The sequence below is a fragment of the Microbacterium sp. Root166 genome (genome assembly GCF_001427145.1).
GTDB lineage: Bacteria > Actinomycetota > Actinomycetes > Actinomycetales > Microbacteriaceae > Microbacterium.
On sequence record NZ_LMGL01000002.1, the window covers coordinates 1 to 56,618 of the forward strand.

The 56,618-nt window shown below is 69.2% G+C and carries 55 protein-coding genes and 1 tRNA gene; 40 read left to right on the forward strand and 16 right to left on the reverse strand.

The genetic code is table 11. The features are described from left to right. From ASD56_RS16490 to der, 16 genes are all read left to right on the forward strand, one after another. A partial coding sequence (locus ASD56_RS16490; protein WP_327043463.1) for a hypothetical protein occupies positions 1 to 2,280 on the forward strand: 2,280 nt, incomplete at its 5' end. After that, a complete protein-coding gene (locus ASD56_RS07780) occupies positions 2,280 to 3,317 on the forward strand; it encodes an HAD-IIA family hydrolase (RefSeq protein WP_055963853.1) in 1,038 nt (345 codons plus the stop codon). The genes ASD56_RS16490 and ASD56_RS07780, both read left to right, overlap by 1 nt. 40 nt (positions 3,318 to 3,357) lie before the next feature. After that, complete coding sequence (locus ASD56_RS16375; RefSeq protein ID WP_200947479.1) at positions 3,358 to 3,522, forward strand: hypothetical protein; 165 nt, start codon at positions 3,358 to 3,360, stop codon at positions 3,520 to 3,522. Next, positions 3,519 to 4,319 carry a TlyA family RNA methyltransferase gene (locus tag ASD56_RS07785; RefSeq protein WP_055963857.1) on the forward strand — a complete coding sequence of 267 codons (801 nt, stop codon included), beginning with the start codon at positions 3,519 to 3,521 and terminating at the stop codon, positions 4,317 to 4,319. The genes ASD56_RS16375 and ASD56_RS07785 overlap by 4 nt, the downstream gene beginning before the upstream one ends. Continuing rightward, entirely contained in the window at positions 4,316 to 5,263 is a 948-nt protein-coding gene (locus ASD56_RS07790) for an NAD kinase (RefSeq protein WP_055963860.1), read from the forward strand. Before ASD56_RS07785 ends, ASD56_RS07790 begins: the two co-directional genes overlap by 4 nt. Further along, positions 5,260 to 6,951 (forward strand): DNA repair protein RecN, encoded by a 1,692-nt coding sequence (gene recN, locus ASD56_RS07795; protein ID WP_055963863.1) that lies wholly within the window; start codon positions 5,260 to 5,262, stop codon positions 6,949 to 6,951. Before ASD56_RS07790 ends, recN begins: the two co-directional genes overlap by 4 nt. Before the next feature lie 17 nt (positions 6,952 to 6,968). Next, positions 6,969 to 8,666, forward strand: coding sequence for a CTP synthase (locus ASD56_RS07800; protein ID WP_055963867.1), 1,698 nt, complete (start codon positions 6,969 to 6,971; stop codon positions 8,664 to 8,666). Continuing rightward, a complete protein-coding gene (locus ASD56_RS07805; RefSeq protein WP_055963870.1) occupies positions 8,659 to 9,267 on the forward strand; it encodes an NUDIX domain-containing protein in 609 nt (202 codons plus the stop codon). The genes ASD56_RS07800 and ASD56_RS07805 overlap by 8 nt, the downstream gene beginning before the upstream one ends. A gap of 1 nt (position 9,268) precedes the next feature. After that, on the forward strand, positions 9,269 to 10,213 hold the full coding sequence (gene xerD / locus ASD56_RS07810; protein ID WP_055963873.1) for a site-specific tyrosine recombinase XerD: 945 nt from the start codon (positions 9,269 to 9,271) through the stop codon (positions 10,211 to 10,213). A 118-nt stretch (positions 10,214 to 10,331) separates the two neighbouring features. Beyond that, complete coding sequence (locus ASD56_RS07815) at positions 10,332 to 11,165, forward strand: ParA family protein (protein WP_200947507.1); 834 nt, start codon at positions 10,332 to 10,334, stop codon at positions 11,163 to 11,165. Beyond that, complete coding sequence (locus ASD56_RS07820) at positions 11,149 to 12,018, forward strand: segregation and condensation protein A (protein ID WP_055963879.1); 870 nt, start codon at positions 11,149 to 11,151, stop codon at positions 12,016 to 12,018. Before ASD56_RS07815 ends, ASD56_RS07820 begins: the two co-directional genes overlap by 17 nt. Next, positions 12,008 to 12,610: an SMC-Scp complex subunit ScpB gene (scpB, locus tag ASD56_RS07825; protein WP_055963882.1), complete on the forward strand. Its 603-nt coding sequence runs from the start codon at positions 12,008 to 12,010 to the stop codon at positions 12,608 to 12,610. The genes ASD56_RS07820 and scpB overlap by 11 nt, the downstream gene beginning before the upstream one ends. Then, positions 12,607 to 13,434, forward strand: coding sequence for a pseudouridine synthase (locus ASD56_RS07830; protein ID WP_055963885.1), 828 nt, complete (start codon positions 12,607 to 12,609; stop codon positions 13,432 to 13,434). The genes scpB and ASD56_RS07830 overlap by 4 nt, the downstream gene beginning before the upstream one ends. Continuing rightward, positions 13,431 to 14,555 (forward strand): prephenate dehydrogenase, encoded by a 1,125-nt coding sequence (locus ASD56_RS07835; protein WP_055963887.1) that lies wholly within the window; start codon positions 13,431 to 13,433, stop codon positions 14,553 to 14,555. Before ASD56_RS07830 ends, ASD56_RS07835 begins: the two co-directional genes overlap by 4 nt. Beyond that, a complete protein-coding gene (gene cmk, locus ASD56_RS07840) occupies positions 14,548 to 15,255 on the forward strand; it encodes a (d)CMP kinase (RefSeq protein WP_055963889.1) in 708 nt (235 codons plus the stop codon). The genes ASD56_RS07835 and cmk overlap by 8 nt, the downstream gene beginning before the upstream one ends. Continuing rightward, positions 15,252 to 16,787 (forward strand): ribosome biogenesis GTPase Der, encoded by a 1,536-nt coding sequence (gene der, locus ASD56_RS07845; protein WP_055963892.1) that lies wholly within the window; start codon positions 15,252 to 15,254, stop codon positions 16,785 to 16,787. Before cmk ends, der begins: the two co-directional genes overlap by 4 nt. A 63-nt stretch (positions 16,788 to 16,850) precedes the next feature. Here the strand turns inward: der and ASD56_RS07850 are convergent, their stop codons facing one another. After that, complete coding sequence (locus tag ASD56_RS07850) at positions 16,851 to 18,998, reverse strand: putative Ig domain-containing protein (RefSeq protein WP_055963895.1); 2,148 nt, start codon at positions 18,996 to 18,998, stop codon at positions 16,851 to 16,853. Between the two features lie 224 nt (positions 18,999 to 19,222). Between ASD56_RS07850 and ASD56_RS07855 the strand changes: the two genes are divergently transcribed. Next, the gene (locus ASD56_RS07855) at positions 19,223 to 20,134 is read left to right on the forward strand and encodes an NUDIX domain-containing protein (protein ID WP_055963898.1); all 912 of its coding nucleotides are present in this window, start codon (positions 19,223 to 19,225) and stop codon (positions 20,132 to 20,134) included. 7 nt (positions 20,135 to 20,141) lie between these two features. On the opposite strand, the gene ASD56_RS07860 is transcribed toward ASD56_RS07855, so the two are convergent. The 3 genes from ASD56_RS07860 to ASD56_RS07870 form a co-directional block, all read right to left on the reverse strand. Continuing rightward, on the reverse strand, positions 20,142 to 20,519 hold the full coding sequence (locus tag ASD56_RS07860; RefSeq protein ID WP_055963900.1) for an RNA-binding S4 domain-containing protein: 378 nt from the start codon (positions 20,517 to 20,519) through the stop codon (positions 20,142 to 20,144). After that, positions 20,516 to 21,202 carry a lysoplasmalogenase gene (locus ASD56_RS07865; RefSeq protein ID WP_055963904.1) on the reverse strand — a complete coding sequence of 229 codons (687 nt, stop codon included), beginning with the start codon at positions 21,200 to 21,202 and terminating at the stop codon, positions 20,516 to 20,518. The genes ASD56_RS07860 and ASD56_RS07865 overlap by 4 nt, the downstream gene beginning before the upstream one ends. Positions 21,203 to 21,289: 87 nt before the next feature. After that, positions 21,290 to 21,877: a GNAT family N-acetyltransferase gene (locus ASD56_RS07870; RefSeq protein WP_055963907.1), complete on the reverse strand. Its 588-nt coding sequence runs from the start codon at positions 21,875 to 21,877 to the stop codon at positions 21,290 to 21,292. 110 nt (positions 21,878 to 21,987) lie between these two features. On the opposite strand from ASD56_RS07870, the gene ASD56_RS07875 reads away from it, so the two are divergent. The 5 genes from ASD56_RS07875 (at position 21,988) to ASD56_RS07895 (ending at position 24,944) form a co-directional block, all read left to right on the forward strand. Beyond that, positions 21,988 to 22,064: transfer RNA gene (locus tag ASD56_RS07875), tRNA-Pro, on the forward strand. A 60-nt stretch (positions 22,065 to 22,124) separates the two neighbouring features. Further along, the gene (locus ASD56_RS07880) at positions 22,125 to 22,538 is read left to right on the forward strand and encodes a DUF2809 domain-containing protein (protein ID WP_055963910.1); all 414 of its coding nucleotides are present in this window, start codon (positions 22,125 to 22,127) and stop codon (positions 22,536 to 22,538) included. 67 nt (positions 22,539 to 22,605) lie between these two features. Then, positions 22,606 to 23,559 (forward strand): L,D-transpeptidase, encoded by a 954-nt coding sequence (locus tag ASD56_RS07885; protein ID WP_055963913.1) that lies wholly within the window; start codon positions 22,606 to 22,608, stop codon positions 23,557 to 23,559. Positions 23,560 to 23,678: 119 nt separating this feature from the next. Further along, the gene (locus ASD56_RS07890; protein ID WP_055963916.1) at positions 23,679 to 24,671 is read left to right on the forward strand and encodes an aldo/keto reductase; all 993 of its coding nucleotides are present in this window, start codon (positions 23,679 to 23,681) and stop codon (positions 24,669 to 24,671) included. An 87-nt stretch (positions 24,672 to 24,758) separates the two neighbouring features. Next, positions 24,759 to 24,944 (forward strand): hypothetical protein, encoded by a 186-nt coding sequence (locus ASD56_RS07895; protein WP_055963919.1) that lies wholly within the window; start codon positions 24,759 to 24,761, stop codon positions 24,942 to 24,944. A gap of 62 nt (positions 24,945 to 25,006) precedes the next feature. Here the strand turns inward: ASD56_RS07895 and ASD56_RS07900 are convergent, their stop codons facing one another. From ASD56_RS07900 to ASD56_RS07910, 3 genes are all read right to left on the reverse strand, one after another. After that, the gene (locus ASD56_RS07900; RefSeq protein WP_235565604.1) at positions 25,007 to 25,462 is read right to left on the reverse strand and encodes a DUF1294 domain-containing protein; all 456 of its coding nucleotides are present in this window, start codon (positions 25,460 to 25,462) and stop codon (positions 25,007 to 25,009) included. 100 nt (positions 25,463 to 25,562) lie between these two features. Continuing rightward, positions 25,563 to 27,446, reverse strand: a complete 1,884-nt coding sequence (locus ASD56_RS07905) for a hypothetical protein (RefSeq protein ID WP_055963922.1) — start codon at positions 27,444 to 27,446, stop codon at positions 25,563 to 25,565. A gap of 131 nt (positions 27,447 to 27,577) precedes the next feature. Beyond that, the gene (locus ASD56_RS07910; RefSeq protein WP_235565605.1) at positions 27,578 to 28,882 is read right to left on the reverse strand and encodes an HNH endonuclease; all 1,305 of its coding nucleotides are present in this window, start codon (positions 28,880 to 28,882) and stop codon (positions 27,578 to 27,580) included. A 273-nt stretch (positions 28,883 to 29,155) separates the two neighbouring features. Here ASD56_RS07910 and ASD56_RS07915 point away from each other — a divergent pair, with 273 nt between their 5' ends. The 4 genes from ASD56_RS07915 to ASD56_RS07930 all read left to right on the forward strand — a co-directional run bounded on the left by ASD56_RS07915 (position 29,156) and on the right by ASD56_RS07930 (position 31,565). Continuing rightward, positions 29,156 to 29,962 (forward strand): glycosyltransferase, encoded by an 807-nt coding sequence (locus tag ASD56_RS07915; RefSeq protein WP_055963930.1) that lies wholly within the window; start codon positions 29,156 to 29,158, stop codon positions 29,960 to 29,962. A 447-nt stretch (positions 29,963 to 30,409) separates the two neighbouring features. After that, entirely contained in the window at positions 30,410 to 30,877 is a 468-nt protein-coding gene (locus ASD56_RS07920; protein WP_235565606.1) for an SRPBCC family protein, read from the forward strand. A 55-nt stretch (positions 30,878 to 30,932) separates the two neighbouring features. Continuing rightward, positions 30,933 to 31,256, forward strand: a complete 324-nt coding sequence (locus tag ASD56_RS07925) for a hypothetical protein (protein ID WP_157535883.1) — start codon at positions 30,933 to 30,935, stop codon at positions 31,254 to 31,256. A 9-nt stretch (positions 31,257 to 31,265) separates the two neighbouring features. Then, on the forward strand, positions 31,266 to 31,565 hold the full coding sequence (locus ASD56_RS07930; RefSeq protein ID WP_055963935.1) for a DUF1905 domain-containing protein: 300 nt from the start codon (positions 31,266 to 31,268) through the stop codon (positions 31,563 to 31,565). Between the two features lie 69 nt (positions 31,566 to 31,634). Here ASD56_RS07930 and ASD56_RS07935 read toward each other — a convergent pair whose 3' ends face one another. Beyond that, complete coding sequence (locus ASD56_RS07935) at positions 31,635 to 33,569, reverse strand: DUF6541 family protein (RefSeq protein ID WP_055963938.1); 1,935 nt, start codon at positions 33,567 to 33,569, stop codon at positions 31,635 to 31,637. 373 nt (positions 33,570 to 33,942) lie between these two features. Here ASD56_RS07935 and ASD56_RS07940 point away from each other — a divergent pair, with 373 nt between their 5' ends. From ASD56_RS07940 to ASD56_RS07985, 10 genes are all read left to right on the forward strand, one after another. After that, positions 33,943 to 34,317 carry a prepilin-type N-terminal cleavage/methylation domain-containing protein gene (locus ASD56_RS07940; RefSeq protein WP_055963941.1) on the forward strand — a complete coding sequence of 125 codons (375 nt, stop codon included), beginning with the start codon at positions 33,943 to 33,945 and terminating at the stop codon, positions 34,315 to 34,317. Between the two features lie 66 nt (positions 34,318 to 34,383). Continuing rightward, entirely contained in the window at positions 34,384 to 34,797 is a 414-nt protein-coding gene (locus ASD56_RS07945) for a type IV pilus modification PilV family protein (RefSeq protein WP_055963943.1), read from the forward strand. Continuing rightward, positions 34,794 to 35,330: a prepilin-type N-terminal cleavage/methylation domain-containing protein gene (locus ASD56_RS07950; protein ID WP_055963947.1), complete on the forward strand. Its 537-nt coding sequence runs from the start codon at positions 34,794 to 34,796 to the stop codon at positions 35,328 to 35,330. Before ASD56_RS07945 ends, ASD56_RS07950 begins: the two co-directional genes overlap by 4 nt. Further along, entirely contained in the window at positions 35,318 to 36,928 is a 1,611-nt protein-coding gene (locus tag ASD56_RS07955) for a hypothetical protein (protein ID WP_055963950.1), read from the forward strand. The genes ASD56_RS07950 and ASD56_RS07955 overlap by 13 nt, the downstream gene beginning before the upstream one ends. A gap of 3 nt (positions 36,929 to 36,931) precedes the next feature. Continuing rightward, positions 36,932 to 37,771, forward strand: coding sequence for a prepilin peptidase (locus tag ASD56_RS07960; protein ID WP_055963953.1), 840 nt, complete (start codon positions 36,932 to 36,934; stop codon positions 37,769 to 37,771). 53 nt (positions 37,772 to 37,824) lie between these two features. After that, positions 37,825 to 38,859, forward strand: a complete 1,035-nt coding sequence (pilM, locus tag ASD56_RS07965; protein WP_055963956.1) for a pilus assembly protein PilM — start codon at positions 37,825 to 37,827, stop codon at positions 38,857 to 38,859. 50 nt (positions 38,860 to 38,909) lie between these two features. After that, positions 38,910 to 39,503 (forward strand): hypothetical protein, encoded by a 594-nt coding sequence (locus ASD56_RS07970; protein WP_157535886.1) that lies wholly within the window; start codon positions 38,910 to 38,912, stop codon positions 39,501 to 39,503. Further along, positions 39,503 to 40,177, forward strand: a complete 675-nt coding sequence (locus tag ASD56_RS07975) for a hypothetical protein (RefSeq protein WP_055963962.1) — start codon at positions 39,503 to 39,505, stop codon at positions 40,175 to 40,177. The genes ASD56_RS07970 and ASD56_RS07975 overlap by 1 nt, the downstream gene beginning before the upstream one ends. A 3-nt stretch (positions 40,178 to 40,180) precedes the next feature. Further along, positions 40,181 to 41,320 carry a type IV pilus twitching motility protein PilT gene (locus ASD56_RS07980; RefSeq protein ID WP_082541380.1) on the forward strand — a complete coding sequence of 380 codons (1,140 nt, stop codon included), beginning with the start codon at positions 40,181 to 40,183 and terminating at the stop codon, positions 41,318 to 41,320. A 1-nt stretch (position 41,321) separates the two neighbouring features. Next, a complete protein-coding gene (locus ASD56_RS07985; protein WP_082541381.1) occupies positions 41,322 to 42,560 on the forward strand; it encodes a type II secretion system F family protein in 1,239 nt (412 codons plus the stop codon). 94 nt (positions 42,561 to 42,654) lie between these two features. Here ASD56_RS07985 and ASD56_RS07990 read toward each other — a convergent pair whose 3' ends face one another. Further along, entirely contained in the window at positions 42,655 to 44,325 is a 1,671-nt protein-coding gene (locus ASD56_RS07990) for a GspE/PulE family protein (RefSeq protein WP_055963965.1), read from the reverse strand. Between the two features lie 87 nt (positions 44,326 to 44,412). Between ASD56_RS07990 and ASD56_RS07995 the strand changes: the two genes are divergently transcribed. Further along, positions 44,413 to 45,432 (forward strand): YihY/virulence factor BrkB family protein, encoded by a 1,020-nt coding sequence (locus ASD56_RS07995; RefSeq protein ID WP_055963968.1) that lies wholly within the window; start codon positions 44,413 to 44,415, stop codon positions 45,430 to 45,432. A 22-nt stretch (positions 45,433 to 45,454) separates the two neighbouring features. Here ASD56_RS07995 and ASD56_RS08000 read toward each other — a convergent pair whose 3' ends face one another. From ASD56_RS08000 to glgP, 4 genes are all read right to left on the reverse strand, one after another. Then, on the reverse strand, positions 45,455 to 45,958 hold the full coding sequence (locus tag ASD56_RS08000; protein WP_055963972.1) for a hypothetical protein: 504 nt from the start codon (positions 45,956 to 45,958) through the stop codon (positions 45,455 to 45,457). A gap of 99 nt (positions 45,959 to 46,057) precedes the next feature. Further along, positions 46,058 to 46,789, reverse strand: coding sequence for a glutamine amidotransferase (locus ASD56_RS08005; RefSeq protein ID WP_055963975.1), 732 nt, complete (start codon positions 46,787 to 46,789; stop codon positions 46,058 to 46,060). A 163-nt stretch (positions 46,790 to 46,952) separates the two neighbouring features. Further along, positions 46,953 to 49,469, reverse strand: coding sequence for a rhamnogalacturonan lyase (locus tag ASD56_RS08010; protein ID WP_055963978.1), 2,517 nt, complete (start codon positions 49,467 to 49,469; stop codon positions 46,953 to 46,955). A 180-nt stretch (positions 49,470 to 49,649) separates the two neighbouring features. Further along, positions 49,650 to 52,208, reverse strand: coding sequence for an alpha-glucan family phosphorylase (gene glgP, locus ASD56_RS08015; RefSeq protein ID WP_055963981.1), 2,559 nt, complete (start codon positions 52,206 to 52,208; stop codon positions 49,650 to 49,652). Positions 52,209 to 52,332: 124 nt separating this feature from the next. Between glgP and ASD56_RS08020 the strand changes: the two genes are divergently transcribed. Together ASD56_RS08020 and ASD56_RS08025 are read left to right on the forward strand one after the other, a co-directional pair. After that, entirely contained in the window at positions 52,333 to 52,566 is a 234-nt protein-coding gene (locus ASD56_RS08020) for a hypothetical protein (protein ID WP_055963984.1), read from the forward strand. After that, positions 52,553 to 53,194, forward strand: a complete 642-nt coding sequence (locus tag ASD56_RS08025; protein WP_055963987.1) for a CYTH domain-containing protein — start codon at positions 52,553 to 52,555, stop codon at positions 53,192 to 53,194. Before ASD56_RS08020 ends, ASD56_RS08025 begins: the two co-directional genes overlap by 14 nt. 329 nt (positions 53,195 to 53,523) lie before the next feature. On the opposite strand, the gene lpdA is transcribed toward ASD56_RS08025, so the two are convergent. After that, positions 53,524 to 54,921 carry a dihydrolipoyl dehydrogenase gene (gene lpdA, locus ASD56_RS08030; protein ID WP_055963990.1) on the reverse strand — a complete coding sequence of 466 codons (1,398 nt, stop codon included), beginning with the start codon at positions 54,919 to 54,921 and terminating at the stop codon, positions 53,524 to 53,526. Between the two features lie 9 nt (positions 54,922 to 54,930). Beyond that, the gene (locus ASD56_RS08035; RefSeq protein WP_055963992.1) at positions 54,931 to 55,602 is read right to left on the reverse strand and encodes a copper resistance CopC family protein; all 672 of its coding nucleotides are present in this window, start codon (positions 55,600 to 55,602) and stop codon (positions 54,931 to 54,933) included. A 109-nt stretch (positions 55,603 to 55,711) separates the two neighbouring features. Here ASD56_RS08035 and ASD56_RS08040 point away from each other — a divergent pair, with 109 nt between their 5' ends. Beyond that, the gene (locus ASD56_RS08040) at positions 55,712 to 56,113 is read left to right on the forward strand and encodes a hypothetical protein (protein WP_055963995.1); all 402 of its coding nucleotides are present in this window, start codon (positions 55,712 to 55,714) and stop codon (positions 56,111 to 56,113) included. Positions 56,114 to 56,143: 30 nt separating this feature from the next. Here ASD56_RS08040 and ASD56_RS08045 read toward each other — a convergent pair whose 3' ends face one another. Next, on the reverse strand, positions 56,144 to 56,494 hold the full coding sequence (locus ASD56_RS08045; protein WP_055963999.1) for a hypothetical protein: 351 nt from the start codon (positions 56,492 to 56,494) through the stop codon (positions 56,144 to 56,146). Positions 56,495 to 56,618 lie beyond the last annotated feature (124 nt).

The window sequence follows — 56,618 nt, forward strand, 5'->3', positions numbered from 1 at the left end:
GCCGATGGTACTGCAGGGGGGACCCTGTGGGAGAGTAGGACACCGCCGGACTTCCATTACCGAAATGGCCACCCAAAGATGGGTGGCCATTTCGCGTTAACAAGGCATTCGAAAGCCACCCGGAAGGACCGAGAAATGGCCGAACACGAGCCGCGCGATGGCGCAGCAGACCGTGAGGCGCGCGGACGCGACAGCAGCGCGCGTCCCCCTCGATCCGACAGCGGGTCGCGCACGCCTGCCGGCAAGCGCGACGGTGCGAAGAAGCCGTACACTCCGCGTGATGGTGGTGACCGGAAGCCGTACACGCCTCGCGATGGTGGTGACCGGAAGCCGTACACCCCGCGCGATAGTGGTGATCGCAAGCCCTACACTCCGCGCGACGGTGGAGATCGCAAGCCGTACCAGAAGCGTGACGGCGACCGTCCGTACACGCCTCGTGATGGTGGCGACCGTAAGCCGTATACGCCTCGTGATGGCGGAGATCGCAAGCCCTATACGCCGCGTGACGGTGGGGATCGGAAGCCGTACCAGAAGCGTGACGGCGACCGTCCGTACACTCCGCGTGATGGTGGCGACCGTAAGCCGTACACTCCTCGCGATGGTGGAGATCGGAAGCCGTACACGCCCCGTGATGGCGGCGACCGGAAGCCGTACCAGAAGCGTGACGGCGACCGCCCTTACACCCCGCGTGATGGTGGCGACCGCAAGCCCTACACCCCGCGTGATGGCGGCGACCGCAAGCCCTATACGCCGCGTGATGGTGGCGACCGTAAGCCGTACACGCCTCGTGACGGTGGGGATCGGAAGCCCTACACGCCTCGTGACGGTGGGGATCGGAAGCCGTACCAGAAGCGGGACGGCGACCGTCCTTACACCTCGCGTGATGGTGGTGACCGCAAGCCCTACGCCCCGCGTGATGGTGGTGACCGGAAGCCGTACACTCCGCGTGATGGCGGAGATCGGAAGCCGTACACGCCCCGTGATGGCGGCGACCGCAAGCCCTACCAGAAGCGGGACGGCGACCGTCCTTACACCTCGCGTGATGGTGGCGACCGCAAGCCCTACACCCCTCGTGATGGCGGCGACCGTAAGCCCTACCAGAAGCGTGACGGGGACCACTCGTACGGGCGCCGCGACGACAGTCGTCCGACGTACGCCGGCTCGCGCGGCGACCGCCCCGAGCGTGGGGGAGTGGGTCGTGTCGAGAACCCGCTTCGTCCGGAGGAGAACAAGCCGGTTCGCGCGCGGCATGACGACCCGATCATCCCCGATGACGTCACGCCCAATGACCTGAATCAGGGCGCGCGCAACGAGCTGAAGACGCTGAGCAAGGAGAACGCCGACGAGGTCGCGCGTCACCTCGCCATGGCCTCCAGGCTGATCGACGACGACCCCGAGCTCGCGCATCTGCACGCTGTCTCGGCGTCGCGTCGTGCGGGTCGCATCGCGATCGTCCGCGAGACTCTGGCGATCACTGCCTACGCGACGGGCGACTTCGCGCTTGCGCTGCGCGAGCTGCGCACTTACCGCCGCATCTCCGGCAACGACGACCAGATCGCACTCATGGTCGACAGTGAGCGCGGTGTCGGTCGTCCCGACCGAGCGCTCGAAGTCGGGCGCAGCGTCGACCGCGCAAAGCTCCCCACCGACGTACGCGTGGAGCTGGCGATCGCCATGTCCGGTGCGCGTCTGGACCTCGGCGAAGCCGAGCGGGCGCTCCAGGAGCTCGACATCCCCGAGTTGGATCCCGACCGTGCCTTCGAGTGGAGCCCCGGGCTGTTCGCAGCCCGCGCGACCGTGCTCGAAGAGCTGGGCCGCGAGGACGAGGCTGCGCGCTGGCACGAGCGTGCCCGTGTCGCCGCCGACGCGCTGTACGCGGCGTCGGGCGCCGAGGACCTCGAGACCGTCTTCGTCGACGAGGTCCTCGAGGAGATCGAGGTGTACGACGACGACTCTGACGACGACGAGATTGACGACGAGATTGACGACGCGGAGCCCGAGAGCGCCCAGCAGGACGACTCCGTCGTCGCCGAGCACTCTGGCGCCAGCGCCGACGCCGCGATCGACCACTCCGACGACGAGCGCGTCGAGGTGAGCCCGGACGACGTTGTCGAGACCGAAGGCGTCGAGACCGACGCCGTCGAGGCCGACGAGCCGAGTGCGCGGGCCGTCTCGGTCGAGGACGAGGTCGCCGAGATCCTCGCCGACGCCGGCATCGACGACTCCGACGATTCCGACGACTCCGACGACTCCGACGAAGAAGAAGGCTCCGACCGCTGATGCGCCTGTTCGGTCGCCGATCCGACGGCCCCACTCCGCTCGACGGAGTCGATGTCGTGCTCGCGGATCTCGACGGCGTCGTGTACGCGGGTGCGGGTGCGCTGCCGCACGCCGTCGAGAGCCTCAACCGGGCCCGTGACGGGCGCGCGCTGGCGTACATCACGAACAATGCATCGCGAACGGATGCCTCGGTGGCGGGCCACCTCTCGGAACTGGGTCTGCCCACCGCCGCGCAGGAGGTGGTGACGAGCCCGCAGGCCGCCATGCGCCTGCTGGCCAAGCTCATCGCACCCGGATCGACCGTGCTGGTCGTGGGCGGCGACGGACTCGTGGACGAGGTGGCGAAGGCCGGCTTCGTCATGACTCGCAGCGCCGAGGACGCGCCCGCGGCCGTCGTGCAGGGGTTCGCGCCTGAGGTCGGCTGGACCCAGCTCGCAGAGGCCGCGTTCGCGCTCAAGGTTCCCGAGGAAGAGGGCGGGATCCCTTGGATCGCGACCAACACCGACTGGACCATCCCGCAGTCGCGCGGTGTCGCGCCGGGCAACGGGACCCTCGTTTCCGCGGTCCACACCGCGATCGGTCGCCTGGCCACCGTCGCCGGCAAGCCGGAGGTGCCGATCTTCGAGGAGGCCGTCGCGCGGTTCGGGGCGCGGCATCCGCTCTTTCTGGGTGACCGCCTCGACACCGACATCCTCGGCGCGAATCGTGCCGGGATCGCGTCGGCGCTCGTCCTCACCGGGATCGACCGGCCCAAGCACGTGCTCGCCGCGCCCGCCGGATCGCAGCCGACGTTCATCCTCGGCGACCTGCGTGAGCTGCACGAGCCCTACCCGGAGGTGTCCGTCTCGGACGGCGTCGCGACGGTCCGGGGCGCGACGGTCGCCGTCGAGGGCGCCGACGTGCGGATCGTCTCCGAAGGAGATCGCCCGGTGGATCTGCTGCGCGCCGGCGCGGCGGCCATCTGGTCGACCGGCCGGGCGATCTTCGGCTTCCGCGTGCCCGAGCGGCTCTACGCCGACCCGTTCCACCGGCCCTGAGCTCCCGGCCGCGGGAGAGGATCCCCGTATCCTGGGAGACATGGTCCAGGAGCAGCAGCACGATCCCGATCGCAGTGACCTGCTGTCGACCCTCGACGTGATCGAGGCGCAGCCGCTCGCCACCCGCGCCGAGGCGTACGACGCACTCCACGACACGCTCGCGCGCCGACTCGAGTCCGCTCCCGGCGCCGCGACCGCGTCATGACGTCCCGCCTCGACGCAGCTCTGGCGGCCCGCGGTCTCGCGCGCTCCCGGACGCACGCGAGCACGCTGATCGCGGACGGCCTGGTCAGCGTGAACGGGACGACCGTGGTCAAGGCCTCGACAGCGGTCTCCGACGACGCCGTCCTCGAGGTCGCCGGTTCGGACCACTACGTCAGCCGCGCCGCCCACAAGCTGATCGCCGGACTCGACGCCTTCGCCGTCGATGTGCGCGGACGCCTCGCGCTCGACATGGGCGCTTCCACCGGCGGCTTCACGCAGGTCCTGCTCGAGCGCGGCGCCGAGCCTGTGATCGCCGTGGATGTCGGACACGGGCAGCTCGCGGCATCCATCGGCGCAGATCCCCGCGTGATCGCCGTCGAGGGTTACAACGTGCGGCACATGACACCCGCTTCCCTGGCAGAGGTCAGCGGCATCGAGACCGCGCCGTCCGTCATCACGGGCGACCTGTCGTTCATCTCTCTCGGCCACGTGCTCGGTGCGGCGAAGGCGGTGGCCGCGCCCGACGCCGACCTGGTGCTGCTCGTGAAGCCGCAGTTCGAAGTCGGCCGCACAGCAGTCAAGGGCGGCCTCGTGACGAACCCCGACCTGCGGGCAGACGCGGTCGCCGGCGTGCTCTGGGCGGCGTGGGACCAGGGGCTCGGCACGCTCGGCGTCGTCTCCTCCCCGCTCCTCGGCACGCACGGCAACTCGGAGTTCATCGCGCATCTCGCGCCGGGCCGCGGCAGCAATCCGACAGAATGGTTGGGGACTGTGAACCGACTGGCGGGGAGCCGATGACACACACCGACGAGCGCGCGGATCGCAGCATCCTCGTCGTCGCGCACGCCCATCGCGAAGACACCGTGATCGCCGCCGAGCGCGTGGTCGAGGCGCTGCGCGCGGCAGGTGCCCGCCCGGTGCTGGCCGCCGACGACCGCGACGAGCTCGCGGCCGTGCGGCCATCTCTCGCCCACGTCGCGACCATGGGCGACGACGTCCCGGTCGAAGACATCGAGCTGGCGATCGTGCTCGGCGGCGACGGCACCATCCTGCGCGCAGCCGAGCTCGTCCGCGACGGCACCGCGCCGGTCCTCGGCATCAACATGGGCCACGTCGGATTCCTCGCCGAGATCGAGCGAGACGACATGGACGATGCCGTCCACCGCGTGATCGAGCGCGACTACGGGGTCGAAGAGCGCATGGCCCTCAAGGTGCGGGTGAAGGATGCCGGAGGCTCGGTCATCTACGAGACGTGGGCGCTGAACGAGGCCACCGTCGAGAAGGCCAGCCGTGAGCGCATGCTCGAAGTCGTCATCGAGATCGACGGCCGGCCGCTGTCGTCCTTCGGCTGCGACGGCGTCGTGGTCTCCACGCCGACCGGCTCGACGGCCTACAACTTCTCCGCCGGTGGTCCGGTGATCTGGCCGACGGTCCAGGCGATCTCGGTGGTGCCGCTGTCGGCCCACGCCCTGTTCGCCAAGCCGCTCGTCATCGGCCCCGAGCAGGCGGTCGCGATCGAGGTGCTCGAGCGCACCAACGGCGTCGGCATCCTTTGGTGCGACGGCCGCCGCTCGCACGATCTTCCTCCCGGCGCGCGGGTGTCGGTGCGTCGCTCGGAGCGTCCGGTCCGGCTCGCCCGGCTCCACCCTGCGGCGTTCACCGACCGCCTCGTCCGCAAGTTCCAGCTGCCTGTGGTGGGCTGGCGCGGTCCTGACGCGATCACTGCCGGGCCGCTGCCGTGATCGAGGAGATGCGCCTGCGGGATCTCGGTGTCATCGCCGAGGCGACGCTGACCATCGGCCCGGGCTTCACCGCCATCACCGGTGAGACCGGTGCGGGCAAGACCATGGTCGTCACCGGGCTCGGACTTCTGCTCGGCCAGCGCGCCGACTCGGGCGCCGTGCGCTCCGGGGCGACGCAGGCCAGCGTCGACGGCATCTGGAACGTTCCCGAGACCGGCGCCGTGGCCGACCGCGTGCGCGAGGCGGGCGGCGAGCTCGAGCCGCTCGGCGCCGGCCGCGCCGAACTGCTGGTCGGCAGGTCCATCTCGAGCGAGGGCCGCGGCCGAGCGTCGGTGGGCGGGCGCGCAGCTCCGGCCGGAGTGCTGGCCGACCTGGCCGACGACCTCGTCGTGGTGCACGGTCAGTCCGAGCAGCTCCGGCTTCGCTCGGCCACCGCCCAGCGCGAGGCGCTCGACCGCTTCGGCGGCGAGCCGGTGCAGTCCGCCCGGGGTGCGTATCAGCAGGCGTTCGAACGCTGGCGCGCCGTCGACCGCGAGCTGACGTCGCTGACGGGTGAGCGCGACGTCCGCGCACGCGAGGCCGAAGAGCTGCGGGCTCAGATCGCCGACATCGAGCAGGCCGACCCGCAGCCCGGCGAGGACGCTGAGCTCGCCACCCGCGCCGAGCGGCTGGCGAACGCCGAGGAACTGCGGCTGGCCGCGGCATCCGCTCATGACGCCCTGTCGGGGGAGGGCGACGTGCCCGATGCCTCCGCGCTGATCGCCGAAGCACGGCGCGCGCTCGAGCGCGCCCACGATCCCGCCCTGGAAGAGCTCGCCGGGCAGGTCGCCGACCTCGGCTACCGCGCGGCCGACATCGCCGCCGCCCTGTCGGGCTACCTCGCCGACCTCGACGAGACCGGCCCGCACGAGCTCGCCGTGGTGGAAGAGCGCCGCGCGGTGATCTCGTCGCTGGTGCGGGCTCACGGGTCCCTCGACGAGGCGATCGCGCTCCTCGACACCGGATCGGCGCGGCTGGCCGAACTCGACGACGATTCCGATCGCGTCGAGCGGCTCACCGCGGAACGGGATGCCGCGGCATCCGTCCTCGACGAAGCCGCTGCCGCGCTCACCGCCGCCCGCACCGCCGCCGCCGAGCGCCTGGGTGCCGCCGTGACGACCGAGCTGCGCGCCCTGGCCATGCCGGACGCGTCGCTCACCGTCGCCGTCTCGCCCGGGGCGGAGACCGCCGCGGGCCGCGACGATGTGGCGCTTCTGCTCGCGCCCCACGTCGGCGCCGATCCTCGACCGGTCGCCCGAGGGGCGTCCGGTGGCGAGCTGAGCCGCGTGATGCTGGCGATCGAAGTCGTGATCGCAGCGGTCGATCCCGTGCCCACGTTCGTGTTCGACGAGGTCGACGCGGGAATCGGCGGCGCGGCCGCCATCGAGGTGGGGCGCCGGCTGGCGCGGCTGGCGCAGTCGTCGCAGGTCATCGCCGTGACGCATCTCGCCCAGGTCGCGGCTTTCGCGTCGAATCACCTCACTGTGGTCAAGGCGAAGGACGGCTCGGTCACCGCGTCGGACGTCCGCCGACTCGAGGGTGCCGACCGCGAGGCCGAGATGGCCCGCCTGCTGTCGGGGATGCCCGATTCCGACGCCGCGCTGAGCCACGCACGTGAGTTGCTCAGACTTCGCACCGATGCCCACTGATAGGATCAAAGCCCGTGATGCAGACTTCTGATTCTTTCCGCGGCGACTTCCACAGCGACACCACCAAGCACATCTTCGTGACCGGAGGTGTCGTCTCCTCGCTGGGCAAAGGTCTCACCGCCGCCAGCCTCGGAAACCTGCTCACCGCCCGCGGTCTGCACGTCGTCATGCAGAAGCTCGACCCGTACCTGAACGTCGACCCCGGCACGATGAACCCCTTCCAGCACGGCGAGGTCTTCGTGACCGACGACGGCGCCGAGACCGACCTCGACATCGGGCACTACGAGCGCTTCCTCGACATCGAGCTCAACCAGGCGGCCAACGTCACGACCGGGCAGATCTACTCGCAGGTCATCGCGAAGGAGCGCCGCGGCGAGTACCTCGGCGACACCGTGCAGGTCATCCCGCACATCACCGACGAGATCAAGCGCCGCATGCGCCTGCAGGCCTCGGAAGATCCCCGTCCCGACGTCATCATCACCGAGATCGGCGGCACCGTCGGCGACATCGAGTCGCAGCCGTTCATCGAGTCGGCGCGCCAGATCCGCCATGAGCTGGGCCGCAACAACGTCTTCTTCGTGCACGTCTCGCTGGTGCCGTTCATGGGCGCCTCGGGCGAGCAGAAGACCAAGCCCACGCAGCACTCCGTCGCGACGCTGCGGTCCATCGGTATCCAGCCCGATGCGCTCGTGCTGCGCAGCGACCGCCCTGTCACTGAGTCGAACAAGCGCAAGATCGCGCTCATGTGCGACGTCGACGAGAGCGCCGTCGTCAACGCGGTGGACGTGCCGAGCATCTACGACATCCCCACCATGCTCAACGCGCAGGGCCTCGACGAGTACATCGTCCGCGCCCTGGGCCTGACGAAGGCCGCCGAGGTCGACTGGTCCCGCTGGGAGCGCGTCCTGCAGGCCGTGCACAACCCCAAGCACGAGGTCACCATCGGCCTGGTCGGCAAGTACATCGATCTTCCGGATGCCTACCTCTCGGTCACCGAGGCGCTCAAGGCCGGCGGGTTCGCGCAGGAGACGCACGTCAAGATCCGCTGGATCCCGTCGGACGAGTGCGAGACGCCCGAAGGCGCCGAACGGGCGCTGGCTCCGCTGGACGGCATCGTGATCCCGGGCGGATTCGGCATCCGCGGCATCGAGGGCAAGGTCGGCGCGCTGAAGTTCGCTCGCGAGCAGGGCATCCCTACGCTCGGCATCTGCCTCGGCCTGCAGTGCATCGTGATCGAGTACGCCCGTCACGTCGCCGGCATCGAGGGCGCCTCGTCGACCGAGTTCGACCCCGACACCACGGCCCCCGTCATCGCGACGATGGCGGAGCAGGTCGACATCATCGAAAGCGGCGACATGGGCGGCACCATGCGCCTGGGGCTGTACCCGGCCGACCTCGCCGAGGGCTCCATCGCCGCCGAGGTGTACGGCTCGAACCGGGCGTCGGAGCGTCACCGCCACCGCTACGAGGTGAACAACCGCTATCGCGACCAGATCGCCGCGGCCGGCCTGGTCTTCTCGGGGCTCAACCCCGACCTCGACCTCGTCGAGTACGTCGAACTGCCGCGCGACGTGCACCCGTACTACATCGCCACGCAGGCGCACCCCGAGCTGCGCTCGCGTCCCACCGACGCGAACCCGCTGTTCCGGGGGCTGGTGGGCGCCGCCCTCGAGCGCCACCGCGCGAGCGAGCTGTTCGACGTCGACAATGGCTGACGCGCCGGTGGCGTCGGGTGCGGGCCTGACCGATGAGCCGGTCGCGCTCGAGGTGACCGACAGCGAACTCGTCTACGAAGGCCGTGTGTGGGACGTGCGCAGCGACACCATCGCGTACAACGGGCACGACATCGTGCGGCAGTACGTCGCGCACCCCGGTGCGGCGGCCGTGGTCGCGATCGACGACGACGGCCGGGTGCTGCTCATCCAGCAGTACCGGCATCCGATCCGCCACCGCGACTGGGAGGTCCCGGCCGGGCTGCTCGATGTCCCGGGCGAGCCGCCCATGGAGGCCGCGCGGCGCGAGCTGGCCGAAGAGGCCGACCTCGCGGCGTCTTCGTGGGAGCCGCTCGTGAGCATCTTCACGACGCCCGGGGGCAACGACGAGATCGTGCACCTGTTCCTCGCCCGCGGGCTGTCGCAGATCGCCGACGCGCACCCGCGCGAGGGCGAGGAGGCCGACATCACCCTCGAGTGGGTGCCGCTTGCAGAGGCCGTCGACGGCGTGCTCGCCGGCCGGCTGCGCAACGGCATCCTCGCGGTAGGTGTGCTCGCGGCGGCCGAGCGGCTGCGGCGTGCCGCGGAGTCTCCCGGGAACTGACGTGCAGCTCGCTCGTGCGGTGGACTCGTACCTGCGCCACATCTCGATCGAGCGCGGGCTGTCCGAGAACACCGTCTCGGCCTATCGCCGCGACCTTGCCGGCTACGTGGCGTGGCTGGCGGCGCAGGGCGTCGACGAGTCGAGCGCCGTGACCCCCGAGCTCGTCGCCGGGTTCATCGCGGAGCGGTCCGGTGCGCAGCCGCCGGTCGCGGCATCCTCCCTCGCTCGTCTGCAGTCGTCCGTGCGGGGACTGCACCGGTTCCTCGCCCGCGAGGGCATCGAGGACGCCGACCCCTCGGTCCGCCTGCGTCCCCCCAAGCAGCCGCGCCGGCTGCCCAAGGCGCTGACGATCGACCAGGTCGAGGCGCTGCTGGATGCCGCGGGCCCGCCGCCCCCGACGGCTGCGGGTGACGAGACCGGCGCCGCTCCCGGCGACCTTCTGGGCCTGCGTGACCGGGCGCTCCTCGAACTGCTCTACGCCACCGGGGCCCGGGTGTCGGAGATCGTACAGCTCGACGTCGACGACGTCGGTCACGGCGACGTGCTGCGCGTGCGCGGCAAGGGCTCGAAGGAGCGGATCGTGCCGGTCGGGTCGTACGCGCGCGCCGCAGTGGACGCGTACCTGACGCGCGCCCGGCCGGAGCTCTCGCGCCGGGGCCGGGCCAGCGCCCGGCTGTTCCTCGGTGCCCGCGGCGCACCGCTGTCGCGCCAGAGCGCGTGGCTGATCATCCACGCCGCTGCCGAGCGCGCGCAGCTCACGGCGCACGTCTCGCCGCACACCCTGCGGCACTCGTTCGCAACGCACCTGCTGCAGGGCGGGGCGGACGTGCGCGTGGTGCAGGAGCTGCTCGGCCATGCCTCGGTGGCCACGACGCAGATCTACACGTACGTCTCGGTGGATGCGCTGCGCGACGTGTACGCGACTTCGCATCCGCGCGCCCGCTGATCCTCCCGGGAGTACGCCCGCGCCGTGACTAGAATCGGTTCACGGCATGGCGAAGTCAGGAGAGTCTGTGGCGGGCAGCAAGCGGGGCGCGACGAAGGCCTCTGACGACGGCACCCTGATGGGTCCAACCGGTCGTCCCTACCACGGCTTCCCGACCCCGCCGCCGCTCGCCGGCCACGGTCCCGCACGCATCATCTCGCTGTGCAACCAGAAGGGCGGCGTCGGCAAGACGACGACCACCATCAGCCTCGCCGCCGCACTGGCCGGCTACGGCCGCAAGGTGCTCGCGGTCGACTTCGACCCGCAGGGCGCGCTGTCGGCGGGTCTCGGCATCCAGACGCACGAGATCCCGACGATCTACGACCTGCTGCTCGACAGCAAGCGCGACCCGAACGAGGTCGTCGTCCATTCGCGCGTCGAGAACCTCGACGTGGTCCCCGCCAACATCGACCTGTCGGCGGCCGAGGTGCACCTGGTGAACGAGGTCGCGCGCGAGCAGACGCTCGCCCGCGCGCTGCGCCGCCTGGCGCCCGACTACGACGTCATCCTCATCGACTGCCAGCCTTCGCTGGGTCTCTTGACGGTCAACGCGCTCACCGCCAGCCATGGCGTGCTGATCCCGCTGGAGTGCGAGTTCTTCGCGCTGCGCGGCGTCGCGATGCTCATCGAGACGATCGACAAGGTGCGCGACCGCCTCAACCCCACCATCGCACTCGACGGCGTGCTCGCCACGATGTACGACGCCCGCACGCTGCACTCGCGCGAGGTGCTCGAGCGGGTCGTCGACGCGTTCGGCGACGATGTGCTCGAGACCGTCATCGGCCGCACCGTGAAGTTCCCCGACGCGTCGGTGTCGGGGATGCCGATCACCGAGTTCGCGCCCGAGCACGCCGCCGCCCAGGCCTACATGCGGCTGGCGCGGGAGCTGGTCGCCCGTGGCGCCGTCGCCTGACGGGGAAGCCGCACCCGAGGCCGTCGCAGGGCCTGAGTCGAGCGCTGGGCAGGACGCCGGGCACGAGCCCGAGCCCGGGTTCCGCGTCTCGCTCGGGGTGTTCGACGGGCCGTTCGACCTGCTGCTCACCCTGATCTCCAAGCACGAGCTCGACATCACCGAGGTGTCGCTCTCGCGGGTCACCGACGAGTTCATCTCGTACCTGAGGGCCCTCGGTCCCGACGAGGAGATGGACGAGGCCTCGGAGTTCCTCGTCGTCGCCGCGACGCTGCTCGACATGAAGGTCGCGGGACTGCTGCCGCAGGGCGAGCTCGTCGACGCCGAGTCGGTCGCGCTGCTGGAAGCGCGCGACCTGCTGTTCGCGCGGCTGCTGCAGTATCGCGCCTTCAAAGAGGTCTCGGCGTGGTTCGAGCGGTGCCTGCGTCGCGAGGAGAAGCGCCACACCCGCTCCGTGCGCCTGGACGCGAAGTACCGCAACGCGGTGCCCGAATTGGTGTGGTCGCTCAGCGTCGACGACTTCGCGGCTCTCGGCCTGCTGGCGATGACGCCCAAGGAGATCCCTCATGTCGGTCTCGACCACCTGCACGCCCCGCTGGTGAGCATCCGCGAGCAGGCCGCCGTGGTCGTCACCCTGCTGCGCAGTGCGGGCTCGCTGAGCTTTCGCGAGCTCATCGCAGGCGTGACCCAGTCCGGGGTGGTGGTGGCCAGGTTCCTCTCGGTGCTCGAGCTCTACCGCCACGCCGCCCTGTCCTTCGAACAGCTCGAGCCGCTCGGCGAGCTCACCCTGCGCTGGAGTGCGCAGCGGTGGTCCGACGAGAACCTCGCAACCCTGGGAGCCGACTATGACCGTTGACGCGTCAGCCGAGCCCGCTCAGCCCTCCGCGCAGCCCGCGGACGTCGCGCGCCGCCTCGAGGCCATCCTGCTCGTCGTCGAGGAGCCGCAGAGCCTCGTGAGCCTCGCGGCGGCCGTGGGCGCGCCGGTGCCCGCGGTGCGCCAGGCGATCGAGAGCCTGGTCGCCGACTACGACGGCGAGACCGGGGGACCGGTGCGCGGGTTCGAACTGCGCGAGGTCGGCGGCGGCTGGCGGCTGTACGTCCGCGAAGAGCACGACGACCTGATCAGCGACTTCGTCAACCAGCAGGCGCCGTCGCGGCTGTCGCAGGCGGCGCTCGAGACGCTCGCGGTGATCGCCTACAAGCAGCCGGTCACGCGCAGCCAGGTCGCCTCGATCCGCGCGGTGAACGTCGACTCCGTCGTCCGCACGCTGCTCGCCCGCGGGCTGATCACCGAGCTGTTCTCCGACTCCGAGACCGGCGCGATCAACTACGGCACCACCGATGCGCTGCTCGTGCATCTGGGGATCAACTCGCTCGACGAGCTGCCCCACATCTCGCCGCTCCTCGACGACGGCGCGGATGGATTCGATGAGGAGGCCCGTCGATGACGGCACAGCACCACGACCCGTTCGCCGCACCGGAGGGCGTGCGCCTGCAGAAGGTGCTCGCCAATGCGGGGGTGGCCTCGCGCCGGGTCGCCGAGGATCTCATCGTCGCCGGACGGGTCCGCGTGAACGGCGAGGTCGTCACCGAGCTCGGCTCGAGGATCGATCCCGAGAACGATCTGGTCGACGTCGACGGCACCGCCATCCAGCTGGACCAGTCCAAGCGCTACGTCATGCTCAACAAGCCGACCGGCGTCGTGAGCTCGATGAAGGACGACCGAGGCCGCCCCGATCTGCGTCGCTTCACGAAGGACTGGGAGGAGCGGCTCTACAACGTCGGTCGATTGGATGCCGAGACCAGCGGCCTCCTCGTCCTCACCAACGACGGCGAGCTGGCCCACGTGCTGGCGCATCCCTCGTTCGGCGTCACCAAGGTGTACATCGCCAAGGTCGAGGGCCGCGTGACGGCGCAGACGATCCAGACGCTCACGCGCGGGATCGTGCTGGAGGACGGCCCCATCGCGGCCGACAAGGCCCGGCTGCTCTCCAGCTCGGCCGAGGGCGGCGGCTCGCTCGTCGAGCTGACCCTGCACTCCGGCCGCAACCGCATCGTGCGGCGCATGCTCGCCGAGGTGGGGCATCCGGTCGTCGAACTCGTCCGGCGGCAGTTCGGGCCGCTCCACCTGGGAACTCTGCCAGCTGGGCGAACCCGCGAATTGACTAAAGTGGAGCGGGGCGATCTGCTGACTCTCGCGCGTCGCGCGGGCCAGGATGCGTCCGAGCCCCGCGAAGACTCCGAATCGCGGAGCGACCAGGAGAACGAGTGACCGATTCCACGCAGGCCTCTGCGCGCGTGCGTGCCCCGCGGGTGCACGGCACGGTGCGCGTCGTCGGCGCCGGGCTGCTCGGCTCCAGCATCGGCCATGCGCTGAGCGCCCTCGGTGTCGACGTCGCGCTCGACGACACGTCGCCCGCGCAGCTGCGCCTGGCGATCGACTACGGCGCCGGGCGCCGGGCCGAAGCCGGCGATGAGCCGGTGCTCGTCGTGGTCGCGGTCCCGCCGGACGTCGTCGCCGACGTGATCGAGCGCGAGCTCGCGGCGTTCCCAGGGGCGGTCATCACCGACGTCGCGAGCGTCAAGCTCGAGCCCCTGCGCACGCTGCGCGAGCGGGGCGTTGACCTGACCCACTACATCGGCTCCCACCCGCTGGCCGGCCGCGAACGCGGGGGAGCGATCGCCGCGCGCGCCGACATCTTCGTCGGGCGCCCGTGGGTGGTCTGCCGCGACGGTGAGACGCCGGCAGCCGACCTCGCCGTCGTCGAGGCGCTGGCCCTGGATCTCGGCGCCATGCCGATCGAGATGGGCCCCGAAGAGCACGACCGGGCCGTGGCGCTCGTCTCGCACGTGCCGCAGCTGGTGGCGAGCCTGCTCGCCGGACGCTTCGTCGACGCGCCCGAAGGGTCGCTGAGCCTCGCGGGCCAGGGCGTCCGCGACACCACGCGGATCGCGGCATCCGCCCCCGAACTGTGGGTTCAGATCCTCGGCGCCAACGCGGCACCGGTGGTCGATGTGCTCGACGCGCTCGCCGCCGACCTGTCCCAGGTCGCCGCCGCGCTCCGCGCGCCGGAAGCCCCGGGCGCCCGTCGCGCCGTCGCCGACACCATCCGCCGAGGCAACGACGGTGTCGAGCGGCTCCCCGGCAAGCACGGCCAGAACCGCCGCTTCGAGCAGGTCGTCGTCATGGTCGACGACACTCCCGGCCAGCTCGGACGTCTGTTCGGCGAACTCGGCGAGCTCGAGGTCAACGTCGAGGACCTGCGCCTCGAGCACTCGCCCGGCGCGCAGTTCGGCCTGGCGGAGATCAGTGTCGTCCCGGGCGCCGTGCGCCGGGCCGTAGAGGGCCTCGAGGCCCGCGGCTGGAAGATTGCGAGCACCACCAATGACTGACGCCACGAACCCGGCAGGCACGGTGATCGTCGCGATCGACGGCCCCGCCGGCAGCGGCAAGTCCAGCGTGTCGAAGCAGGTCGCCCGGCGCCTCGGCTACGGCTTCCTCGACACCGGCGCCGCGTACCGCGCGCTCGCCTGGCTGGCGCTGGACCGCGGCACCGACACGTCCGACTCCACCTCCGTCCTCGACGTGATGGGCGACTTCGACTACGCCATCTCGCTCGACCCCGACGAGTTCTGGGTGCGGGTGGGCACCGCCGACGTCACCGACGCGATCCGCGAGCCGCAGGTGTCCGAGGCCGTCAGCGGCGTCGCCCGCGTGCCGGCCGTGCGGCAGTCGGTGAACGCCCTGTTCCGCTCGCTGGTGGCGGCATCCGATCTTCCCGGCGTCGTCATCGAAGGTCGCGACATCACCACCGTCGTTGCGCCCGACGCGCCCGTGCGCATCCTCCTCACCGCCGCGCCGGAGGTGCGCGCCGCGCGTCGCAGCGCAGAGCTGACGAGTCAGGATGCCGCGGCCGTCGCCGCGGCGCTGCACCGCCGCGACGCCTCCGACTCGGCCGTCGTCGACTTCCTCACCGCCGCGCCCGGCGTCGAGGTCGTGGACTCGACCCACCTCGATTTCCATCAGACCGTGGACGCCGTGATCGGCGTCATCCGCACGAACGTGCCTGCACAAGACGGGAGCGCACGATGACTTCTGACAACCGTGACGCCGAACAATACGAAGGCGCGGAGGACAACCTCGCCGAGACCCTCGCCGCCGTCGACGATACCCTCGCCGAGCAGCGGGCCATGGCCCTGCGCCAGGGCCTCGAAGACTACGACCTCGACGACGACGATGCCGCGCTGCTCGCCGGCCTCTCCGTCGGCGAGGACGGCATCGAGTACCTGCCGGCGCTGCCGGTCGTCGCCATCGTCGGCCGCCCGAACGTGGGCAAGTCCGCACTGGTGAACCGCATCCTCGGCCGGCGCGAAGCCGTCGTCGAGGACACCCCGGGCGTGACCCGCGACCGCGTGACCTATAAGGCCGAGTGGATGGACCGGCGGTTCACGGTCGTCGACACCGGCGGCTGGGAACCCGACGCCAAGGGCATCGACCGCTCGGTCGCCCTTCAGGCCGAGATCGCGATCGATCTCTGCGACGTCGTCATCTTCGTCGTCGACGCGATGGTCGGCGCCACCTCGACCGACGAGCACGTCGTGAAGCTGCTGCGCAAGAGCGGCAAGCCGGTGTTCCTCGTCGCCAACAAGATCGACGATGCCCGCCACGAGCCCGAGGCCGCAGTTCTGTGGAACCTGGGTCTCGGTGAGCCCCACCCCGTCTCGGCCATCCACGGCCGCGGCGTGGCCGATCTGCTGGACGCCGTCATGGGCGTGCTGCCGAGCGTGTCGGCCGTCGCTAAGCAGGAGATCGGCGGCCCGCGCCGCGTGGCGATCCTCGGCCGCCCGAACGTCGGCAAGTCGTCGCTGCTCAACAAGGCCGCGGGCGAGGAGCGCGTGGTCGTCAACGAGCTCGCGGGCACCACGCGCGACCCGGTCGACGAGGTGGTGGACGTCGGCGGCAAGCTGTGGCGGTTCATCGACACCGCCGGCATCCGTCGCCGTGTCCACCTGCAGCAGGGTGCCGACTTCTACGCGTCGCTGCGCACCACGGCAGCGCTCGAGAAGGCGGAGGTCGCCGTCGTGATGCTCGACGTCAGCGAGCCCATCAGCGAGCAGGACATCCGCATCATCGACCTCGTTCTCGACTCGGGTCGTGCGCTCGTCCTGGCCTTCAACAAGTGGGATCGCCTGTCGGACGACGACATGGAGGACATCGAGCGTCGCCGCTACCTCGAGCGCGAGATCGAGCAGGACCTGGCCCACGTAGCCTGGGCTCCCCGCGTGAACATGTCGGCGCGCACCGGCCGTCACCTCGACAAGCTGGTGCCGGCGCTGGAGACCGCGCTGGACTCGTGGGATCAGCGCATCCCCACGGGCAAGTTCAACGCGTTCCTGTCGGAGCTCGTCAACGAGCACCCGCACCCGCTCCGGGGCGGCAAGCAGCCCCGCATCCTGTTCGGCACGCAGGCCTCCACGCGCCCGCCGACCTTCGTGCTCTTCACGACGGGCTTCCTCGACCCCGGCTACCGCCGGTTCATCCAGCGCCGCCTGCGCGAGCTGTTCGGCTTCGAGGGTTCGCCGATCGTCATCAACATGCGCGTCCGCGAGAAGCGCCAGCGCTGACATCCGTCACGAAGCAGAGGGGCCCGACCGCAGTGGTCGGGCCCCTCTGCTCTCACCGGGCTCCTAGCGCGAGGTCAGGGTGAAGGTGCGGTACCAGATGGTGCTGAAGCTCGACGAGCTGCGGCTCGACGTGGTCCACGCGGAGGACGTCTCCCAGCTCGACGAGTCGGCCCACGCCCACTGCAGGAACGAGTACCACCCGCTCTGCGAGGACGTCGCCTTGCCGGTGCGGGTGACCTTCACCGTGACGGTGCCGACGGCCGACGCCGTGCCGCTCGTCGCCTTGGCGCCGAACGTGAACGTCCCCGCCTGGGTCGGGGTGCCCGAGAGCACGCCCGTCGACGACAGCGCCATGCCTGCGGGCACGGTGCCCGAGCCGACTGACCAGACGTAGGTGCCGGTGCCGCCCGTGGCGGTCAGCGCGACCGACTTGAACTTGCCGACCTTGGCATCGACGGACTGCGGCGCCACGACGACCGCGGGAGTCGCCGCCGGGTTGACCACGATGCGGACGGTGGTGCCGGCCCCCGACAGGGCGGAGTCGCTGACGCTGACGCTGACATCGAACGCGCCCGCGGCCGTCGGAACGCCGGTCGCGACGCCGGTCGCGCTGTCGAGCGCGAGCCCGGCAGGCAGCCCGGTGGCCGAGAAGGCGTACGGCGCGACACCGCCTGCGGCTTCGGCGAGGTCGGCGCTGTACGGTGTGCCGACGACACCTGCTGCCGGCGTTCCCGCGGTGATCGTCAGCGGATCGGTGGGCGGCTGGACCGTGCCCGTCGTGAGCGAGACCTGGTAGCGGCCGAGCGAGGCGTAGTCGCTGTACTTACCGGCCGTGAGCGGGTCGCCCGTGCCGACGCCGTCGATCGTGGCGGTGTACGTCGCGCCCTCGGCGGGCAGCGTGCCCGTCCAGACCGCCGCGAGGCCCGAGGCCACGCTGCCGCTGATCTTGCCCGCGGCCGGGTCGACGGTCGCGACGACCGTGCCGGCCTGATCGCGGATCGAGAGGCTCACGTCGAGGTTCGGGAACCCGTCGGCGGGGGCGACGGCGACCGTGGTGGCGCCGGCGCCCGTGAAGCGGAAGGCGTCGGTGTCGGCGCGCGTCGAGATCAGGCCGTTCGCAGACGCACCGGGCGCGAGCGCGGTCGGGGCGGCCAGGTCGCCGTGATCGTCCGTCATGAGCGGTGCGCCGTTGGCGATGATGGCGAGGTCGTCCTGCGTGTTGTTCGCGCCGCCGTACTCGCCACGGCTCCACTGGGTGATCGGCTCGTAGTAGCCGACGCCCATGATCGGCGCCCACGGCGCGCTGCCGGGGGAGTAGCCGCTCGTCGGGGTGCCGTCATGACCGAGCCCGAAGTTGTGGCCCACCTCGTGCGATGCCGCTTCGGCGATGTTCTTGCCCCCGGTGCCGACACCCTTGGTGAAGACCCAGGCCGGCTGGTAGTACTCGTGATCGCCGCTGCGCGAGAACACGCCCCCGTAGGCGACGCCGCCGCAGCCGCAGTTGGTCTGGAGGCCACCGGGATCGGCGGAGATGACCGCACGCGTGCCGTAGACGAGGTCGGCGGACGACGTGCGCTCGATCGCGCCCGGCGCCGGCTCCTTCGTGGTGACGTTCACGTTGAACGGGGCGTAGTCCTCTGCGACGGCCTGCCACACGGCCTGGATCTCACGGCGCTCGGCGTCGCTGAAGGTCGAGGTGTCCGCGTCGATCGTGTACGGCGCGGCGACGATGGTCGCGCCGGGTGCCCACGCGCTGTCGACGACGGTCTCGCCGAGGAAGTCGAGGTAGATGGTCCGCTGAGATCCGGGCCGGGACTCGAGCTCGAACGTCTCGGAGAGCGGGCGCAGAGCGGTCTCGCCCGCCGAGGCCTGCGCGGACTCGGTGCCGTGGGCATCCGGGGCGGTGTGCACTGGATCGCGGTAGAACGCCATGCCGCACTCGTCCAGCCAGAGCGTGTCGTCCTGGCGCGCGACCGCGGACAGGCCGGCGGTGGACTTGCCGTTGACCGCCGCCGCCTCGGTGAACGCCTCGGCGTCCTCGGCCAGCACCTCGGCGGCCTGATCGGCCTCCGCGAGGATCGGCGTCTCGCACGCCTCCTGCGACTCGGCTGCCGAGGCTCCAGCCGCGGTGGGAACCACGCCGCCGACCGCGACCAGACCCGCCAGGGCGACCGCGGACAGCGCAGTCAGACCCGTCCTCTTTCGATTCACTGTGTCTCCTTGCATCTCGCCGGCTCTTCGGGGGAGCGCGGCAGGGTGGGGGCGCTGGGAACACTCGTTTCTGCACGTAGGTAGTCGTGACACTAGGGGAAACGTCCTACCAATCGTGGGAGGTGATCACCCTCGAACACAGATGAACGTCCGGAGCCGGGTTTTGTGACGCTCTGAGCCCTTAGGCTCGACCCGGCCCGCGCGCGCTGTGTCAGGGTGGAAGGGTGAGCATCGAACTCCCCGCGGCCGGGGAACCCCGGCGTGCGCACGGTCCCCGCGACCCGGGCGATGCCTGGGTGGTCGCGCCGTCGGGCGAGCGGTACTGGGGCCGGTTCGGGGCGGCGGGACTGCTCGCGCTCGACCGCGACCGAGGTGTGCTGCTGCAGCACCGCGTGTCGTGGAGCCACTTCGGCGGGACGTGGGCGCTTCCGGGCGGTGCGCGCCACGAAGGCGAGTCGGCCCTCGATGCGGCTCTGCGCGAGGCGGCGGAGGAGGCGGGTGTTCCGGATGCCGCGATCCGCCCGCGCCTGCTTTCTGTGTTCGACCTCGGCTACTGGAGCTACGCGACGCTCATCGGTGACGTCGACGAGCCGTTCGAGCCGGTCATCAGCGATCCCGAAAGCGTGGCGCTCGAGTGGGTGCCGATCGCCGACGTGGCGGACCGGCCGCTGCATCCGGGTTTCGGCGCCGCATGGGAGCGTCTGCGGTCGCTGCTGCCGCTCTCGCCCGCCGTCATCGTCGATGCGGCGAACGTCGTCGGGTCCGTGCCCGACGGGTGGTGGCGTGACCGGCCGGGGGCGGCCGGACGCCTGCTGCAGCGGATTCGAGCCTTGTCGGGCGCCGGGGTACCCGCCGACGCCCTGGACCTGCCTGAGCACACGTGGTTCCCGCAGTGGACCGTCGTGCTCGAGGGCGCGGCCAGAGCGGCGGGGGACGCGGCAGGCATCGATGTGGTGCGTGCCGACGCGTCGGGAGACGATGAGATCGTCCGGCAGGCCGAGCGCTCGATGACGGCGGGGCAGGTGGTCACCGTCGTGACGAGCGACCGCGAGCTGGGCGAACGTGTCACTCGTTCCGGCGCGACGGTCAGGGGAACGCGATGGCTGCTCGATCTGATCGAGACCACGGCGCCCTGAGGGCTGGTCAGTCGTCTTCGCGGCCTCGGAGTCGATCGATGTCGCGCCGTTCACGCTTCGTCGGGCGGCCGGCGCCGCGATCACGCGTGGGCACGAATGCGGTGAGCTCCCGCGGCGGCGGGGGAGGCGTGCGGTCGTCCACGGCTTCGGCGGCCAGCACGGCGCCCACGCGCTTGGTGATCGTCTTCTTCACGACGAGGATGCGGTCGAAGCCCGCGATTCGCACGCGCAGCTCGTCGCCGGGACGCACCGGCTGCGCGGCTTTGGCGCGGTCGCCGTTGACGCGCACATGCCCGGCGCGGCATGCCGTGGTCGCAGCGGATCGCGTCTTATAGACGCGGACGGCCCAGAGCCAGGCGTCGACGCGGGCCGCGGCATCCGTCATGAGAGCACCTCGGTGCCCGCAGCCTCGCGCGACGCGGCGCGAGCACGTGCGGCGAGCAGCACGCCGGCGGCGATCAGTCCCTGGCCGAGGCAGTAGGTGAGCATGACGAGCGGGCTCGTCCAGTCGGGCATCGCGTCGGGGAGGAACAGCCGGAAGGCCAGGATCGTGTCGGAGGCGAGGAAGAACACGCCGCCCCAGGCGATGACCGGGTGGCAGCGCGCCGCGCCCGCGGCGGTCGCACCGAGCACGAGGCCGTACAGCGCGACCGGGATCAGCAGCGACCCGAGGTGGGGCCAGAGGACGGCGAGCAGCGCCATCCACCACACGGCGTACGCCGCGGCCCACACCGGCAGTCGTCGCACGGCCAGCACACGCCAGAACAGCCAGATGTAGCAGAGGTGGGCGAGGCCGAACCACAGCAGCATCATCGGGACGGTCGGAGCCCACGGGAAAAAGGCGCCGACCCCATCGCCGAGCCATGACAGCGCGATCGCGGCGACGAGGAGCGTGTGCGTCCGCGTCCACCGCGAACCCCATGCGCCCCAGACGACCGCGACCGCGAGCAGCGGCATGAGCAGGAGCTTCGTCGGTCCGGCGACCGCCTCGGCGTCCGCTGCCAGGGCGCCGACGTGGACGAGCGAGACCGCGCTGTAGGGGACGAAGGCGATCCAGAGCCGCGGCATGATCCTCCTCGATGAGCGGGGCAGTGACCATCGTCGCATGGCGACGCTGCGCCGGCTGTGCAGGCGCTTTGGCTGACGGGCGTACCGTCAGCCCGCGAGTTCGAGCGACACGACCGCGACGTCGGGGCGTGGCCTCCCGATCTCGCGGAAGCCCGCGTTCGCGAACGTCGACACGGTGCCGTGGTACAGGTCGTTCGATGAGTGCTTCGTCCCGGCCTCGGGATCGATCGGGTACGCCTCGACCACTCGCGCGCCGCCCGCGCGGGCGAAGTCGACGGCGGCGTCGAGCAGCAGGGCGTTGAGCCCCTGACCGCGGTGCTCCTTGCGCACGACGAAGCACGACACCGCCCAGACGCTGTCGTCGTCCCACGGCTCGGGGGAGACCGCGGTGTAGTTCCTGGTCCGTCCGAGACGGACCTGGGCGGTGCGCGGCCCGACGCGCACCCAGCCCGCGGCTTCGCCGTCGACGTAGGCGATCAGGGCGGGCGGTCGGCGGGACTCCATCTCGTCGCGGAGCATCGTCCAACGCTCATCGTTGGACGTCGCGTTGAACTGAGCGTTCGTGAGGGTCCACCACTGGCACTGGCAGGTCGGTCCGTCGCCGCCACCGGTGAGCGCGTGCTGCGCATCGTCGAAGCGATCGGCGGTGGCGGGTTCGATGGTGATGTTCGCCATGCCGCGACGCTACCCCGAGGCTGCGACACGCGCGAGCGTCCCGCCCGCGTTCGCGACGGGTCCGGCGACCGGGTAGGATGGGGGAGTTGTCCACACGCAAGCGCGGGCATCGGGATGTGGCGCAGCTTGGTAGCGCACTTGACTGGGGGTCAAGGGGTCGCAGGTTCAAATCCTGTCATCCCGACCACATCGAGAGAGGGTCGGCCGAAAGGCCGGCCCTTTCTCAATCTCCGGGAGGAATAGTCGGATGGCTTCATCCGCCCAGCGCGCGTCACGCCGCCGGATCACCGCTTCGCTCCTGCTGCTCGCGGTCATCGCCGCGGGTCTCGCCGTGCACGCCTTCGCGCCCGACTCCGCCGCGAGCGACATCGCCGGCGACGCCCTCTACGCCGTTGCCGCCTATCTCGCGGTGCTCATCATCGCGCCTCGCCTCCGGCCGGTGACGGCGGGACTGATCGCCGCCGCCTGGTGTGCCGCCGTCGAGCTCTTCCAGCTCACCGGAGTGCCGTCCGCCCTCGGCGCCTCCTTCGCGCCGGCGACCCTCGTACTCGGCACCGTCTTCGACCCGCGTGACCTCGCGGTCTACCTGGTGACGATCGCGGTCGTCACGTCGGTCGACGCGCTCGTCGCCGCCCGGCGGTCGCGCGTCGCGGCAGGCTGATCGCCCGGCGTTCACGTGCGCGGGCGGGCGGGTTGCGGCATCCGTTTCACGGCCTGACCATGGAGACATGGCGGATGCCGCACCCGACGTCGCCGGCCCGGCTGACGCGCGCGGCCGGCAGGCTCGCCGCGGCGCGCGCCGTCTCTGGGTCGTCGCTGCGGTCGTCGTGTCCGCCCTCGTCGCGGCGGTCGTGATCGGGGTGCTGCTGCGTCCCGGCGACACCGCCGCGTCCGCGCCCACGCCGCCCGGCACCACGCCGGCGCCGACCGTCACCACGACGCCCACCTCGTCGCCTGCTCCGGTCGGGTATCCGGCGAACTCGACGCCGTACGAGGTCACGGCGCTGCCGCAGGTGAACGTGTTCGCGGTGAATCCGGCCCTGCCGGTCGACGCCGAGCCGTTCGCGGCGCCGACGAACGAGACGGCGCTGCCGACCGGCATCGGCGCTCCTGTGTTCGCCGACCCGACCGGTGAGCCGGTCGCCTACCTTCCTCGCGAGTTCCCATACGGCGGCACGACGGTGCCGGTGCTGGAGCGTCAGGAGCACTGGGTGCGGGTGCTGCTCGTGGGACGTCAGGCGGTCCCGTCGCAGGGTGATCCGGCGCAGGTCGCCGGGTGGCTGCGCACTCAGGACGTCGAGTTCGCACCCGCCGACGTGCAGGTGGTCGTGAGCATCTCGGCGCGCACGGTCGACCTCGTGCGCGGCGGCGTACCCGAGCGCATCGCCACCGACTTCGCGTGGGGCACCGAGGCGACACCGACGCCGCTCGGGCGGTCGTACATCATGACCACGCGCGTCGTGCCGGAATTCGGGTACACCCGGGGGCACCCGATCGTGTACCTGTCGGTGCAGTCGCCGACGCTGGACGGCTTCGGGGGAGCGGATGTCGCGGTCACCGCGTTCCACTATCACGACGACCGCTCCGGTCAGATCTCGAACGGGTGCATCCGCGTCGATCCTGCGGCGATCAGCCGGCTCGCCGAACTGCCTGCCGGCACGCCGGTGACCATCAACCCCTAATGGGGCTCCGCCCCAAACCCCCGGCTTGCTGACGCGCGCCCCTGACGCGCGCCCTGTGGTCGTGGGGCCGTGGCATGCTGGAACGCGGTCGCGCCCGTGACCCCGTCGGAAGGATCCCCATGCAGCAGCGCCCCCTCGGCCGGACCGGCCGCGACGTCTCTGCGATCGGCCTCGGCACGTGGCAGCTCGGCGCGGACTGGGGCGCGGTCAGCGAGGAGGACGCGACGGCTGTGCTCGCGGCATCCGCTGATCAGGGTGTGACGCTCTTCGACACCGCCGATGTCTACGGCGATGGGCGCAGCGAGTCGATCATCGGGCACTTCCTCGCGGGACGCCCGGATCACGGCATCACGGTCGCGACCAAGATGGGCCGCCGGCTCGCCCAGGAGCCCGAGAACTACTCGCCCGAGAACTTCCGAGCCTGGACCGATCGCTCCCGCCGGAACCTCGGCGTCGAGACGCTCGATCTCGTCCAGCTGCACTGCCCGCCCTCGGCCGTCATCGAGGCCGACGAGACGTACGACGCACTCGACGCGTTGGTCGCCGACGGCACGATCGCCGCGTACGGCGTCTCGGTCGAGACCACTGCGCAGGCGCTCGCCGCGATCGCGCGGCCGAACGTGACGAACGTGCAGATCATCTTCAACCCGTTCCGCCTCAAGCCGCTCGACGAGGTGCTGCCCGCGGCATCCGCTGCCGGTGTGGCGATCTTCGCGCGCGTTCCGCTGGCGTCCGGACTGCTGTCGGGGAAGTACACCGCCTCGACCACGTTCGCCGAGAACGATCACCGCACCTACAACCGGCAGGGCGAGGCGTTCGATCGCGGCGAGACGTTCTCGGGCGTCGACTTCTCGATCGGAGTGGATGCCGCGAACGAGCTCGCCGCGGCGCTGCCCGACGGCGTGGCGCTGCCCGCCGCCACGCTGGCGTGGATCGCCTCGCAGCGGGGCGTGACCAGCGTGATCCCGGGAGCGCGCAACGTGCGGCAGGCGGTGTCGAATGCGGATGCCGCGGCTCTGCTCGACGGCGGGTTCGACGTCGACGCGTTCGACCGTGTCGTGCGCGAGGTCTACGACCGCGATCTGCGCGAGGCCATTCACCCGCAGTGGTGACGGGCGGTCTGCTCCGACATTGATCGCACCGCGTCATGCGGCGATCCGGCGTGCACGCGCATGCCGACGATCGATCGAGGAGATCTCATGTCCGATGACCGACTGCTGCGAGGGATCGAACGGTTCCTGGACGCCAACTACCCGTGTCGCTGCGGCGACGACGAGTGCCCGGGCAACCTGTACGAGGCGATGGAGCTCGTCGAGCTGGTCCGCTCGTTCCTGATGGCGAACGTGCCGGCGTACTGGGGTGCGGACGCGGACGGCACGCGCTGACGGCGGGCGTTCCGTCTCGCTGAGCGAGGAGCGAAGTGACGAGACGAAACGCCCGACGACGCTCAGAGTCCGAGCGACAGGTCCCAGCCGCGCAGCGTCGCGAGTGCGACGAGCGCACCGAGCGCGAGGATGTTCAGCACCACGGTGGTCCAGAACGCCCGGCGGAACGAGCGCTTGCGGGTCTTGTGCCGGAACACCTGCTGCGCGATGAGGGCGCCGGGCCAGCCGCACGCGATTCCCATGGTGAGGAGCGCCTGCTCGGAGGTGCGCTGTGCGCCGCGCCGGGCCGCGGACTTGTCGAGGCCGTAGGCCGCGAAGGCGATGATGCTCATCACGACGTAGAGTGCCGGCATCCACCAGGGCAGGCTCAGCGCGACGAATGCGATCGCGAACGCCGCGACGAACCCGACGAGCACGCTCCAGCTCAGTGCGGCCGGCAGCGGCCGGGACAGGTCCCTCATCGATTCGGCGCGATTCGGCGCAGCGGTGGGGACACGACGGGCGGGCGAGGTCGGCATGCGCTCGAGCCTAGGGTGCGGGAACCCGGCGACAAGACAGACGGATGCCCCGGCCCGGCGTGGTGGCCGGGTCGGGGCATCCGCTCTGTTTCGTCGTTCGCTACGGCGTGGGGTAGTCCACGACGTACTGCGGCGCGCCGGTGTTGGTGTTGTCGGCCTGGCCGCCGATGCCGTTCACGACGTGCTGGACCGTGCCGGCGCTGAGGTTCACCGTCATGATGTGGTGCAGCTTCACTCCGGGCGTCTCGGGCACCGAGAAGCCGTTCGCCGTGATGATCGACGGGTTGTTCTGGTTGAAGACGTACACGCCCGCACCGAAGAGCTGGTGGTTCTTCACCTTTGCGTCGACGACGTAGCCCGGGTAGCCGAGCGTGCCGTCGGGCTGGGTCCAGTCCGCCTGGGTCGGCGGGTCGTACGGCAGCTCGTTCTGGTACAGGATGACGTGGCCGTTCTCGCCCTTCCACAGGGTGTTGTACTGCTGGAAGTGCTCGACGAACAGGCCGGTCGCCGACACGTTGTCGCCGTTGACGATCACGCCGTTCGTGCCGGTGTTGGTGTTCCACCGGTCGGTGTCGCCGTTGAAGCCCTCGGTGAAGCCTTCGACTCCGTGGTCGCCGCGCCACACCCAGGTGTGGTCGATGAGAACGTTGTCGGAGTTGACCTCGAGCGCGGTCGTCGACTTGCCGATGTGCGGTCCGCCCACGCGGAAGTACACGTCGCTCAGCGTGATCGGGTTCTCGGCGCCCAGCGGCTTGCCGCCGTGCTCCTTGCCGACGCGCAGCAGGACGGGAGACAGCTCGGTGCCGGCGTCGATGGTGACTCCGGCGACGACGATGCCCGGGGCGTCCTTCACCTCGAGCGGCACCGCGCCACCCACGGCGGTGAGGGTCGCGTGTCCGATGCCGAGCACGACCGTGTCGGCGCGCTTGACCTCGATCGTGCGGTCGATGTCGTAGACGCCCGGGGTCAGCAGCAGGTGCTGGCCGCGTGCGAGGGCGTTGTTGATGTCCTTGACCGAATCGCCGGGCTGCGCGATGAAGAATTCGGTGATCGGGATGCTGCGCCCCGCCGTCTCTCCGTCGGCCCAGCTCACGCCGCTGGAGTTGCGCTGCACTGCCGGCACGCGCAGGTTATAGCGGCCGTCGGCGTCGACGTAGAGGTACGGCTTCTCGCGGCTGATCGGGGTCTCGTCGATCGTCGTGTAGGGCGGGGTCGGGAAGCCGGCGTCGTCGGGGGCGCCGACGACGCCCGAGAAGACCTGGTTCCAGACGCCGTTGGACCAGCCGGCGACCTCGCTGTCGCGGATCAGCCACTGTTGCTGCGAGCCGCTGACGACGTAGGGGAGTCGCGAGTCGGCGATGAAGCCGCCGCTGGCGTACTGGGGACCGGCGGTGCAGTAGTCCATGAGCGAGAGGTTCGCGCCCGAGACGTCGACGCGACGCATCGACACGGCCTGCGAGACGGCCCAGAAGTTCGCGCTCGCGCGGCAGCCGTCCTGACCGGTCTTGTCGACGTCGATGGACAGGTTCGAGATCGTGCGCCAGAAGTTCACCAGGGCGAGGCAGTTGCCCGTGCCGCCGTCGGCGAGGCAGCGGTTGTAGACCTCGATGCCGCCGTGGACGGTGACGTCTTCGGGGGAGGCGCCGAGTCCCGCGACCTCGGTGTAGTAGCCGAGGTTGAATTGCAGCGGGTCTGCCGTCGAGCCGTACTGGCCGGGAAGGAAGAACACCGCCTTCCGTTCGATGCTCATCTCGGCGTTCACCTGCTGCGTGTGGAGGGCGTCGAGCTCGGACTGGATCTGCGCCTGCGGGGTTTCGGGACCGTAGACGGTGACGTTCGGCCCGAAGTCGGGGTTGAACGGGTCGATTGCCTGTGGCGGGGCGGCTGCGGCCGGAGCGGCCATCAGTGCTCCTGCGATGAGGGTCGCACCCGTGAGCACGGCGGCGAACCGGATCCGGGAACGGTGGGGGGAATGGCGTGTCATGCGAAATTCTCTCTTCGTCGAGGGATGCCGCGCGGCAGGTGTGCCGCCTACTTACAGGACAGTAACCAAACCTTGGGAGCGGTTTCAAGGGTCAGTTCGGGAGAGCGCTCGCCCGCGCAACCGGACAGTCTTCACCCACGAGCGCGCGCCGTTCTTGCGACGAACGAGAACCGCGCATTGCCGCCCAGCCTGGGCACCCGGTCCGGATCGACGTGAGGTGGGGGAACGAACCACACTCTTCCTTCGACCCCGCGGCCTTCGATTCTGATGTCCCATCCGTTGTCGTGGATGCGATGGTGGCAGGTCTCGCACAGCAGCACGCCGTTCGAGAGGTCGGTGGGTCCGGCATCCCGAGACCACCATCGAAGGTGATGGGCCTTTGTCATGCCGGGTGGGAGACCGCACATCGCGCAGCCTCCGTCGCGTTCGGCGAGGGCGCGTCGTTGGGCAAGAGTGAAGAGCCGCCGCTGCCGGCCCCAGTCGACGATCTCGCTGTCGCCGTCGAGGACGCAGGGGATCACCCCGCCCGACGCAGCCATCCGGCGAGCAGTAGCGATCGATATGGGCTGATCGATCCCGTCGACCGTCGCGGATCCGTTGCCGGACTCGAGGTCGGCCAAGGTCATGCGCACGATGACGGTCGCGCCCTCCATCGGACGCCCGGTGGCCGTGCACCCGGCGACGTGCGTCGCGAGCTGCACGAGGGCATCGGCCTGCCGCTGGGAGAGAGTGCGCCTGGGCGCATCGGCATCGTCGCGCTCGCCCACCCCATCGTTCCCCGCCTCATTGCGGAACTCCGCTGTCACGATCGCCTCGATCGCCGCCTTCACCGGCGCTGCGGACTCGGGGTCGAGCTTGGCGTTGAGATGCACCATCCCGGCCCGCTCGAACATGACCAGGCCGCGCTCGCCGCGGAGCTGCTCCTCTTTCGGCTCGAGGCCGTCGGGGTCAATGTACGCCTCGGCGCGGGCCAAGACCCGGCCCAGCTGATCCAGCGACAGCCCGACGGCCTGGCCGGCCAGCGTCTGCTCGGCGCTGTCGACGACGTCCGGCGCCGCGCGCAGCGCGACCCGATCGAGCATGGCGATGATGGCAGCCGAGGCGTTCATGCCGATGTCGCCGGTAGCGAGCGCTCGAGCGACATGCGGGTGGCGGGCCGGGGCATCCGCTCCACTGAACGTGCGCCGCGGAGCAGTTGCCTCACCCACGGCGACGAGCCGCGAGGCGTCGCCGACGGTGGTGCCGGTGGTGGTGGCGATGAGCAGGGCTGGGTTGCGGTACCCGTTCTTCTTGGCGAGCCCCTCGGCCCCGAGCTCTGGCCGCGACTGCCGGGCGATCTCGGAGGCGACCTGCGCATGCGCGGCCTCAACTCGGCGTCGCAGGGCGCCGAGCGCTCCGTTCAACCCGACGAGCTCGGGATGCGTCAGCCCATCCACACGCGAACGCCCGCCCTCGGGCCAGGCACGCTCGACCGCGGCCAGCGCCTCGGCGAGGGCTGCGACGGGGTCGATCGGAGCGTCGATGGTGGTGCGCCTTCCGTCAGGGCGACCGCGACGGGCCGCCGAAACTCACGGTGGGCACTCCCGAGTTCGAACAATCTCACTCTACGAAGGGCCTCCGACATTGACCCGGCCCGGCCCCGAAGCCACAAAACCCGACACGCCACCACAACCAAATGCCCGCAGAGCCCCCGGAGTAGGGTGTCGCGTGTGCCCCTCGCCCCACGTGTCACGGTCGTCATCCCGTGCCGTGACGACGCCGAGTATCTCGACGCCTGCCTGACGGCGCTCGCCGCGCAGGAGCATCCGGCCGATCGCATCGTCGTGATCGACAACGCCAGCACGGATGCCTCGGCCGCCGTCGCCCGCCGCCACGGCGCCGACGTCATCCGCGAAGAGCAGATCGGCATCTGGCCGGCCGCCGCCCGCGGCTACGACGAGGCGAGCGACTCCGCCGACATCATCGCGCGGCTCGACGCCGATTCGCGTCCGCACCCGGACTGGATCGCGAATCTCGTGCGCGCCTTCGTCGCGGATCCGGGCCTCGGCGTCCTCACCGGCGGCGCCGAGTTCTACGGCGGCAGCCCTCTCGCCAACTACCTCGGCGAGCACTGGTACATCGGCGGTGGGCACTTCTGGATCCGCAAATGGCTCGGCATCCCGCTGGTCTTCGGCTCGAACTTCGCGATGCGCACCTCCCTCTGGCTGCGCGTGCGCGACGTCGTCGACCGCGAGAACGCGACGATCCACGACGACCTCGACCTCACGATCCGCCTCCGCGCAGCCGACGGCGTGCGTTACGACCCGCAGCTGCGCATGCCCGTCTCGGCGCGTCCCGTCCAGACCGTGAGCGGCCTGTCGCGCCGCGTCTTGCGGGTGGTGACGACGTTCGCGGCCAGTTGGCCCGAGGGTGCCCCCTGGCGGCGCGAGAAGACTCAAGAAGCAACGGATGCCGCACCCGCCGCAGCCGAATGGGCTCCGGCCGGCGACGAGTGGACGCCCGAGTTCGGCCGCTGACCCAGCCCGTCCCGCAAGCACCCACGCCTGCCCGCCCGAACCGCAAACGCCCCGCGACCCGACCCGGCGGAGCCACGCCGGGGCGCGGCATCCGCTTCCTCTTGACATACCTCGCTCGGAGGTGGAGCATTTCGGCCAACGGCGCACTGGGGAGATTCGCCGGAGAGCGGCGCGGGGGACGCGCCGCAGTGGCGGTGCGGGGAAGCACCGTCGACGAGGGGAGGGCTACGCCTATGGCACGCGCGCGAGTGTCATCCGCCGCCGTCTCGGCCGCAGTGAACCTGGGGCTCGCGTCAGGTGGCGCTCCCGACCGGGCCGACGATCCACCCCGCTGGGGTGGTCGCCGGTACCGGGATATCCCGTGACGGTCGACGGGGTGAAGACCGGTACCGTCGTCCTCGCCCTGTCGGACGACTCCGAGCATGAGTTCGAGGTGAGCTTCACCAAGTGACCGAGGCGAACCGGGCCGGGCTGCGCTACCGTGTCGGCATGTTCGAGATGACCGAGAGCGCACTGGTCGCGGCATCCCCGGGTGCCGTCTGGAACGATCTGACGGATGCCGAGAGCCTGGCCGATTGGATCTGGCCGCCCCGGTTCGAGACGGTGGCCCTCGTCCAGCCCGTCGAGCTCGGGCGCTGGGAGGTGCGCTCTGCCGTCGCCGGCATCGCGGTCGAGGGGAGGATCCTCGCGATCGACCCGCCGACGCGTCTGCGCCTCGAGTGGCGCTGGGAGGGTGAGGAGCACGCGACCGACGCCGAGCTGACGCTCGAAACGGCAGCGGATGCCGCAACCCGCGTCATCGTGAGGCACACCGGCTTTCTCTCGGCGGACGAGCGGCAGAGTCATATCGAGGGCTGGTCCAACTGTCTGCAGCGTCTGGTCGAGCGCCATGGTGGAGTTTCGGCATTCGGATGATCTCCCGCCGCCGCACTGGGCGCGTCTGCCCTTCGCGGTGATCTGGTGCGCAGCCGTGATCGCTGCGCTCGCGGTGCTGTGGTGGGGGATGTTCCTGGTGAGCCCGATGCACCTCGAGGGAACGATGTGCACGGTCAGCAACGGCCTTCCGCTCGTGCTCGGGGCGCTCGCCTTGGGGATCATCGCCACGATCGGCGGGATCGTCATGGGTTCGGCGCCCTGGGCGGTCGTCGTGGGCTCGCCGGGAGTGGTGACCGTGCTGCTCGTGATCGTGTTCCCGTGCTCGCTCGTGCCCGTGATCGCGCTGCCGGCGCTGTCGCTGTGCGCCCTCGTCGGCATGATCCCGCTGGTGCGGGACTATGTCGAGCCCGATCGGTAGCGTCGACGCATGATCATCGAGTTCGAGGGTGAGGTGTTCCGCTGGGATGCCCGCGACGACGCCTCATGGTTCTTCGCCGCCGTGCCGCCCGAGCTGAGCGAGGACATCCGCGAGATCCCGCGTCCCTACCGCGGCTTCGGCGCGGTGCGCGTTCGCGCGCGGGTGGGTGGCTCGGAGTGGACGACGTCGATCTTCCCCGACTCGAAGGCCGGCTCATACGTGCTGCCGCTGAAGAAGGCGGTCCGGGATGCCGAAGGCTTGGTCGACGGCGGGCCCGTGGTGGTTCGGCTCGACGTGCTCGACGGGTGAGCGCGCTCGGTCGTTGAGCGCGCGAAGCCCCGGTCGTTGAGCGAGCGAAGCGAGACGAACCGCCCGCATCTACCCGACGCCGCAGCCGACCACCTTATAGAGCGAGGACGAGCCGGAGCGGAACGCGAGTTCGACGTTGGGGGAGTCGTCGAGATTCTCGAGGCCGGGTTGCGGCCGAAGGATCGGGGACGGGTTCTCCTTATGGAACTCGAGGACCCACTTCACCTCGAGGTCGCGCGCTGCCTCGCAAGCGGCGTCCCCGGTGGTCGCGCTGGCAAAGCCATCGAGGAACGCCCTCTTCTCCGGAGAGATCGGAGCAAGAAGGTGCCCTACGAGCACCGGACGCCCGGTCAGTGCGTACGCCAGACTCGAGCCATCGCGCGGACTGCCCGCGATGACCTCGTCGCGGGGAACGATCTGCTCGATCTGGGACAGCACCGCACGGTCGTCAGGGCTGACCGCGAGAAGCGCCTGGATGGGATTGTCTGTGGGGGTGTAGACCGCGTTCATCCATGAGTCGGTCCGACGCACACCGGGTGACTGCACCAACAGTGTGCAGAGGATGAGCAGCGCGAGCGAACGGGTCACCAGATCGAAGCGGTGGAGACCCGAGGTGCGCAGCAGCTGAGCGATCCAGATCCAAGCGGACTGCACGCCGACCGCGGCGAGCGGAATGATCACGGCGGGAGCGAACGCCGCGATGCGCGTGGCATCCGAGTACCAGGGGCCGGACATGACGATGCGGAGGAACTCGTTGTCCCCGGCGGCGGAGATGTAGAGGAAGCCCACGATGGCCCACATTCCCACCGCTACGCCGTCGCCGGCTCGACCACGCTTGATGCTGAGAACGATGCCGATGGTGGTGAAAGCGGCAGTGACCAGCGGGAGGATCGAACTCGCGTAGGACTGGGTAAGCACTTCGCCGATCGCCTGCGGGATCGTCGATCGCCAAGCAGCGGGCTGCTCGATGTGCGGCCGGACGAACACGATCATCGCCAGCACTGCTGCCACGGCAAGTGCACCGAGCAAGAGGACGAGTCGGCCGCGCTCATGGCCCTTGCGCGCGGTCCGGAGCGCGGCTGCAATGACTGGCGGCAGTGCCAGGACCGCGAGCATGACGATTACCGAGGGGTGGGTCAGCGCAATAGCGGGGACTGAACCTGCCGCCACGGTACCCGCAGCAACGCGACGGATATTTCCGGCGCCGATTCCGCAGCACGCGCAGATTGCGGCGAGGCCGATCGGCAGTAACGCGATACCCGCCACGAGCGGAAAGGTGCCGAGATACGGAAGCAGATAAAACGGATAGAGGGCGAAACCGGCTGACAGAGCCCCGGCAGCGATGAGGAGTACCGGCTGGGTTCCGAAGAGGGTGCGTGTGAGAAGGACCGCGCCGAGTGGCCAGATGAGGCACGTGAAGACGACCAGCACTGCGTTGGTGGCAGTGGGAATGGACGCTCCTGATACTCCGACGACGAGGGCTGATATCGCGTGCCAACCGGTGGGATAGAAGTCGATTGCCGCGGACGGGTCACCGAAGCCCCCGAATCCAAAGGGGGACGCGATGCCGCTGTCGAGGATCGAGCGCACGGCATTCAGATGGAAGACATTGTCTCCGACCTGTGCGAACGCATCCGGTGCTGGAATCGCTGACGCGAGACGTACTGTCAGCAGAAAAGCACCCAGCGCTACTCCGAGCGTCGACGACCAGCGCGAGTTCACAGCATCGGAGTGCCGTGGTCGCAGAAATGGGATGGAACGAGTCAGAAGTGCCGCGATCAGCGCGAGTACGGCTGTAAGCCCGAGTACCACCCACAGCGACCAGACCGCTCCGATGGCAGCGGCTATCGCCGTCGATGTCGTGATCACGGAGACGCCGAGGGCGGCGCCGGCACCGGCAAGCCACAGGCCACGAAGCCGCAGCGCCGCCGCGATGCTGAGCCCCGGCAGGAAGATGACCACCACACAGCAGGTGATCGACCACACCAGCTGCCACCAGTGCACGGGAACTCCTTCGGTGGCGATCGCGGGCGGAAGATTGAAAGGCGCTGCGAGAATCGCGCGGGAAGCACCTATCGGAATTCTGGACGATTCGATACGGTCCGTGACCGTTTGCGGCGATTCCTGAGCGGAATGCGTAAGCGAATGTGGTTCTTGAGAGTTTCCTGAGTGAACCCTGCGGTACGCTCCGTTGACAGGAGCATGAGAGAGATCTCATGCTCATGGGTGGGAGGGGATTCACGCCGAACCGCGTGCGTCTCACCTCGGCTCTGATGAGGTCGGGGACGCAACATATATGGGGTTTGTGTCGATCAGTCACGTTCGTGGCTTCATCAGTGCTGTCCGAAACCATCCACCGCATTAGGGGAGACAGCACATGCGTGCATTCATCAAGAACTACATGGACGACCTGAAGAAGCAGCGCGAAGAGCGCGGCGAAGATGGCGGCTTCTCGCTCATCGAGCTCATCGTCGTCGTCGTGATCCTCGGCATCCTCGTCGCCATCGCGATCCCGGTGTTTCTCGGACTGCAGGCGAACGCCGAGCAGTCCGCGCAGGACACTGTTGCAGCGAACGCTGCGACGCAGGCCGCTGCGACCATCGCCAACGGCTCGAGCGCTCACACATTTGCCAACCTCGAGGATGGCGCTACATACGACATCACGATCGCGGACGGCGACACCCTCGACGACTTCTGCGTCACGGTCGAGGGCCCCGCAGCCGTCGACTCGACCTCCGGCCCCGGCTGCTAATCAGCCCATTCGGGGTGGGGACATCGTCCCCACCCCGATTCCCGCTTAAGCGCTCTGGGGAGAGAGATGAACAATCGAGAGTCAGATGCAGGCTTCGGCCTCGTCGAGGTGATCATCTCCATGCTTCTGCTGGCGATCATCGCTGTGGCTCTCATCCCGCTCCTCTGGCAGGGAATCAGGCTCGCGTCGACGGAGTCGGCCACGGCGACCGCAACCCGCCACGTGAACTCGCTCGTAGAGGAGCTGCGTGAACAGCCCACGTGCGCCAGGGTCGCCGGCGCTGTCACAGCTCCAGCCGTGACGGATGGACGCGGGTCATCCCTGACCACCTCAGGCTCGTACCGCACCTACGCGATCGACGGCACGCTCGGCACTCTCGGCTCGTGCGCGTCGGACACGACCGTGCGGGTCCAGCTCGCCGTCACCGACTCTGACGGTGACGTCATCGCCCGCACGACGGCATTGGTGTTCATCCCATGAGGGCTCCCAAGCGGCAGCACAGTGACGAGAGCGGACTCGGTCTCATCGAGCTCATCGTCGCGATCATCGTCGGGGGCATCATCATGGGCGCCGTCGTGATGATCTTCGTGAACTCATGGCGGACTCAGGAAGAGGTGACGACGGTGACGCAGGCAACCAACCGCGGTCAGCTCGTAGGCGCCACCATCGAACGCGCCATGCGCAACGCGCTCTTCTTCGAGGTCGACGCGACCGGCACCGAGCTGCGCGTGCGCACCTCACTCGACGGAGAACTGCAATGCCAGGGCTTCCGGATCGTCGCCGGCGCGGCGCAAATGACGACCGATACCACAACTCTTTCGACTCCCTCGACGTCATGGCCGACGTGGCAGAGCGGCGTCGTTCAGCGACCCGGTGTGCCGTTCTTCGTGGCAACGGGCGACGTCGTCGTCTACACCTTCGATCTGACCACCGAATCCGCCCCCGTGCGGATCAAGGGCGAGGTCGCAACGCGGTCTATGACTGCAGGAGGGAGCGGGACATGCTGGTCGTAGACCGCCTGCGCGCTCAAATGCGCGAGTCCGATGACCGAGGCGCCGTGTTGATGTCCGTCGTCATCGTCATGATCGTCGGCTTCATCGTTGCGACCGCCATCGCGGCTTCCGTTGTGGCCACCATCGGTGCCAACGCTCAGAACGGTGACAATCTCGATTCTTTTGTCGCAGCAGAGTCGGGCCGCGATGTCGCCGTCAGTGCGCTCAACGCCGGATGCAGTCCGACGCAGACCAACTTCGCGGGCTCGTCCCCGCAGTTCACCAGTCGGATCTATCAGACGGCCGGCGCCCAGCCCGAGTCCGCCGCCTCGACCGGTGTCACGGCGGGGTGCCCGACGTCCGCGACCAAGTACGTCGTCATCGAGTCGACGGGAACGGGGCCCGACGGCACGACGACCACCATCAACTCGGTATACCCCTGGTCGGTCAGCTACGCCGAGGTTCCCGGAGGCGTCGTCACCTACTTCTCCGGCAGCGTGACGCAGGGCGTTGCGCACTACACCGGTGACCTGGTGCTTCGAAGCGGCAACTGGTCGTGCAACATCAACGGCATCCTCGACGGTGACCTCTACGTGCTCAACGGCACCGTCTCGCTCAGCAACGGCTGCACGATCAACGGCGATATCTACGCTGACGGCAAGGTGAGCGGCCAGAGCAACGGCTGGCACATCAACGCACGGCCGTCCAGCAGCAGCGTCGGCAACATCACGACCAACGGCCTCGTGGACCTGCGGTCCAACGGCAATACTTCGGTGGCCGGCAAGATCCACGCCGGCGGCGAGGTCATCCTCGACGACAACGGCGGTGGCCTCGGCACTGTCGGCGGCACCGTGATCTCGATGGGCTCCGTGACGAAGGACCCCGGCTGGACGACCGGCATCGTCACTCCGAACTCTCCGGACGAGCCTGTCTTCGAGCCCACGCTCGAGTGGCTCGAAGCCGCCTCGCAATGGATCGACCTCGATGCCGCCTCAGGTTGGGGAACTCCGATGGCGATCAACTGCAACGTGCTCCAGAACGCGAACACCGCCTCGGCCTTCGTCGAACCGTTGCTCGCCGCGTCCACGGCGCGCCTCGTACTCGACTTCTCGGCTTGCACGAAAGACGTGAAGCTCAACTTGGTCGGTGAGACACTCACACGGGATGTCGTCATCATCGCACCGAAGAATCAGGGCATGGACATCGAGGTCGGCAACCTCAGCGCTGCCTCCCCTGCCAAGCAGCTGCTGTTCATCCACTCCGATGGCAATCGTGACGATCGCGATGCCGCCGGAGACACGAAGCCGACCTGCGGCAGTACCGGCACCCGCAACACTCCTGACGGTTTCACAGCTTCCAGCGCCATCGACACCGACATCAACGTGATGGTGTACAGCCCCTGCGGCCTGGGAGGCACCGTGACCGCGAGCTTCTCCGGCCAGCTCTACGCCGATGACACCACACACTTCCACTCCGGCTCGCTCTACACGTGCCAGCCGATGTCGTGGCCTGGAGCGCTTCCCAAGCTGGGCTGCAAGATCAAGGGCGAGGGCGGGGTCATCGACGAGACCACCTTGACGCAGACGCTCGGCGTGCTGCTCTACCAGTCCGAGAACTGACCCATGACGCCGCTCACCGCCTTCATCGTCGTCACCGCAGGCGTGTTCGGGCTGCTCATCGGTTCTTTTCTGAACGTGGTTGCCTACCGGGTGCCAGCCGGGATCTCGCTGCTGCGCGAGAGCCGGTGCCCGCAGTGCGATGCAGCGGTGAAGCCGTGGCAGAACGTGCCGGTCGTCTCCTGGCTCGCGTTGCGTGGCCGGTGCGCCGCCTGCCATTCGCCGATAGCGCCGAGATACGCGGTCGTCGAGGGCATCACGGGTCTCGCGTTCGCCGCGATCGCGTGGTGGGCGCTCACCGCCGGCCTCGCCGTTCCTGCCACGTCGTCTCCGCAGATCTGGGCGGACGCGCTGATCATCATCGCGTTCCTGTACTTCGCCGCGATCAGCATCGTACTGACGCTCATCGACCTCGACACGCACCGCCTGCCGAATGCGATCGTGCTGCCCAGCTACCTTGTCGCCGGTGTGCTGCTGACGGCCGCCTCAGCCCTGAGCGGCGATTGGATCGCACTACTCCGGGCAGCGATCGGCATGGTTTCGCTCTACGCGTTCTACTTCCTGCTCCGGCTCGCCCGACCGGGGGGAATGGGCGGCGGCGACGTCAAGCTTGCCGGCGTCGTCGGACTCTACCTCGGCTTCATCGGCTGGGGCGCGCTGGTCGTCGGTGCATTCGCGGCCTTCGTGCTCGGAGGCGTGTTCGGCCTCGCGCTGATCGCGCTGCGCCGTGCCGGCCGCAAGACGGCAATCCCTTTCGGCCCGTGGATGATCGCGGGCGCCTGGGTGGGAATCTTCACGGGCGAGGCTCTCGCCCGGTGGTACATGGAACTGTTCGCCTCCGTGTGATGGGAGCGGCGTGAGCCGCCGCGGGAGCGACTTCGAAGAAGGTAGGTGAGACCATGGCGAAAACCTCCGTGGCGCTCGAGATCACAGAGGAAAGTGTGCGCGCCGTCGAGATGACGACGGGTCGCTCTCCGGCGCTGGTCGCGGCCGGTGAAGTGCCGCTGCCGCGTGAGGCGGCGAAAGACTCGGAAGTGCTCGATCCGGATGCGGTTGCTGTCGCGCTGCGCCAATTGTGGACGTCCGCAGGCATCAAGGGTCGTCGTGTCACGGTCGGCGTCGGCAGTCGCCGCATCCTCGTCCGCGAGTACACCACTCAGGCGATGAAGCCCGAGCTGCTACGCCAGGCGCTGCCCTTCCAGGTGCAGGATTTGCTTCCGGTACCCGTGGCCCAGGCCGTGCTCGACTTCTACCCCCTCACGCAGACCGGTGACATGATTTCGGGGCTGCTGGTGGCCACCGTCTCGGAGACGATCGAGCAGATCATCACCACGCTCGGCAAAGCGAAGCTGCAAGCGGATGCCGTCGACCTCGTGCCCTTCGGACTCGCGCGGATCGCCAAGCGCGTCGCCGAGCCAGGGGAGACGGTGGCGATGATCCACATCGGCGACCACACCTCTCACGTCGTGGCAGCGACGGACGGCATCCCGCATTTCGTGCGCATCATTCCCGTCGACGTGGCGACCACTGCTGCTCGGCGCGAAGAACTCGCCGCGCCGACACCAGAGTTGGAGTTGGAAGAGATGCTCGAGTCGGTGCCACCGCGACCTACGGCCGCCGGAACCCGCGCCGCGATGCGGAGCAACGGTGGCGCCAACTCACCGGCGGTCAACGACCTCGTCGCGCGCTTGCGCAGCACGATTGCGTTCTTCGCCGCGCGCCCCGGGGCCCCGCAGGTAACGCGAGTGTGCGTCAGCGGAGCCGGGTACCTCGCACCGGGTGTGGCCGAGACGCTCATTCGCGCATTCGACCTGCCCGTGCTGCCCGTGCGTCTTGATCAGCTGATCAACGTCGGCAAGCATCCGCTGCCCGACGAGCTCGCATTCAACACGGTCGCCACGGCGGGCGTACTCTTCGGGGAGGCCTCGCGATGAGCGTCGCAGTACCTGTGCTGGTTCGGCCCGGGGTTCCCCGGGTCAACCTCATGCCCAAGGCGGAGATTGAGCGTCGCGAACGTGCGAAGCTCATGCGGCGATGGTTGTGGGGAGCGCTCGGCGCGCTGCTCCTGTCCGCGGTCATCGTGGCCGGTGCCGTCGTGCTTTCGTGGTTCGCTCAACAGCGGCTGGCCGCAGAGCAGGCGGAGACGACGCAGCTGATCTCCGAACTCGCGGCACTCTCTGACGTGAGCGCCGCGCTGTCCACCGAGTCCGACCTCGACGTCTTCCGCTACGAAGCCATGGGATCGGACTTCGCGTGGGAGCCGGTCATCGGCCAGGTACAGGCTTCGCTGCCTGCCGGAGTCACATTGACTGGCTTCGATCTGATAACCGGCGGTATCCCGCAAACCGACGACCCGACGGCGGAGCTCGGTCTCGTGGGCTCGCTGACATTGGCGAGCCCCAACGCGATCGACATCGGTCAGACGGTGCGCAGCGTCCGTGGCCTCGAGATCGTCTGGGACGCGGACGGCAGGCTCCTCTCCACCGATCAGCAGCTGTCCGGCGTCTACACCTATCAGCTCGAAGTGGCGTTCAACCAGACGATCTATTCCGGTGACTATGCCGAGGGAGACGAGTGATGCCTAAGCAGCTCATCAACATCATCGGACTTGTCGTCTGCCTCGGCATTCTCGCCCTCGCCATCGCGCTCGTCGCGGTGCCGATGTATCTGCAGTCCGTCGGGACCAACGCCGAGGCGAGCCAGGTCGCGCAGACCAACGACATCTACCAGATCCAGGTAGACAGCCTCGAGGTGCAGTCCGAGCGCATGGACGAGATCGAGGCATCTGTCGCCGATCACCGTGCGGAGATTCCCGCGACCAACCGGCTCGACGATGTCTTCGAACTGATCGCGCGATCGGCATCGGCCACCGGGGTCGAGTTGCAGACTGCGACCGCGGGCCTCGATGCGCCCTTCACCGTCCGCACGGAGGCTCTGGTGGTCGGGGAGGTGGCGGAGGTGACGGAGCCCGCCGAGACCGATCCCACCACCGATCCCGCCGTCGAGGACCCTGCAGCCGCGGCGCCGACGGATACGTCAGGCGACGTGCCGGTGGCCGCAGGCGACGGACGCGTGCAGGTCGACTTCGTGTTCACCGTGACTGCCGTCGACTTCAACACCGTGGTGCGATTCCTGGATGCCCTGCGCTCGGGACCACGCCTGCTCAGCTCCATCCAGTCGACGGTGATACCGACCGGCACCGGTTACGACGTGACGGTGTCCGCTCTGACCTTTGTGCTTCCGGAGGCGTGAATCATGGCCCAGACAATTCTTGACGGTCTGCTGGCGTCGGCCGCCCGCAAACGAGCATCGGACGTCCACCTGACGGGGGACGCCGCGCCCCTCATGCGCGTCGACGGCGATCTCGAGGCGATACCTGGCTTCGAGGAAGTCATTCCCACCGCGTGGGTGGAGGCGGCAGCGCACGAGCTGATGACTGCCGCGCAACGGCAGGAGTTCGAACAGCATCACGAGGTCGACCTCGCCCACGCCTCGGACGGCCTCGGACGGTTCCGTGTCAACGTCTACCGTCAGCTGGGCTCGATAGCGATCGCTCTTCGTTTCATCCCCGAGCGCGTGTTCACGCTCGAGGAGCTCGGCGCGCCGGCAGTCGCCCGCGACCTCGCGCTCAGGCCGCGCGGCATGGTGCTGCTCACCGGCCCGACCGGTTCGGGCAAGTCGACCACGCTGACGGCGATGGTCGACATCATCAACAAGACGCTCCCGGCACACGTGATCACGATCGAGGACCCGATCGAGTTCCACCACGAGAGCAAGATGTCGCTCATCCACCAGCGCGAGGTCGGCACCGACACGAACTCGTTCACCGAGGCGCTGCGTCGCGTTCTTCGTCAGGACCCCGATGTCATCCTCATCGGTGAGCTTCGCGACGCCGAGTCCATTTCGACGGCCCTGTCAGCCGCGGAGACCGGCCACCTCGTGCTGTCGACGTTGCACACCCAGGGCGCCGCGAAGAGCATCAACCGCATCATCGATGTATTCCCCTCGCACCAGCAGGCGCAGATCCGCACGCAGCTCGGCGACACACTGCAGGGCGTGATCAGCCAGACGCTGCTGCCGCTGGCCCAGACCGAGGGACGAACGATCGCCACCGAGGTGCTCGTCAACACTCCGGCAGTGGCCAACCTCATTCGTGAAGGCCAGGTACCGCAGATCTACTCCGCCATGCAGGCCGGGGCGAGTGTGGGAATGCACACGCTGGATCAGGATCTCAAGCGGCTCGTGTCGGAGGGGCGAATCGCGCAGCACGTTGCGAAGGCGTACGCCGTGGATCCGTCGACGCTGGACGACGTCTACGTCCGCCCACGGGATCTCGACGCGGAGGCGTGGAGCACCCACGCCGGCGAGTGGCACCACCAGAACTCGGGGGTCTGACATGCCGGTCATCGAGGAATACACCTACCGCGCGGTCGACCCACGCGGCGGGGCCATCGTCAAGGGCACGATCGAGGCGGGAAGCGAGGCGGCGGTCGCCGGCAAGCTCCGGGCTCAAGGCCTCACTCCGATCTCGGTGGCCGCCGTATCGACGTCCGGGCTCAATATGGAGATCAAGCTCCCGGGCCTCACGAAGCACGTCAACCCGAAGACGCTGGCGGTCTTCGCCAGGCAGATGGCGGGTCTCATCAACGCCGGCCTGCCACTCATGCGGACGCTGTCGATTCTGATCGATCAGACCGATGACAAGCGCCTGCAGCCGGCTCTCGTCTCGGTGTACGCCGATGTCGAGTCGGGCTCGTCCTTCTCGGGCGCCTTGTCGCGGCATCCGGATGTCTTCCCTCCCCTGATGTTGAGCATCATCCGAGTGGGGGAGACCGGCGGATTCCTCGGCGGTGCTCTGACCTCGGTAGCCGACAACTATCAGAAGGAGGCCGAACTCCATAACAAGATCCGGTCGGCAACCACCTATCCCATGATCGTGTTGATCGTCGCGGTGATCGGTGTGCTCGCGATGGTGACATTCATCGTGCCGGTGTTCGAGAACATGTTCGCGGGCTTGGGTTCGTCCCTTCCGCTCCCGACTCAGATCCTCGTCACGCTCTCGAAGAACATGGTGTGGATCCTTCCCACGCTCTTCATCGGCGGATTCGTGACCTGGGTGTGGTGGATGCGGAACCGCAACACCGAGCGGGTGCGCAAGGTGTGGGACCCGATCAAACTCAAGCTGCCCGTCTTCGGAAAGCTCGCCACCAAGATGGCGGTCGCCCGCTTCAGTCGCAACCTCTCGATGATGCTGGATGCCGGCGTCCCGATCATCCAGGCCCTCGGCATCGTGGGTCAGGCATCGAACAACTGGAAGGTCGAGCAGGCCGTTCTCGAAGTGCAGGAGTCGATCCGCCAGGGCAAGACGTTCGCCGCGCCACTGGCGAAGGCGAATGTCTTCCCTCCGATGGTGCCGCAGATGGTGTCTGTGGGGGAGGAGTCCGGCACGCTCGTCGACATGCTGTCGAGCATCGCCGACTACTACGAGGACGACGTCGAGACAGCCACCTCGCAGCTGTCGTCTACCATCGAGCCGATCCTCATCGTCGTGCTCGGCATCGTCATCGGCGGCATGGTGATCTCGCTCTACATGCCGATCTTCTCGCTCTACGGCGAGCTCGGTCAGAGCAGCTGAGGGCTCGGCGCCCCGATCCCCTCCCATCGGGGTGGGGGTGTCCGACAAGCCGCCCCCGGGTGAGGCGAAAGCCCCCGGGGGCGGTGCTATGTCGTCAGAGCGAGACGCGCAGGACTTCTTCGATCGTCGTGAGGCCCTGGGCCACCTTCGACCAGCCGTCCTCGCGCAGTGAGACCATGCCCTGCTGAATCGCCATCTGGCGCATCTCGGTGCCGGTCGAGCGCATGACGAGCAGCTGCTCGAGCTCGTCGGTCATGGTCATGACCTCATGCAGGCCGATACGGCCGCGGTAGCCGGTGCCCGAGCACGAGACGCAGCCGACGGCGCGATACAGCTGCGGCACGTCATGCGGGTCGTGCGGGAAGCCGAGCGAGCGCAGCACCTCGGTGGGCTCGGTGTAAGCCGCGCGGCAGCGCAGGCAAAGCCGGCGGGCGAGTCGCTGGGCGATCACGGCCGACAGCGCCGTCGCGACGAGGAACGGCTCGGTGCCGATCTCGGTGAGACGCGTCAGCGCCGACGGGGCATCGTTCGTGTGGAGCGTCGACAGCACGAGGTGGCCTGTGAGGGCCGCCTCGATCGAGATGACGGCGGTCTCCTTGTCGCGGATCTCGCCGACGAGCACCACATCGGGGTCGCTTCGCAGGATGGACCGCAGCGCCGACGCGAAGGTGAGGCCGGCTCGGTTGTTTACCTGCACCTGGTTTATCCCCGCCATGCGGTACTCAACCGGGTCTTCGACCGTGATGACGTTGATACGCGGATTCGCGACCGTCTTGAGCGCCGTGTAGAGCGTCGTCGACTTGCCCGAACCGGTCGGGCCGGTCGCGAGGATCATGCCGTGCGGGCGCGAGATCGCCTCGCGGAAGCGCTGCTCGTTGATCGAGGAGAACCGCAGGTCGCTGAGCGCCATGGCCTGACCGGAGTTGTCGAGGATTCGCATGACGATCTTCTCGCCCCACACCGTCGGCAGCGTCGCGACGCGGAGGTCGATCGCGCGTCCTTCGTGCTCGACCGAGAGGCGACCGTCCTGCGGCTTGCGCCGCTCGGCGATGTCGATCGACGACATGATCTTCAGGCGCGAGATCACGCCGTCCTGGATCGAACGGTCGGCCTTCTGCATCTCGTGCAGCACACCGTCGATGCGGAACCGCACCGTCAGCTGGCGCTCGCCGGGCTCGACGTGGATGTCGCTCGCCCGGTCGTTGATGGCCTGGGTGATCAGCAGGTTGACGAAGCGCACCACCGGGGCGTCGGCATCCTGATCCTCCAGCACCTCGGTGAAGGTGACTCCGGAAGTCTCGCCGGCGGACTCGCCGATCTGCTCGGACAGGTCGCTGAGCTCTTCGTCGGAGCGCAGGTACCGCTCGAACGCCTGCCGCAGCGCATCGCCTGCGACGACCACGGCTTCGACCGACAGGTCGGTGATGCTCGTGATGTCGTCGATCGCGATGATGTCGGTCGGATCGAGCATGCCCACAACGACCTTGTTGCGCATGCGACTCAGCGGAATGAGCTGATATCGGCGACAGAGCGCGCCCGGCACGAGGCCGAGCACGTCCTGATTGATCTCGACACCGTTCATGTCGAAGTACCGGTGGCCCGTCTGCAACGCCACAGCTTCGGCGATCTGCGCCTCTGTGACGATGTTCGAGCTCACCAGAAGCTGTTGAAGCTCCGGACCCTCACCTGCCTCCGCCATGGCTGCCGACATATCGGCAGCACGAACGGCCCCAGTCAGAACGAGTGTTTGAGCGAGTCCTCTCATAATGATTCCCCTATCCCCGATCGTCATACTAGGCCCATAGTGAGGGTGCAGTCACGAGCTGAGGAAACCCTTGGGTAGGGTGGCGCCATGGCTGAGCTGATCGCCAAGGTGACCGCATGGGCCCTCTCACTGAAACCGGTGCGGGTCTGGTTCCACTTCCTCGAGCGCCGCGGCCTCATGCTGGCGGACTCCATCACGTACCGCGCGCTGTTCTCGGTCTTCGCCGGAGTACTGCTCGGCTTCACCCTGGCGTCGCTCTGGCTCGCCGACAACCCGACGGCCTGGGCCGCTCTGGTGAACACCGTGGACGCGGCGATCCCGGGCCTCCTCGGCGAGGACGGCATCATCGAACTCGACGCGATCAAGGCACCCACAGGCCTCACCCTCACGGGCGTGATCGCCGCCGTCGCCCTGGTCGGCGCCGCGATCGGAGCCATCGGCTCGCTGCGTGCAGGACTGCGCACCCTCGCCGACGAGATCCACGACGACGTCTTCTGGATCTGGGTGATCGTCCGCAACCTGCTGCTCGCCCTCGCCGTCGGCGGTGGCTTCGTGCTGTCGGCCGCGGTGACGTTCTACGGCACGACATTCATCGATTGGACGGCCGACGCGCTCGGAATCGAGGGCTTCGTCGCGGATGCCGCCACCCAGGCGCTCGCACTGGTTGCCGTGTTCGTGCTCGACGCCGCCGTGATCGCCCTCGCCTTCGTCGTGCTCAGCGGCGTCAAGGCACGCCCCGGCACCCTCATCGTCGGCTCGCTCATCGGAGGGATTGGCCTCACGGTGCTGCAGCAGCTCTCCGGCCTGTTCGTGCGAGGAGCCGGGGCTAACCCGCTGCTGGCGTCGTTCGCGGCGCTCATCGCGCTGCTGATCTGGTTCAATCTGTCGGCCCAGGTCATCCTGCTGGCGTCGACCTGGATCATCATCGGCGTCCACGAGCGCGCCGACCGCGTGCGCGAGAAGTTCGGCGCTCCCTCGTTCGAAGCCCGCCGCGTGAAGCGAGCTGAGGACGCCCTCCGCGTCGCCGCGGAGGAACTTGAGGTCGCTCAGCAAGCCGCGGCAGAGGCGCGGGAGAAGTCGAAGCCGAAGGCCGCCGTCACCAAGTAACAGTCATCGCGGGGGAGCGGCCTCAGTCGTCGTCGCCCTCGGAGTCGTCGCCGTTGCCCTTGCCGTTGTTCCCCGGGAAGTCTTCGGAGTCCTTGTCGTGGCCGAACGCGTTGCCTTTGCCGTTGTTGCCGGGTCCGTCCTCGTGCTTGCCGGAGCCGTCGGGCTTGCCGCCGTTGCCTGGACCGTTCCCGTCGTCGTCGCGCTCGTTGCCCTTGCCGGGTAAGTCTTCGGAGTCCTTGTCGTGGCCGAAGGCGTTGCCTTTGCCGTTGTTGCCCGGACCGTCGCCGTTTTGGTCGTTCCCGTTGCCCTTGCCGGGGAAGTCGTCGGAGTCCTTGTCGTGGCCGAACGCGTTGCCCTTGCCGTTGTTGCCCGGCCCGTCATCGGCCTCGTTGGCGATCTCGGCGACGTAGCCGGCGGGCGAGAGCACGGTCGGCGTGACGCCGAACGCGATGCTCGGCACGACCAGCGCGGCCGATGCGACCACGGCGATCCCCGCGCCGATCGCCAGCAGCTTCTTCGTGCTCATGGTCCCCCCCCGGGTCCCGAGCGTTCGGGCGCCCGTGCACGGATCGTACACCCGCCCGATCACGGCGGACAGAGCGCCGAGGCCGACCTCGACCCCGGACTACCGCGCGTAGCGCTCGACGAAGGTGCGCAGCATCCGGCTCGGGTGTGAAACCGACGCGCGACGGACCGCAGCCAGTGTCAGCTCGAGCTCGTCGGCGGCAAAGTATCCGTAGCCGGCGTAGGCGTGGATGCGCGTCGTGATGCCGTCGACGTCGAGCTCGGGGTGGAACTGCGTCGCGTACACGTTCTGCCCGACCTTGAACATCTGCACCGGGCAGCCCGGCGACGAGCCCAGCAGCGTCGCGGTCTCGGGGAGGACCGTGATCGCCTCCTTGTGCCCGACGAACGCGGCGAACTCGCGCGGCAGCTCGGCGAGCAGGGGATCGGATGCCCCGGCCTCGGTCAGCGTGACCGGCACGACGCTGATCGGCTCGGGGTAGGTCCGGTCGATCACGGCTCCCTGGTGGGCTCCGAGGGTGCCGATGCCGTAGCAGGCGCCCAGGAACGGGAAGTCACGCGCCACGACCTCGTCGAGCAGCGCGTCGAACTCGGCTTCGACCCGGTGCTGGACGGCGGACTTCGACTCGTCGGGATCGGACGCGTTGAAGGGTCCGCCGCCGACGAAGATGCCCGACAGCGCATCCAGATCGAACCGGGGCATGGGGCCCGCCTCGAGCCGGACGCGGATCAGATCGCGCTCCTCGAGGCCTGAGTAGCGCAGGAACAGCGCGTACTCCTCGTCGGCGGGCACGTCTTCGGCCCGGGTGGCGAGGAGGACGAACGGCTTCACCCCCCAAGCCTACGGCGAGCGGATGCCGCGACTCGCGCCGCGGCATCCGCTCTCCGTCTCACCAACCGACGTGCACGGAATCGGAGATCGTGCCCGACACTCCGCGAGTGGGGCGGCTGCCCCGGCGTGCCGGTGAAGATCTCCGATCCTGTGCTCGCGCTTGTCAGCCCCTGTAGTCGTTCGTCCAGGACGACTCGGCGCCCGGCTCGACCGCCACGTACGGCTTCGGCACGGCCGTGACCGTCACCTCGGCGCCGGCGTCGACCTGATGCGGGCCGTGATCGACGAGCTCGCCGTCGACGTAGTAGTCGAAGGATCCGTCGTTCGGCACGATCACCTTGTCGGGCTTCGAGCCCGGGAGGTCGACGAAGTTCGGCGTCTTCGGAGCGGCGACGCTCGTGGCGAGCGGCACGTTCGCGAAGTCCATGTCGCTGGCCAGGTAGTAGCTCGTGTACGACGGCTGGTTGTACGTCGTGTTCTGGCGAGCCACCTCGGCGCGGTACTGCACGTCGTGCATGAGGGTCGTGAGCTTGTGCCCGGTCACCTCGGTGCTCGTGAAGATGCGCAGCGCCGACGAGTCGGTCGTGCGGACCAGGAGCTCTTCGCGCCAGTCGCCGAACACGTCGGCCACGAGCGACGGGTTGCCCTTGGTGCCGTTGTTCGTTCGGGTGTCGGTCGCCGTGAGCAGGCGGCCGCGCGTCCAGTCGTCGATCGTGACGTTCTGGTCGCCCGAGCCGTTCACGATCTGCGTCGTAAGGTCGGCGGCCCAGCGGATCGACTGGTTCGTGCCCGGGATGCTGGTGCCCAGCACCTCGCCGGTCGCGCTCAGCAGACCCGAGGCCTCGGTGCCGCCTGGCATGCTCGCCCACACCTCGATGCCCGGGACGTCGCTGCGGACGTCGCCGATCATCGCGCGGCCCGTGTCGCGGCCGGAGTACGCCCCGAACAGGACCTCGCCGGTCGCGGCATCCCTCATCGCCGACCCGTACGGGGCGAACGTGCCGCCCTCGTGCGCGGTCCAGATCTCGAGCCCCGGACGCGCCGGATCGATGTCGGTGACGTGCATCGCGTCGCCGTGTCCGAGGCGGACGTTCTCGCCCGGTGCCGCGCTGCCCTCGGGCAGCACATCGAACGAGCTGTACAGCAGCGATCCGTCGTGGTCGAGCGTCGCGGAGCCGTAGACGATCTCGTGCTTGCCGTCGCCGTCGACGTCGGCCGAGCTGAGCGAGTGATCGCCCTGCGTCGTGAGCGTGCCGTACTCCGGGTCGGTGCCGTCGCGCCCGTGCGGCCCGTCGTTGAACGGGTTCGTCATGGGCACGTGGCCGCTGTCGACGAACCAGCGCTGGGTGAGCGCTTCGCCGTCCCAGTCGTAGGCCGCGATGGTCGAGCGCGTGTAGTAGCCCCGGGCGAAGATCGCCGACGGGTGCGTGCCGTCGAGGTAGGCCACGCCGGCCAGGAAGCGGTCGGAGCGGTTGGCGGGCTCGATGCGCGACATCGCGTAGTCGCCCCACAGCAGGCCGTCATCGCCGCGTCCGGGCTCGTACGCCACGGTCTGCAGCTCTTCGCCGGTGGCCGAGTCGAAGACCGTGAGGTACTCGGGCCCGTCGACGATGAAGCCCTCGAACTTGCGGAGCTCGTTGCGGGCGCTGCGCGTCGGAGCGTAGACGTCGAGGAAGTAGTCCGCGAGCTCGCCGGCTGCGGCATCCGAAAGCGGATACTCGTGCGCCACCGGAATGCCCCACGCCTCTTCGAGCGTGGCGGGCCAGTTGCCTGCGACGACCTCGGGGTGCTCGGTCCAGCCCTGGAACATCTCGATGAGGTGAGTGCGGTAGTCGTCGGCGCTCAGCCGGTAGTCGTCGTCGGGGGAGTACCCGGCGGCGATGTCCTCCGCGAGCATGGTGATGTCAGCGGATGCCGCCACCGACCCGTCAACGTTGTACCGCGTCGACGTCGTTCCGGGCGCCGTCTTGAGCATCGTCTCGGACCGGCCGTCGCCGTCGAAGTCGTAGACCATGAACTGCGTGTAGTGGGCGCCGGCGCGGATGTTCACGCCGAGGTCGATGCGGTTGAGCAGCGTGCCGTCGAACTCGTACGTGTCGACGTAGACCGGGCCGGTGTAGCCGCGCTGCGAGACGTCCTTCGAGTTCGAGGGGTCCCACTTCACGATGAACTCGTACGCGCCGTCGCCGTCGACGTCGGCCACCGAGACGTCGTTGGCCGAGTACGTGTAGGCCTCGCCGACGGGGGTGGTGCCGTCCGCGGGCTTCTGCAGCGGCAGGTCGTAGTAGCCGCTCTGCCAGGCCGACACCTCTGCGGACTGGTCGCCGACGACGTCGTGCCATGCCGGAGCCACGGTGTAGACGGAGGCCGCCGTGCCGTCGGGGTCGGAGAAGTTCGTGCTGTCGTCGACCGTGGCGATGCGCTCGCCGTCGCGGAACACCGCGAACGACGGACCGCTGAGGCCGGTGTCGGTGGCGGTCCCCGCCTCGGGGGCGAGCAGGCGCCAGCTGAGGAAGACGCCCTCGGTCGTCGAGACCGCGACGAGGCCGCGGTCGAGCGCCTCGAGCTGTGGTCGCTCGTCGCCGGCGTGCGCCGACACGGGCTGGACCATCCCGAGGATCAGGGCGCCGGCGATGCCGCCGGCTGCCAGGGTGCGTGCGGATGTGCTGCGGAGATTCATCGTCGAATCGCTCTCCCGGTTCGTGTGCGAAAACGCTTTCCGAGATGACGGTAGTTCGCGGGTCCGACAGGGTCAACGATCATTGGAACGTTTTAATGATCCGGCGGCACATGCGAGTTGCCACTTCCGGCGGGATACCCGGGGAGGGAACCGCCAGAAGTGGCAACTCGACCACGAGGGTCAGGACGCGTAGGTCACAAGCCCCAGCTCCACGGCCGAGACGAGCTGCGGATGCCGCGGCACGACGCGCACGGTGTAGCCGAAGGTGCCCGTCACGGTGAGCGGCAGCGTTCCGGTGAACGTGGTCACGCCGTCGACGGCGGGCCCTGCGGGGGAGAGGCGGTGCACCGAGTGCTCGCGCGCGAGCGCGTCGTCCTCGTTCGTGCGGCCGTAGGCCAGCTCGACGGCCACGTCGTCGGGCGACAGGCCGTCCAGGCGCACCCCCGCGCTCACCTCGAGCACATCACCGGCCTGCGCCTGCGACGGGATGCCGGACGAGTCCACGTTCGCGATCGACACCCGCGGCCAGGCATCCTTCACCCGCGTGACGAAGGCCGCGAGAGCCCGAGCCTCGGCGAAGCCGTCCGCTCGCAGTGCCGCGTCGTGCGAGGCCGCCGGGCCGTAGAGCCGCGTGACGTAATCCTGCACCATGCGGTCGCTCGTCGCCTTGGTCCCGAGGTCGGTCATGGTGTGGCGCACCATCTGCAGCCACCGCAGCGGAATGCCGCCCTCTCGCTCGTAGAACCGCGGCACCAGCTGGTGCTCGATGAGGTCGTAGAGAGCGGATGCCTCGGCGTCGTCGCGCTCCTCGTCGTTCGCGGCGGTGTCGGCGGTGGGGATTGCCCAGCCGTTCTCGCCGTCGTACCACTCGTCCCACCAGCCGTCGAGGATCGACAGGTTCAGCACGCCGTTCAGCGCCGCCTTCATGCCGCTCGTGCCGCACGCCTCGAGCGGGCGCAGCGGGTTGTTGAGCCACACGTCGCAGCCGGGGTAGAGGTCCTTGGCGAGCGTGATGTCGTAGTCCGGCAGGAAGACGATGCGCCCGCGCACCTTGGGGTCGCGGCTGAAGCGCACGAGCTGCTGGATGAGGATCTTGCCCGAGTCGTCGGCCGGGTGCGACTTGCCGCCGATCACGATCTGCACGGGGCGTTCGGGGTCGGTCAGCAGGCGCGTCAGGCGCTCCGGGTCGCGCAGCATGAGCGTCAGCCGCTTGTAGGTCGGCACACGGCGCGCGAAGCCGATCGTGAGCACCTCGGGGTCGAGCAGCTCGTCGATCCAGCCGGGCGTGATCCCGCTGCCGTTCGACACGGATGCCGCGACCCGCCGTCGCGCCTCGGCGACGAGCTCGCCTTTCATGTGCTGACGGACGCCCCAGAGCTCGGCATCCGTCACCGACTCACGGTTCGTCCAGTCGTGGGTGTCCGTGTGGGCATCGCCGAACACGCGCTCGCTGACGGCCTTGAGCGCCGGGTGCACCCAGGTGGGCGCGTGCACGCCGTTGGTGATCGAGGTGATCGGCACCTCTTCGGTGTCGATGCCGGGCCAGAGCTGCCCGAACATGCCGCGGCTGACCTCGCCGTGCAGCACCGAGACGCCGTTCGCGTGCTGGCCGAGGTGCAGGCCGAGCACGGCCATGTTGAACACGCCCTGGTCGCCGCCGTCCCACGTCTCGAGTCCGAGCGAGATCGCGCGGCCCGCGTCGAGGTTCTGGAACAGGCCGCTGGAGAGGAAGTCGGCGATCATGTCGCGCGGGAACCGGTCGATGCCGGCGGGGACCGGCGTGTGGGTCGTGAAGACGGTGGAGGCCCGCACCTGGGCGAGCGCGCTGTCGAAATCGAGCCCGTCCTGCGTGATGAGCTCCGACATCCGCTCCAGGCCCTGGAACCCGGCGTGGCCCTCGTTGGTGTGGTAGACGTCCGGCGCGGGGCGGCCCGCGGTGGCGGACCATGCGCGCACCGCGCGCACGCCGCCGACGCCGAGCAGCAGCTCCTGCAGCAGACGGTGCTCACCACCGCCGCCGTAGAGGCGGTCGGTGACCTTGCGCAGCTCTTCGGAGTTCGAGGGCGTTTCGGAGTCCAGCAGCAGCAGCGGGATGCGGCCGATGTCGGCCACCCAGACGCGCGCGTGCAGGCGACGGTCGCCGGGCAGGTCGAGCGCGATCTCGACGGGCGCGCCCGCCTGGTCGCGCAGCAGCGTCAGACCGAGGCCGTACGGGTCGAGCAGCGGGTAACTCTCGCGCTGCCAGCCGTCGTCGCCGATGGACTGGCGGAAGTAGCCCGCCCGGTAGAACAGGCCGACGCCGGTCAGCGGCACGCCCAGGTCGGATGCGCTCTTGAGGTGATCGCCGGCCAGGATGCCGAGCCCGCCGGAGTACTGCGGCAGCGAGCCGTCGACGCCGAACTCGGGCGAGAAGTAGGCGATGTGCGCGGGCTTCGGCCCCTCGAGGCGCTGGAACCAGCGATCGCCGTCGAGGTACGCCGTGAGTCGCTCGTCCTCTTCACGCACGCGCTGGACGAACTCTTCGTCGTGGGCGAGCTCGTCGAGGCGCTCCTGACCGAGAGCGCCGAGCATGCGGGCGGGGTTCGCGCCGATCTCGGTCCACAGCTCGGGATCCATCGACGCGAAGAGCGCATGCGTCGCCCGGCTCCACGACCAGCGCCAGTTCGCGGCGAGGCGGTCGAGGGGAGCGAGGGTTTCGGAGAGGACGGGGCGGACGGTGAACGTTCGGATGGCCTTCACGCGAGCGATTCTAGGGGTCGAAGATGAAAACGCTTGCACTGATACGGATGCCGCGGCCTCCGGCATCCCGAACCGCTTGTCAAGGCCGGGGAGCCTGGGCGGGCCCGGGTCTAGGCTCGGGCACATGGCTATCGCACGACTGCACGGAGGCCCGCTCGACGGGCAGCTCCTTCCCCTGGATGACGCCGACCTCGACCGCATGATCGTCCCGTACAGCGAGACGCAGGTCGTCTATGAGCGCAAGGGCGAACCCGGCAACACCGGGGAGTCCGACGGCCCCACCGAAACCGAATTCTGGTTCGTCGAGGCCGAGGGTGAGATCGACCCCTTCAGCGACCAGGCGCGTGACCGCCGCTGAGCCCGGAGCAGGCCCGGCGCAGTCGTTCGAGGTCGAGCTGAAGTTCGACGTCGACGACGACACCCCGCTGCCCGACTGGTCGGGTCTGCCGGGTGTGGCGTCGGTGGGTGCCGCAGAGCCTCGGGAGCTGGATGCCCGGTACCTCGACACCGCCGAGCTGACCCTGGCACGCGCGGGCTACGCGCTGCGTCGCCGCAGCGGCGGTCCTGACGCCGGGTGGCACCTCAAGGGGCCGAAGGTCGGCGAGGGCCGCGTCGAGCTGCAGTGGCCGCTCGACGACGGCGCGTCCGGTGCTCTCGTCGTTCCCGGTCCGGTGCTGGCCGAGATCGAGCCGCTGACGGGGGAGCCGCTGTCGCCGCTCGCACGCATCCGCAACGCACGCACGGCGTACGCCCTGCGCGCGGCCGATGGCTCCGTCATCGCCGAGTTCGCCGACGACCACGTCATCGCGACCGATGAGCGCTCGGGCCTCGAGCGGCGCTGGCGCGAATGGGAGCTCGAGCTCGGCGCGGGCGCCGCCCCCGTCGACCCCGCCGCGTTCTTCGCCGCGGCCGAGGCGGCCGTGCACGCCGCCGGCGGCCGGGCCGCGGCATCCGCTTCGAAGCTGGCTCGCGCGCTCGGAGCCTGATCGCGCCCGCACCAGACTGACGCTGAAACGGTCCAGAGCGCGCAAACGGCGGTTCCGGCATGCCGACTCACGTCATTCGTGCACTCTCGGCACCAACTCGGCCCCGCACCGACGAGAAACGCCCCGGACCCACGAAGGGTCAGGGGCGTTTCGTCTCGTTTCGCTCGCTCAACGACCAGGCTGGTGCTGAAACGGTCCAGAGTGCGCAAACGGCGGTTGCGGCATCCGGATTCATGTCATTCGTGCACTCTCGGCACCAACTCGGCCCCGCACCGACGAGAAAGCCCCGGACCTGCGAGCAGGTCCGGGGCTTCGTGCTGATCAGCCGATCAGAGGTTGATCATGTGGCCGGCGAGGCCGTGGAAGGCCTCCTGCACGGCCTCCGACAGCGTCGGGTGCGTGTGGACGTTGCGCGCGGCCTCGAGGGCGGTGAGGTCCCACTTCTGCGCGAGCGTCAGCTCGGGAAGCAGCTCGGAGACGTCGGGGCCGATGAGGTGGCCGCCGAGCAGCTCGAGGTGCTCGCCGTCGGCGATGAGCTTGACGAAGCCGATGGGCTCGCCCAGGCCGTTCGCCTTGCCGTTGGCCGAGAACGGGAACTTCGCGACCTTGACGTCGTAGCCGGCGTCGCGCGCCTGCTGCTCGGTGAGGCCGAACGACGCGACCTGCGGCGAGCAGAACGTCGCGCGAGGCATCATGCGGTAGTCGCCGAGGGTCATGGTCTCGGCCTTGCCGATGGTCTCGGCGGCCACGACGGCCTGCGCCTCGGCCACGTGGGCCAGCTGGAGCTTGGCGGTGACGTCGCCGATCGCGTAGATGTGCGGCACGTTGGTGTGCATGTGGTCGTCGATGTCGATCGCGCCGCGGTCGGTCAGCTTCACGCCGGTGTTCTCGAGCCCGAAGCCCTCGACGTTGGCGGCGAAGCCGATCGACATGAGCACCTTGTCGGCGTCGATCGAGCCGGCGCTGCCGTCCTTGGCGGTGTAGGTCACGGTGACCTTGTCGCCGTGGTCGGTGACCGTCTCGACCTTGGTCGAGGTGAGGATCTCGACGCCGTAGCCCTTGTACTGGCGCGTGATCTCCTTCGACACGTCGGCGTCCTCGTTGGGGAGGGCGCGGTCGAGGAACTCGATGATCGTGACCTTGACGCCGTAGTTGGCGAGCACGAAGGCGAACTCCATGCCGATCGCACCGGCGCCCACGACCACCATCGAGGTGGGCAGCTCACGCGTGAGGATCTGCTCCTCGTACGTGACGACGTTCTGGCTGAGGTTCACGCCGGGAAGCAGGCGCACCTTCGAGCCGGTCGCGATGATCGCGTTGTCGAAGGTCACGTCCTCGGTGGAGCCGTCGGCCTTCGTCACCGTGATGGCGTTGGGGCCGGTGAACGACCCGCGCCCCTCGTACTCGGTGACCTTGTTCTTCTTCATCAGGTAGTGGATGCCCTTGACGTGGGTGTCCGCCACCTTGCGGCTGCGATCCCACGCGACGCCGAAGTCGAAGTGCACGTCGCCGGAGATGCCGAACAGCTCCGCCTTGTGGTGGAACTGGTGGGCGAGGTCCGCGTTCTTCAGGAGCGCCTTGGAAGGGATGCACCCCACGTTCAGGCACACACCGCCCCAGTACTTCTCTTCGATGATCGCGACCGACAGGCCGAGCTGTGCGCTGCGCACGGCCGCGACGTACCCGCCGGGGCCCGCGCCGAGGATGACGACGTCGTAGTGAGGCATGCCTCCAGCCTATCGGTCGGCCGGGGGCTCAGATTCGGTCGGCGTCGACGTCGGGGAGGCCGCGAGGCGGGCCTTCTCGCGGCGCGAGCGCGTGGCCAGCGAGTACACCAGGGCGCCGATTCCGGCCAGCAGCAGCACGAGGCCGCCGATGATCCAGGGCGTCGAGTCCACCTTCGAGGCGGGGACGGGCTCGGGGGTCGCTTCGGTCGTCTCGACCGGGTTGGAGGCGCCGTCGGTCGGAGTGGGCAGAGGATCGGCGGGCTCGCTCGGCGCGGGCTCGGCGGTGACCGTGAACGAGAGCTGCCCCGAGATGGGGTGGCCGTCGCTGGAGACGACCTTCCAGAGCACCGTGACGGCACCGGACGCCTCGCCCGCGAGCGGCTGCGTCAGCACGTTGTCCTGCGCGGACGGCTCACCGTCGACGAGAGAGGTGCCCGCGGCATCCGTCACCTCCACGACCGACGCGCCCGCGTCGGTCGCGATCGCCCCGCTGAAAGTGAGCGTGAGGGCGGCCGGAAGCGCGTCGAGCTGTGCGCCGGCGGCGGGATCGCTGCCGATGAGCTCATCGTGGGCAAGGGCGGGGGATGCCGGAGCCACCAGCACCGCGAAGGCCACCAGGAGCGCTGCGATCAGCGCCGCGAGTCGGGGCGAACGGGTAGCGGGGAGTGCCGAAGTCTTCACCCGATCAACCCTAACCAAGCCCCTTCAATCCGCGGGCCGCCGCGTCTAGCATGGGCCGCAGGCGGGCGGTCCTGCCCGCTCTTCGACCCGAACGGAAGAGAGGTGGCGGATGGACTCCATGATGATGGACGCCATGGCCGCGGACATGAAGTCGATGCCCGGCATGGACACGATGGACATGTCGGTCCTGCAGGCCTGTATGGATGCCTGCTCGGCCTGCGAGCAGGCGTGCACGGTGTGCTCCACGCAGATGATGTCGTGCGCCCCGGCGTGCATGAACTGCGCCGACATGTGCAACACGATGATGCGCTCCATGATGCGCATGCAGGGCATGACCTCCGCGTCGATGACGGCGATGCTCGACGCCTGCATCGAGATGTGCCGCGCCTGCATGGACGAGTGCATGCAGCACGCGGATCACAGCGAGGTCTGCAAGATGTGCGCGCAGTCGTGCCAGGCGTGCATGGAGGCCTGCATGGCCGTCAAGGACATGATGATGAAGGCGGCCTGACCGGTCGCCTTCTGGCTGCGCGGCTGCGGGTCAGCCGCGCAGGACGTTGAAGCGCTCGCGACCGATCGCGAGCACGTTGTAGCGCGCGTGGAGAGCCACAGGCGTTCCGGCGGCGAGTCCGGCGGCAGCGCCGGCCCCGCTCCACACCGACACCAAGTCGCCTTCGTCGAGCGTCCGCACCAGGATCACGCCCGTGCTCGCATCCGCCTGATCGACGATGGCGTCCGCCCAGCCCGAGGGTGTCGCCGACGCCAGGCGGGCCTGGATCAGGTGGAGCGCGTGCCCCGGCTCGTACGAGGAGCAGACGTCGCCGTGTCCGCACATGCACGTCGCACGCTCACGCACCTCGAGGGGCGGGAACGGACGGTGCTGGCTCGACATGGGGGGACTCCTTCAGATGGACCCGATCCGGGTGGATCGACGTGCGACCAGGCTAGGGAGGACGTCGGCGCACGGCACGCCGATCGACACGAGGCGAAACAATGAGGGCATCGTGTCCACAGAC

Coding starts and splice junctions, on each gene's coding strand:
- ASD56_RS07860 (WP_055963900.1), bottom strand. CDS start 20,519: ATGACGGATGCCGCGGCCCGCGTCGACGCCTGGCTCTGGGCCGTCCGC.
- ASD56_RS07870 (WP_055963907.1), bottom strand. CDS start 21,877: ATGGCGAACATCACCATCGAACCCGCCACCGCCGATCGCTTCGACGAT.
- ASD56_RS07890 (WP_055963916.1), top strand. CDS start 23,679: ATGCAGCAGCGCCCCCTCGGCCGGACCGGCCGCGACGTCTCTGCGATC.
- ASD56_RS07900 (WP_235565604.1), bottom strand. CDS start 25,462: ATGCCGACCTCGCCCGCCCGTCGTGTCCCCACCGCTGCGCCGAATCGC.
- ASD56_RS07940 (WP_055963941.1), top strand. CDS start 33,943: ATGCGTGCATTCATCAAGAACTACATGGACGACCTGAAGAAGCAGCGC.
- ASD56_RS07895 (WP_055963919.1), top strand. CDS start 24,759: ATGTCCGATGACCGACTGCTGCGAGGGATCGAACGGTTCCTGGACGCC.
- ASD56_RS08000 (WP_055963972.1), bottom strand. CDS start 45,958: ATGAGCACGAAGAAGCTGCTGGCGATCGGCGCGGGGATCGCCGTGGTC.
- ASD56_RS07780 (WP_055963853.1), top strand. CDS start 2,280: ATGCGCCTGTTCGGTCGCCGATCCGACGGCCCCACTCCGCTCGACGGA.
- ASD56_RS07955 (WP_055963950.1), top strand. CDS start 35,318: ATGCTGGTCGTAGACCGCCTGCGCGCTCAAATGCGCGAGTCCGATGAC.
- ASD56_RS08020 (WP_055963984.1), top strand. CDS start 52,333: ATGGCTATCGCACGACTGCACGGAGGCCCGCTCGACGGGCAGCTCCTT.
- ASD56_RS16375 (WP_200947479.1), top strand. CDS start 3,358: ATGGTCCAGGAGCAGCAGCACGATCCCGATCGCAGTGACCTGCTGTCG.
- ASD56_RS07995 (WP_055963968.1), top strand. CDS start 44,413: ATGGCTGAGCTGATCGCCAAGGTGACCGCATGGGCCCTCTCACTGAAA.
- ASD56_RS07805 (WP_055963870.1), top strand. CDS start 8,659: ATGGCTGACGCGCCGGTGGCGTCGGGTGCGGGCCTGACCGATGAGCCG.
- ASD56_RS07785 (WP_055963857.1), top strand. CDS start 3,519: ATGACGTCCCGCCTCGACGCAGCTCTGGCGGCCCGCGGTCTCGCGCGC.
- der (WP_055963892.1), top strand. CDS start 15,252: ATGACTTCTGACAACCGTGACGCCGAACAATACGAAGGCGCGGAGGAC.
- ASD56_RS07905 (WP_055963922.1), bottom strand. CDS start 27,446: ATGACACGCCATTCCCCCCACCGTTCCCGGATCCGGTTCGCCGCCGTG.
- ASD56_RS07830 (WP_055963885.1), top strand. CDS start 12,607: ATGACGGCACAGCACCACGACCCGTTCGCCGCACCGGAGGGCGTGCGC.
- lpdA (WP_055963990.1), bottom strand. CDS start 54,921: ATGCCTCACTACGACGTCGTCATCCTCGGCGCGGGCCCCGGCGGGTAC.
- ASD56_RS07985 (WP_082541381.1), top strand. CDS start 41,322: ATGCCGGTCATCGAGGAATACACCTACCGCGCGGTCGACCCACGCGGC.
- ASD56_RS07790 (WP_055963860.1), top strand. CDS start 4,316: ATGACACACACCGACGAGCGCGCGGATCGCAGCATCCTCGTCGTCGCG.
- ASD56_RS08010 (WP_055963978.1), bottom strand. CDS start 49,469: ATGAATCTCCGCAGCACATCCGCACGCACCCTGGCAGCCGGCGGCATC.
- ASD56_RS07950 (WP_055963947.1), top strand. CDS start 34,794: ATGAGGGCTCCCAAGCGGCAGCACAGTGACGAGAGCGGACTCGGTCTC.
- cmk (WP_055963889.1), top strand. CDS start 14,548: ATGACTGACGCCACGAACCCGGCAGGCACGGTGATCGTCGCGATCGAC.
- ASD56_RS07975 (WP_055963962.1), top strand. CDS start 39,503: ATGCCTAAGCAGCTCATCAACATCATCGGACTTGTCGTCTGCCTCGGC.
- ASD56_RS07930 (WP_055963935.1), top strand. CDS start 31,266: ATGATCATCGAGTTCGAGGGTGAGGTGTTCCGCTGGGATGCCCGCGAC.
- ASD56_RS07960 (WP_055963953.1), top strand. CDS start 36,932: ATGACGCCGCTCACCGCCTTCATCGTCGTCACCGCAGGCGTGTTCGGG.
- ASD56_RS07980 (WP_082541380.1), top strand. CDS start 40,181: ATGGCCCAGACAATTCTTGACGGTCTGCTGGCGTCGGCCGCCCGCAAA.
- scpB (WP_055963882.1), top strand. CDS start 12,008: ATGACCGTTGACGCGTCAGCCGAGCCCGCTCAGCCCTCCGCGCAGCCC.
- pilM (WP_055963956.1), top strand. CDS start 37,825: ATGGCGAAAACCTCCGTGGCGCTCGAGATCACAGAGGAAAGTGTGCGC.
- ASD56_RS07880 (WP_055963910.1), top strand. CDS start 22,125: ATGGCTTCATCCGCCCAGCGCGCGTCACGCCGCCGGATCACCGCTTCG.
- ASD56_RS07885 (WP_055963913.1), top strand. CDS start 22,606: ATGGCGGATGCCGCACCCGACGTCGCCGGCCCGGCTGACGCGCGCGGC.
- ASD56_RS08045 (WP_055963999.1), bottom strand. CDS start 56,494: ATGTCGAGCCAGCACCGTCCGTTCCCGCCCCTCGAGGTGCGTGAGCGT.
- ASD56_RS07865 (WP_055963904.1), bottom strand. CDS start 21,202: ATGCCGCGGCTCTGGATCGCCTTCGTCCCCTACAGCGCGGTCTCGCTC.
- ASD56_RS07970 (WP_157535886.1), top strand. CDS start 38,910: ATGCCCAAGGCGGAGATTGAGCGTCGCGAACGTGCGAAGCTCATGCGG.
- ASD56_RS07945 (WP_055963943.1), top strand. CDS start 34,384: ATGAACAATCGAGAGTCAGATGCAGGCTTCGGCCTCGTCGAGGTGATC.
- ASD56_RS08040 (WP_055963995.1), top strand. CDS start 55,712: ATGGACTCCATGATGATGGACGCCATGGCCGCGGACATGAAGTCGATG.
- ASD56_RS07990 (WP_055963965.1), bottom strand. CDS start 44,325: ATGAGAGGACTCGCTCAAACACTCGTTCTGACTGGGGCCGTTCGTGCT.
- ASD56_RS07815 (WP_200947507.1), top strand. CDS start 10,332: ATGGGTCCAACCGGTCGTCCCTACCACGGCTTCCCGACCCCGCCGCCG.
- ASD56_RS07800 (WP_055963867.1), top strand. CDS start 6,969: ATGCAGACTTCTGATTCTTTCCGCGGCGACTTCCACAGCGACACCACC.